A 57,671-nucleotide genomic window follows, 5' to 3' on the forward strand; every position below is an offset into this window, starting at 1 on the left:
AACTCGCGACAACCAGCTTGGAAGGCTGGAGCTCTACCAACTGAGCTACTTCCGCTTTTGTGGATGCAAATATAATGCTATTTTTAATTTTGATGCAAGCATTTTTGTTGATTTTTTTAAATAATTCTTCAATTAAATGTTTTCTATCATAATATCAAATAGATGCAAAAATGTTCCTACTATAAAATACATCTTATATAGACGCCATCTAAATAATTAAGAAACTTTTAAGTTTGGTTGGTTCGGTAATTACAAAACTAACCGTATATTTGCATCTCTCAAAACATTAAAGTAAAATGCAATACGACCAAAATTTAGTAGACTTATTCCAAGATTATTGCGCTCACCATGAACTGGTGCACCACTTCTCACCATTAACTGCACAGATTTATACATACATTATGTTTAATAATAACAGAGATGGCGTGACTTTTGATGAATTAGTTGAAAGATTAAATGCAAGTAAGAGTTCTGTCTCTACAAGTTTAAATCTATTGATTTCGAATAACCAAATTGAGCATTTCAATAAGATTGATGAAAGAAAAAGATACTTCAGATTGAACCCTAACTATATGACTCTAAGATTACAAATCATTAGAGATGTATTAGAACGTGAGCATGCATTGTGTCTTAAAATGCTTAAATTCGTTGATGAAGGTGTTTTAAAAACAGACAATTGCAACAATAAAGTAGAACTTTATATAGATCATTTAGCAAAAAGTAAAAGTCATTTAGCAGATACAATAGAAAAATTAAAAAGTACAAATTAAGTAATTATATGAAACGTTATTTACAATCGATCACTTTCGCTGCAATCGCTATCACTGTAGCGTCATGCGGAAATAAAGATCAACAGCAAGGGGGACCTCAGGCATTACCTTACAAAGTAATCGAAGTACCTACTCAAAATGTAACAGGTTATAAAAACTACCCTACTAATATCCAAGGGAAAGTTGCTAGTAGCGTTCGTGCTAAAATAGCTGGATACATTCAAGAAGTTTATGTAGACGAAGGTGCAATCGTTAGAAAAGGACAACCTCTATTTAGACTTGAGACGAACACTTTAAACGAAAGTGCTGATGCAGCTAAAGCAGCAATCAGAACAGCTGAAGCTCAAGTTAATGTTGCTCAAGTAAACGTTGACAAATTAGTACCTCTGGTAAACAAAGGGATTATCAGTAAAATCCAGTTAGAAACTGCTGAAGCTAACTTAGCTAGTGCAAAGAGTCAAGTAGCTAATGCTAAAGCACAACACAAAAGTATAGTTGCTAATATTGACTACGCTGTGGTTAAAAGCCCTATCGATGGTATTGTAGGACAAATTAACTTCCGTGAAGGGGCATTAGTAAGCCCTAGTGACCCTCAACCGTTAACTGTAGTATCAGATGACAGTAGTGTATTTGCTTATTTCACACTTAATGAAAAAGAATACTTCGATTTCTTAGAAAAAATAGAAGGTAAATCTTTAAAAGAGAAATTAAGTCACTTACCTACAGTAAAATTACAGTTAGCTAATGGACAAGTGTATGAAGAACCTGGTAAAATCGAAACTATCTCAGGTCAAATTAATCCAACTACGGGTACAGTACAGTTAAGAGCTGCTTTTAACAACCCTAACAGATTGTTGGCTAATGGTAATAGTGGTACATTATTACTTCCTAACGAATATACTAATGTATTAGTAGTTCCTGAGTCAGCTACATTCGAACAACAAGGTCAGGTATATGTATATACTGTGGCAAACGATACAGCTAAGGCTACTAAGATCGAAGTAATCGATAGAATCAACAAGTTGGCAATCGTAAAAGAAGGTGTCAAAAAAGGTGAAAAAATCATCGGAACAGGATTAGGTACACTGCGCAGTGGATCACCTATAACTCCAGTACCAGAGAAATTTGAAAAAATTAACGAAGACATCAAATCAACATTCTAAAGTATGTTAAAAACATTTATTGAAAGACCTGTATTATCTACAGTTATTTCTATACTTATAGTAATACTAGGGGTACTGGGATTAACAGTACTTCCAGTTACGCAATATCCAGATATTGCGCCGCCTACTGTACAGATTGCTGCTTCATATCCTGGAGCCAATGCTGAGACAGTAATGCAATCTGTTGTTATTCCTATTGAAGAACAGGTGAACGGGGTTGAAAACATGGACTATATTACCTCTACAGCATCGAATGATGGTAGTGCTAGTATCCAAGTTGTGTTTAAACAAGGAGTTGACCCAGATATCGCTGCAGTAAACGTACAAAACCGTGTGGCACGTGCTACACCACTTTTACCAGCAGAGGTAACGCGTTCAGGGGTAACTACTCAGAAACAACAAACAAGTGCATTAATGTTCTTGTCTTTCTATTCGACAAGTCCTAACTACGATGCTATCTACATCCAAAACTACATGAATATTAACGTTATTCCTGTACTTAAACGTGTAAGTGGTGTTGGGGATGCATCTGCTTTTGGTTCTCGTAACTATTCTATGCGTATTTGGATTGACCCTGCTAAGATGAAAGCTTATGGACTAGTTCCTTCTGACGTTGTAAGAGTCCTAAACGAACAAAGTTTAGAGGCTGCTGCTGGTCAATTAGGTGAAAACAATGCTGAGGCATTCCAATATGTAATTAAATATAGTGGTAAGTATAAAACTCAAGACCAATACGAAAATATCGTAGTAAAGTCATTGGGTAATGGACAAGTGCTATACCTTAAAGATGTAGCTAAGATAGAATTAGGTGCAATGTCTTATGTAGGTAGTTCTGAACAAGATGGACACCCTGCTGTAGCTATGGCTATCTACCAAACACCAGGTTCTAACGCTCAAGAGATTATTCAGAACTTACATACTGAACTTGAGAATATGAAGACTTCGTTCCCTGATGGTATTAATTATACAGTACTGATGGATACGAACGAATTCTTAGATGCATCTATTAGTAAAGTAATCAGCACACTTATAGAGGCATTCTTACTAGTATTCGTAGTGGTATATATCTTCTTACAGGATTTCCGTTCTACGTTAATTCCTTTAATTGCTGTACCAGTTGCAATTATAGGTACATTCTTCTTCCTTAGTGTATTTGGGTTCTCAATTAACTTGTTAACACTGTTTGCTCTTGTACTGGCCATCGGTATTGTGGTGGATGATGCCATCGTAGTGGTAGAGGCCGTGCATGCGAAGATGGAAGAGACTGGCCAAGAAGCTAGAGAAGCGAGTTTAAACACCATGAGTGAGATTTCAGGTGCTATTATCTCGATTACATTAGTAATGTCTGCTGTATTTATACCTGTAACCTTTATTCCAGGTCCTACAGGAGTATTCTATAAGCAGTTCGGTATTACACTTATTGTTGCGATTTTAATTTCGGCTGTTAACGCCTTGACCTTGAGTCCTGCATTATGTGCACTGTTCTTAACTCAACATGGAGCTCATGGAGAAGGAAAGAAAAGAAACTTTGTTCAACGCTTCTTTGATGCATTCAACGTTGCATTCAACAAATTAACTCACAAATACGGTAACTCATTTAAGTTCTTATTAAAACATAAATGGACTACGTTTGCCATCTTACTTGCGTGTTTAGGTATTACATATTATGCTGCTAAAACAATGCCTAGTGGATTCGTACCAAACGAAGACCGTGGATTCATCATGGGTAATATCGAGTTACCTGCTGGTGCTTCTCAAGACCGTGTAACGAGTTTACAACAACAGTTCTCTAAAGTAGTACAGCAAATCCCAGGAGTAGAAGGGGTAACTATCGTATCAGGATTCTCATTCATCAACGGACAAGGTTCTAACTACGGTATGGCGATGATTAAGCTAGACGACTTTAAAGATAGAACTACACCTGAGTTAGCAACTGATGCGATCATTGGTAAACTGTTTGGTATCGCTGCTACACAGTTCCAAGATGCTAGAATGATTTTCTTCCAACCGCCAAGTATACCAGGTTTCGGTATGTCTTCAGGTTTTGAGATGAAATTATTAGATAAAACTGGAGGTGCACTTACTGACTTCGACCAAAAATCAAAAGAGTACTTAGCTGCATTAATGGATCGTCCTGAAATCTTGTATGCTCAGTCATCATTCAATACTAACTATGCTCAATACGAGTTAGATCTTAATATCCCTAGAGCCAAAGAATCAGGAGTACTAGTAAGTGATATTTTCTCTGCTCTTCAAGGGTATATTGGAGGTATCTATGCAGCTGACTTTACTCGTTTTGGTAAACAATACCGTGTAATGGTACAGTCTTTACCTGAGTACAGATCAGACAAGAATAGCTTAAACGAGATTTATGTAAGAACTGCTTCAGGAGAAATGACACCAGTAACTCAGTTCGTTGATTTGAAAAAAGTATATGGTCCACAGTCAGTGAACCGTTATAACTTATTTACATCTTCGAATATTACAGGAGCTCCTAAACCAGGTTATAGTTCTGGAGACGCAATTAAAGCGGTACAAGAAGTAGCTGCTCAAACATTGAGCACTGATTACGGTATTGACTTTACAGGTCTATCTCGTGAGGAGATTAGCTCTGGTAACCAAACTGTGATGATCTTTGCTTTATGTATTATTTTCGTTTACTTCTTATTATCTGCTCAGTATGAAAGTTACTTATTACCACTAGCTGTAATCTTATCATTACCTACTGGTATCATGGGAGCGTTCATCGCACAGAAATATGCAGGATTAGAAAACAATATTTACTTCCAGATTGCCCTGGTGATGCTGGTCGGGCTTCTTGCTAAGAATGCTATTCTTATTGTGGAGTTCGCTTTACAGAGACGTCAGCATGGAGAGTCTATAGCAGAGTCTGCAATCAACGGTGCTAAAGCTCGTTTAAGACCGATCTTAATGACCTCTTTTGCCTTCATCTTAGGTATGATGCCATTAGTATTCGCTAAAGGTGTTGGAGATGTTGGTAACAGATCTATCGGTACTGGTGCAGCATTTGGTCTATTGATTGGTACTATACTTGGAGTATTCGTAATTCCAGTACTTTACGCTATCTTCCAGTACATACAAGAAAAAATTAAACCGATTAAATTCGTAGAGCACAAGTCAGAATAATATGAAAAAACAAACTTTATATAGAGCTTTACCTATTGCTGTTTTAGCTGTTACTATGCAGTCTTGTATCGTATCTAAAAATTACGAGAGACCTGAAGTAACTAACGAAGCACAATTCCGTACTGATAACATATCTCAAGATACTCTTTCTATGGCAAACATGTCATGGAAAGAGCTATTCTCTGATCAAACGCTTATTCAATACATTGAACACGGATTAGAAAATAACTTAGATATCAGAATCGCATTAGAGAATATCAATGCTGCTCACGCTTATATGCAACAAGGTAAATGGGGATACGCTCCTACATTAAACCTAGGTGCTAACTATACTCACTCTGTATTATCTAAAAACGGACCTCAAGGTATCGCTTTTGGAGATACTAGAGTTAAAAATGATTTGTATGACATTACAGGACAGTTCTCTTGGGAACTAGATGTATGGGGTAAAATCAGAAGTGACAAAAGAGCTGCAGGTGCTAGCTACCTACAAACTCTTTCTGCTCACCAGGCAGTAAAAACTCAATTAATCTCTACTATCGCTACAACGTATTTTCAATTAGTAGCTTTAGACGAGCAAAAACGTGTAACAGAACAAACTATCGTAAACAGAACTAACAGTTTAGAAACGATTGAAGCTTTAAAAGAATCTGGACAAGTGAATGAAGTAGCTGTTAAGCAAACTCAAGCACAGTTATTCAATGCAAAAGCTCTTTTAGTTGATCTTGAAAACAATATCAAACTAACAGAGAACGCATTCAGTATTCTATTAGGTAATAATCCTGGTACAATCACTAGAGGAGAACTTAAGAGTCAAAAACTTAATGCAGACCTTTCTGTTGGTGTTCCACTTCAATTATTAAGCAATAGACCTGATGTAAGAGCTGCTGAGTATGGATTAATTAACGCTTTTGAAATGACTAATGTTTCTAGAGCGAACTTCTATCCATCTTTCAGACTTACAGCAAATGGTGGTTTACAGAGTTTAGATTTTGATAACTTATTCAATACAAGTTCTTTATTTGCAAACTTCATCGGTGGCTTAACTCAACCTTTATTAAATGGTAGAAAAGTTAGAACTGCACATGAGGTAGCTAAAGCAAAACAAGAATCTGCTTACCTAAGTTATAAACTATCTATTCTTAATGCGTCAAAAGAAGTTTCTGATGCATTATATACTTACCACAGTTCTTCAGATAAGTTAAAACTTAAAAAGCAAGAATACGAAGCATATAACCTAGCTACAGAATACTCAGAAGAGTTATTAGTACAAGGTATGGCTAACTACCTAGATGTATTGACAGCTAGAGAGAGTGCACTTGCTGCAGAATTAAGTTACATTAATACAGAATTAGCACAACTTACCTCTATCGTACAGCTTTATAGAGCTGTTGGAGGTGGTATAAAATAATTTTATAGTTAATTGTTATTCATTAAAAGAGAGTAGTTATTTAGTTAACTACTCTTTTTTTATACATTTGACTTATGAATATCTCTAGGTTACTTCTTCCTCTTCTTTTTCCAAAATACACTTGGAAAAGACCGAATACTCAAAAGCATATTTACTTAACTTTTGACGATGGCCCTATACCAGAAGTCACAGAATGGGTATTAGATATACTGAAGCAGTATCAGGTAAAAGCTACATTCTTCTGCATAGGTGATAATGTGAGAAAACACCCTGCTGTATTCAATAGAATCTTACAAGAAGGACATCAGATAGGCAACCATACTTTTAATCACTTAAATGGCTGGAAAAACGCAAATGAAGTATATATAAACAACTTCTGCTTATCAACGGAAGAAATGGCCAAACACACTAGCTTTGAGAACAGAACACGTCTATTCAGACCTCCTTATGGTAAAATAAAAAAGCAACAAGCTAAACAAGTAATATCAGAAGGATATGACATCATCATGTGGTCACATCTTACCAAAGATTATGATAAGAACACTACTCCTGAAGAATGTTATAAAAGAGCCATAACGAATATGGCTCCTGGAAGTATTATTGTATTTCATGATAGTATCAAGGCTAGTCATAATTTATACTATGCCTTACCTAAGACTATCGACTACTTATTATCTAAAGGGTATACCTTCTCTACGTTATAGTGTCTTAGTGACATTGATAAGAGAGTTTGCATCCATAACACCACTTTGGCGCCAGATCATACTACCTCTTTTATACAGCATCATAGTAGGCACTTGCTTTATTCTTAAAGCCTCTACTAGTTCACCATTTTTCTCAACATCTATTTTTACTATACGCAACCTATCCCCCATAGCAGCTGCTACATCGATTAAGACAGGATTCATAGTAGTACATGCTTCGTTCCACTGTGCATAAAAGTGGATTAAAACAGGAACATCTGCTGTTACTAACTCTCCGAATTTTGACATATAATATAAATTAACTTTACTATAAACTTCTATTAATATACAAAAATATTACTTTTTAGCAATATTCTTTACTTTTTTCGCCTTAATTCTATCACTGTGATTTCTGGCCAGATACCTGTACGTCCTTGATAAGCGTGATACCCGAATCCTCTATTTACATAAATATACTTACCCATCTTCTCATAAAGCCCTGCCCACTGCTTATACACGTACTGTATAGGGCTCCATTTTATAAATCCAGGTATCTCTATACCGAACTGACTACCATGCGTATGACCTGCTAGAGTCAATTGAAAATTCTTTTTATGTTCTAATATTTTAGCTTCCCAGTGTGATGGATCATGACTCATTAAGATCTTAAAGTCTTTAGAGCTCACTCCTTCTGTAGACTTATCTAAATCTCCTAGTTTCTGAAAGTGTCCACGTACTCCCCAATTCTCTACCCCTACTACCGCTATACGTTGTCCATCTTTCTCAAACCATACATGCTCATTTCTCAATAATCTGAAACCTAGCTTTGGACTGATATCACAGATCTCTTTAAAGTTCTTTTGTCTCTCTTCCTCTGTGTCCCAATGTGCATAATCTCCATAATCATGATTTCCTAGTATAGAGTATTTACCATATTTATAATGGCGTATTTTATTGAACACATCATACCACGGAAGCATCTCATCTGCTAGACTATTCACTAAGTCTCCCGTAAATAACAATGCATCTGATTCTTGACTATTAATCAATTCTACTGCGTATCGAATCTTCTCTTCATTGTCAAAACTCCCACTGTGTATATCAGAAATATGAGTAAACTTAAATCCATCAAACGCCTCTGGCAAATCCTCAAACTCTATAATACTCTTCCTAACCTCAAATTTATATCTCCCTATCGTGATACCGTGTAGCACAGAGATAAAAGGTATAGACGCTATCCCGAAAGCAAGATGAGATACAAACTTTCTTCGCCCTGGCACGAAAGATTCTTTATCCTCTTTCTTTACTTTAACGCCTTTACTATAATTCCAGATACCTCTACCTATTCTTACTACATCCTCAGTAATTAGTAATATAGTAATAATCGCTTTAGGCAAATAGAATAAGATAACTAAAGCTCCTGCTACTAGTGACTGATGATTCCTAGCGTGATTGCGATCAAACTGTGAAAAACCATATATGATATATATAATACCCAATAAAGAGACCACCACATAGCCCCATCTCATTAGCTTATTTTTAGTCACCTGACGAACAGCCTGAAAACAATAAAACTCTATTATAATAAATACTAACAGTAATACTATAAATCTCCCCATTTCAATAATCTATAAATAACAAATTTAATTTTTTCCAAATGCTTTCAAAGTATCTTTAACAATATTTAATGATATTTATCAAACATCTAAATCACAAAACTTTTGTTCTCTCCCAAGTCCTACTACAAATTCATTATCTTTGAACATATAAATAATTACCCTTAATAAAAAACCACATTATAGATGGCTAATAAAAATCGTCTTTTCTTACTAGATGCCTATGCTTTAATATTTAGAGGATACTACGCATTTATAAAAAATCCTAGAATTAACTCTAAAGGTCTTGATACCTCTGCTATTCTAGGGTTTATGAACTCACTAATAGACGTTATAAAAAGAGAATCTCCTGATCACCTAGCTGTTGCTTTTGACAGAGGTGGTAGTGATTTAAGACTAGAATTATTTCCAGAATACAAGGCTAATAGAGATGAGACTCCAGAAGCCATCAAAATAGCTGTTCCGTATATCAAGCAAATCTTAGAAGCCATGCATATCCCTATCGTAGAAGTGAGCGGGTATGAAGCTGATGACCTTATCGGAACATTGTCTAAACAGGCAGAGAAAGAAGGCTTCGAAGTATATATGGTGACTCCAGATAAGGATTATGCTCAGTTAGTATCTGAGAACATCTTTATGTATAGACCAGCTCGTATGGGGAATGGTATCGAAATATGGGGAGTAGACCAAGTAAAAGAGAAATTCGAAGTAGACTATCCAGAACAAGTGATAGACTTCTTAGGAATGATGGGAGATGCTGTAGATAATATCCCTGGACTACCTGGTGTAGGAGAAAAAACAGCGAAGAAATTTATCAAGCAATACGGTTCTATGGAAAACCTATTAGCCAATACACATGAGCTAAAAGGTAAAATGAAAGAGAATATAGAAGCAAATAAAGAGAAAGGATTACTTTCTAAAAAACTGGCTACTATCATCCTAGACTGTCCTGTACAATTCAATGAAAAAGACTATATACTAGAATGTCCTGATATCGAGAAATCAGAAGCTTTGTTTATTGAACTTGAGTTCAGAAGAATGAAAGAACAATTCGATAAACTATTCAATAAAGGAAAAGAAGCTATCCCTACTCCAACAGCTACTGCTACGACTACAAGTGGAGCTGATGAGCAATTCTCTCTTTTTGGAGATGATTCGAGTAATACCTCTTCTTCTACTGAAGCTTATTTTGGTAATCTAAATACAACTAATCACGTATACCAACTGTGTAATAGCGGTATGGCTATTCGTTTATTAATCCAAAACTTACTAAACCAGAAGTCAGTGTGCTTTGACACAGAGACGACAGGCTTAGACCCTTTTACTGCAGAATTAGTAGGTATAGCTTTCTCTTTTGAGAAAGGGACAGCATTCTACGTACCTTTCCCAGAGAACCAAGACGAGGCAAAGGCGCTTGCACAGCAATTCGCTCCTTTCTTTGAAGCAGAAAATATTGAGAAAGTAGGACAAAACCTTAAATATGATATCAAGATTCTAAAACAATATGACATCACTGTAAAAGGTCCTCTATTTGACACGATGATTGCTCATTATTTAATCAATCCTGATATGCGCCATAATATGGACGTATTAGCAGAGACTTACCTTAAATATACACCGCAACCTATCGAAGAACTAATCGGTAAAAAAGGAAAGAATCAAAAGACTATGCGTGACATAGAAGCCGAGATAGTCAAAGAATATGCAGGAGAAGATGCTGATATCACTTATCAACTAAAAGAAACTTTTGCTCCACAGCTAGTTGCTACGCATACACAGGAGTTATTTGACAATATCGAAATACCGCTAGTAAATGTATTAGCAGATATGGAGACAGAAGGTATACGCTTAGATACTGAATATCTAAAGTCGTTATCTGACACCCTATCTACTGACATTAAGCTACTAGAACAACGTATATTCTTAGAAGCAGGAGAAGAGTTTAACCTAGCCTCTCCAAAACAATTAGGTGATATCCTATTCGAAAAACTTCAGATAGGAGGCTCTAAACCTAAGAAAACAAAAACAGGTCAATACGCTACTGGTGAAGAAATATTAAGTGACTTAGCACCTAAGCACGAGATAGTACGAGACATATTAGAATGGAGACAGTTAGTAAAACTACAGAATACTTATGTAGATGCACTACCTGACCAAGTAAATATAAAAACGAATAGAGTACACACAGAATATATGCAGGCTGTAGCTGCTACAGGTCGTCTTAGTTCTAACAACCCTAACTTACAGAATATTCCTATTCGTACAGAGAGAGGTCGTCAGGTAAGAAAAGCCTTTGTAGCACGTGATGAGAACTACGTACTACTAGCAGCCGATTATTCTCAGATAGAACTGCGCATCATAGCAGCACTAAGTCAAGAGCCTAATATGCTAGAATCGTTCCAACGTGGAGAGGATATTCACCGTTCTACTGCTGCTAAGGTATTCAATGTACCTTTAGAAGAAGTAACTAAAGAACAACGTAGTCATGCCAAGACTGTTAACTTCGGTATTATCTATGGAGTATCTGCCTTCGGACTAAGTAATCAGACTAATCTATCTCGCGCAGAGAGCAAGGAGCTAATCGATGCTTACTATGCTACATATCCTAAACTAAAGAGCTATATCGCTACTCAGATAGATTTCGCTCGCGAGCATGGATACGTACAGACTATCTTAGGTCGTAGAAGATATCTAAAAGATATTCACTCTCATAATGCTGTCGTGAAAGGTGCAGCTGAGCGTAATGCTGTCAATGCTCCTATACAAGGTAGTGCCGCAGACATTATAAAGATAGCGATGATCAATATCAACAAGAAGTTGACTGCTGAGAATTGGAAATCTAAGATGCTACTACAAGTACACGATGAGCTTGTCTTCGATGCTCATAAAGAAGAACTTGAAGCATTAAAGACAATGGTCAAATCTGAAATGGAAAACGCTTATAAACTAGATGTACCATTAATAGTAGACCTAGGTACTGGAGAAAATTGGCTAGAAGCACATTAATTAAAACATATATAGTATCCCCTTGAAGTTTAGATGTCTTCAAGGGGATTTCTTTTGTTCATATTTAGAATCAACTTATTGCATAATGATGAGCATCACTTCTATTTTTAACTACCTACTCTATTACTGATAATAACATTAGCATTTTATTACAATAATCATGTAATCTAGACCTAACTAAATTATTCTATATTTGCCTCAAATAATTATTAAGATAAACAAGATGAAAAAGTTACTAGGCAAAATAATGTTAGGAATCACGGGATGGAAGTACGCTCCTAATAACTTTGACCCAAAAAAAGAAAGGAAGACTGTACTAATCTGTGTTCCTCATACTTCTAACTGGGACTTCTACTACGCATTAGCCTGCTTCTGGATTATGGGGGTACCTATACGCATGTTTATAAAAGATTATTATACTAAAGCATGGTTTGGTTTTTTCTTTAAAGCGCTTGGATGTATCGGTGTAGATAGAACCAAAAGACAAAATCTAGTAGAATACGCAGTCAATGTCATTAATACTACTGATGATATCGCTATCATTAATACTCCTGAAGGTACCCGTGGGTATTCTGATCAATGGAAACAAGGGTTTTACCATATCGCTAAATCTGCTAATGTGCCTATCGTATTAGGATATGCAGATTATAAAAAGAAAGAATGTGGTATCATTAAACTTGTCCATGTGGAAGATAAAACATTCGAACAAGTACTTGACGAAATCGCCCCTCACTATAATGCAGAGATGGCAAAATACCCTGAGAACTACAATTCTAAATTATATTAAAGACTTATAAAGGAAGTATATGATTATCATAGATAGGCAAGTAAAACCTCTTTAATTACCTGTCTTATAACAATAAACCTTCTGTTTTATAGTAGATAGATTAGGTATATGACCTCCTTGCATAACTATTATGTCTATAGTGACTCCGATAAATTGTACAAAATAACGGAGTCACTACGGACTCATAACGGACTCACTACGGACTCATTCAAAATTAAAGCGCACTCCTACTCTATCGAAACTAAGAGGTAATCGAAGCAAAATCGCCAATCAAATGAATCACATAACTACCGTACTGGATTATAAATTTGTCTTTGTATAACCACTTCACTCATCTAACTTCATAATTAGTCATTCGCCACACTAGAATGTATCGCTCAGATAAGTTACGCTATCACAAAAACATACCTTACTTATAAAAAACAAATATAATTATATACCGAAAGTACACACTTGTAATGCTACTTAATCACAAACTCTACTTCCTTAGTAAAGCTACCGATATCGTTACCTAATTGTTTTATGATTTTATAAGTTCCTTTATCATACTTAAATTCCTTAGTGAACAAATCGATATCAAAACCAACTCCCTCGCCTGGTCCGATAGGATGTATCATACGATCAAATCCTATTCCTTCCATATCCATTACTTCCCAAGAATCTCCTTTTAGAACACTTATAGAATAGTCAGAACCAGTATTGACTTCCGATGAAGATTGATTAGTTATCGTTAAATGAAGTACTTCAGGTGCTTTATCATAAGCCACTTGTTCTAACACCATAGTTACTTGGTTACTTATACTATCTAGCGACTCTTTCTGATTAGGCGTTTTAGTAACTACTTCTTCGATTACTTCTTCATGTGTTGCCGCTTCTTTCTTTTGTGGACATCCAGCCATTATTAGCGCTAATACTGCCATTACAGGTAATGTGATCTTTTTCTTCATATCATTTATTTTTATTTACTAAATTACTCAAAACAAACATTTTATAATTACAAAAATCAATGAATTTAGTGTACATCGTATCTAGTAAAAAATACTAACCTAAATAGAGCAATTGATATTGGAAGTAGAGTAGCGATACAATTGTTAGTCAAACAATTGAGCGCCAATATTTTCTAAAAAAGGGAGTAGAAATTTGTAAAGTACAGAAATAATTGTACTTTTGCACTCCCTTAATTGGGAATGGAATGTTTAATTAAATACAAATTTATTGTGGAAAGTTTAAGCTACAAGACAGTATCGGCTAACAAAGCAACTGCTCAAAAAGAGTGGTTAATTGTTGACGCTGAAGGTCAAAATTTGGGACGTCTTGCTTCAAAAGTTGCAGTACTTTTAAGAGGTAAGCACAAAACAAATTATACACCGCACGTAGACTGTGGAGACAACGTAATCGTTATCAACGCAGAGAAAATCAACCTAACAGGTAACAAATTAGATGACAAGACTTACATCCGTCACACAGGTTACCCAGGAGGACAAAGATCATTAACTGCTAAAGTAATGCAACAAAAAAACCCTGCATTATTGATCGAGAAAGCAGTAAAAGGAATGTTGCCTAAAAACAAATTAGGAGCACAATTATTCCGTAATTTAAATGTTAATGTAGGTTCTGAGCACAAACATGAAGCTCAACAACCTAAGGCCGTTAATTTAAACGAAATTAAGTAATGGGAGTTATTCACAAAATCGGTAGAAGAAAAACCGCTGTTGCTCGTGTTTATGTTTCTGAAGGATCAGGTAACATCACAGTTAACAAAAAAGATTTTAAAACTTATTTCCCAACTGGTACATTACAGTACAAAGTATTACAGCCTCTTACAATGACTGAGAACGCTGAGAACTTTGACATAAAAGTAAATGTATACGGTGGAGGAACAACAGGTCAAGCTGAAGCAGTGCGTATGGCTATCGCTAGAGCAATGTGTGAACTTGATGTTGAGAACAGAGCAGTTCTTAAACCAGAAGGATTATTGACTCGTGACCCTCGTATGGTAGAGCGTAAGAAATTCGGTCAGAAGAAAGCTCGTAAGAGATTCCAATTCTCTAAACGTTAATATTTATTTATTATTAAAAATCTGGGTTTTTGTTGCCCCACTTACAACATGCTGTAAGAGGTAGTTTAGCATCTAAATAATTGAGACCAATTTATTGCTACTCGATTATTGCTAAAGTAACAGAACGTAAACTATTAGAAAATGGCAAACAAAGTAGAAGTAAAAGATTTACTAGAAGCAGGTGTTCATTTTGGACACATGACTAGAAAATGGGATCCAAACATGGCTCCTTATATCTATATGGAGCGTAATGGTATTCACATTATCAATCTATATAAAACTGCAGCTAAAATAGAAGAAGCTAATGAAGCTTTGAAAAAAATCGCTGCATCAGGAAGAAAAATCCTTTTCGTTGCAACTAAAAAGCAAGCGAAAGACATCGTAGCTGAAAAAGCAGCTGCTGCTAACATGCCTTACATCACTGAAAGATGGCCAGGTGGTATGTTAACAAACTTCGTTACTATTCGTAAAGCTGTTAAAAAAATGGCTTCAATCGATAGAATGAAAAAAGACGGTACATTTATGACTCTTTCTAAGAAAGAGCGTTTACAAGTTGAACGTCTTCGTGCAAAATTAGAGAAAAACTTAGGTTCTATTGCTGACATGACTCGTCTACCAGCAGCTCTATTTGTTGTAGATATTAAAGCTGAACACATTGCGATAAAAGAAGCTCAAAAATTAAACATTCCGATCTTCGCTATGGTTGATACAAACTCTGACCCACGTCAAGTAGATTTTGTTATTCCAGCAAACGATGATGCTTCTAAATCAATCGATAAAATTTTATCATTAGTGACTTCTGCTATTATCGAAGGTAATGCAGAAAGAAAGTCTGAAAAAGAAGAAGCTACTAAAGTAGAAGCTCCTGCTGCTAAGGCATAATTTTTTAACAATATCATAAAGTCGTTATGCTGATAGTTGTCTACCTTTGTATACACTGTCGATAACGACTTTTTTTTATTAACTCATTAATACTCTTTTAAAATGGCAAATATTACTGCTGCAGAAGTAAATAAACTAAGACAACAAACAGGTGCCGGAATGATGGACTGTAAAAAAGCTTTAGTTGAAGCTGAAGGAGATTTCGATAAAGCTATCGAAGTTTTACGTAAAAAAGGACAAAAAGTTGCTGCTAACCGTTCTGACCGTGAGTCAAGCGAGGGTGCTGCTGTAGCTTTAGTTAATGCAGACAAAACTAGAGGTGTAGTTATCACATTAAACTGTGAGACTGACTTCGTAGGTAAAAACGAAGGGTTCCAAGCTTTAGCAAAAGAATTAGCTGAGAAAGCTATCAACTTTAACACTAAAGAAGAATTCTTAGCATCTCCATTCGACGCTACAATGACTGTTGCTGAAAAATGTGTTGAGCAAACAGGAGTTATCGGTGAGAAAATCGAGATTGGTTCTTTCGAAGTATTAGAAGGTGCTTTCATCGGTTCTTACGTTCACGGAAACAAAATCGCTGCTATCACTGCTTTATCTGAAGCTGTTGCTAAAGCTGACGAGATTGCTAAAGACGTATCTATGCAAGTTGCTTCAATGGGTGCTGAAACATTATCTTACAAAGATTTTGACGCAGAATTCGTTGCTAAAGAAACTGAGGCTCGTATCGCTGTTATCGTAAAAGAAAACGAAGAATTAGTACGTTTAGGGAAAACTCTTAAAAATGTACCTCAATATATTTCTTACGCTCAACTTACTGAAGAAGTATTAAAACAAGCGGAAGAAGATGCTAAAGCTGAATTAAAAGCTGAAGGTAAACCAGAAAACATTTGGGATAGAATCTTACCAGGTAAAATCCAACGTTTCATCAGTGACAACACTACTTTAGACCAAGAGAAAGCATTATTAGACCAAAACTTCATTAAAGATGAGTCTAAAAAAGTTGCTGACTATGTAAAAGGTTTCAACGTAGAAATCACTGGATTCAAAAGAGCTTCTTTAGGTTAATCAATAACCTTTTAGCAATATTTAGAAAAGCCTCAGTTAATTCTGAGGCTTTTTTTTATTACTTTTACCTGACACAACTAATTTTATTATGAAATTATTAAAGAACAATCTGCTAGTGCAGATCATTATCGCTATCGCATTAGGTAGTGTGTTAGGAAACTATCTACCAGAATCAATAGGTAGAATATTTAGTACTTTTAACAGTATATTCGGTGGCTTTCTAGGCTTCTCTATCCCACTTATCATTTTAGGGCTAATCGTTCCTGCGATTGGTAACATTGGCAAAAATGCAGGTAAATTACTTATCATTACCACAGCTATTGCTTATGGTTCTACCCTATTCGCAGGTTTTATATCTTATGGAGTGAGTATATCGACATTCCCAAGTATACTAGCGACAGAACAAATGGGAGATATTACAGAATCAACAAAGAACCTAGCTCCTTACTTTAATATCGAAATGCCTCCAATGTTTGATGTCATGAGTGCCTTAATCATCTCTTTTATTTTAGGAATAGGAATCTCTAAAGGTAATTTCAAATACTTAGAGGGTGTTTTTAACGACTTTCAGAGTATTATCATGTCATTAATCAACAAAGCCATTATTCCGTTCTTACCGCTCTTTATTTTCGGTATATTCTTGAATATGACTTATAATGGGCAAGTATTCATTGTACTAGACACCTTTATAAAAATCATAGGAGTGATCTTCTTACTACACATCTTCGTTCTACTGTTCCAATACATAATAGCAGGTACGATAAGTAAGCAGAACCCTATTAAGCTAATGAAAAATATGTTACCTGCGTACTTTACAGCTCTAGGAACACAATCTTCTGCAGCAACAATACCTGTGACATTAGAACAAACATTAAAGAATAATGTAGATCCTAAAATAGCTGGATTTGCTATACCTTTGTGTGCGACAATACACTTAGCAGGTAGTACATTAAAAATTGTAGCGTGTGCTGTTGCATTAATGTTAGTACAAGGGCAAGCTGTAGACTTTACGTTAATGGTTGGTTTTATCTGTATGTTAGGAGTTGCGATGGTAGCAGCGCCTGGTGTACCTGGAGGGGCTATTATGGCTTCTTTAGGAGTACTAAGTTCTATCTTAGGATTTGATACAGAACAACAAAGTTTAATGATTGCACTATATATCGCTATGGACAGCTTCGGTACAGCTTGTAACGTTATGGGTGATGGAGCTATCGCTATTATAGTAAACAGAATATCTAAAAACACAGCTATAACAGAAGCATAATGTTCTAGCGAATTCACAATTATGTACGAGAAAACATATCCGAGTAAGAGATTTAAAAAGACAATGGAGTTTGTCAATAAGCACATTTCAAAAGACTCACAAATACTAGATCTAGGAGTAGTTAACCCACTAGCCAAAATAATGAAAGAAGATGGTTATCAAGTAATCAATACTTCTGGTGAGGACTTAGACGAAGATCAGAATGTACTTTTAAATACTGATTATGATGTACTAACAGCTTTTGAAATTGTAGAACATTTACTAAATCCTTATACGGTATTAAAATCGTGTAAAGCTTCTAAAATAATGATTTCTGTTCCTTTGCGCTTGTGGTTTAGTACTGCATATAGAAGTAAAACAGATATGCTAGACAGACATTATCACGAATTCGAAGCTTGGCAATTAGACTGGCTAGTAGAGAAAGCAGGGTATAAAATCGTAGATAGAGATATGTGGACACACCCTATCAAAAAACTAGGGATACGTCCGATCTTTAGATGGTTTACCCCTAGATACTATATCGTTTACGCTGAAAAAATATAAGTATACAAACGCTGAGGAATTCCCTCAGCGTTTTTTTATTATATCATGTTATCCCTACACCTAATTTGCACAGTTCAAAAAAAGACCTATATTTGCCTCAAGCTTTAGGGGTGTCTACAAGACTTTGTAGGCTGAGACTTCACCCTTGGAACCTGATCTAGTTAATACTAGCGTAGGGAAAAGTAAGATGACTTCATTAGATAGGTACGTTCGTACCCTATTGTAGCCATTCCTAAAGTTATATATCAAAACGAAAAGGAATGGAACTAAAAATCAACAATCAACAAGTACTATTTGACACGGATACATTAAGTATTCAGGCTATGTTGGATATTTATTATCCACTGAAACAAAAAGGGATAGCGGTAGCTGTGAACCAAACTGTTATTGCTAAACCCCTATGGTCTACTTATCACTTATCTACTAGTGATGATATCTTAATTATAACTGCTACTCAAGGTGGTTGATTCCATTCGTTTAAAAAACTAAATAACTCATAAAACTAAAAGACAATGGAACAACACAGTATCTCGCAAACCCCTTTCCCTAACTCAAAAAAAGTATACATCAAGGGAGAGCTCTTCCCAATAGAAGTAGCGATGAGAGAGATATCTCTTAGCAACACTAAACTATCTAATGGCGGTACAGAAGAGAATCCACCTGTAACCGTATATGACACATCAGGTCCTTATACTGATCCGGATATTACCATAGACATACGCAAAGGTATTCCACGTCTACGCGAAGAATGGATACTAAATAGAGAGGATGTGAATACATTATCTTCTATCACATCAGAATATGGTAAAGCTAGATTAGCAGATGAAAAACTAGATCACTTGCGCTTTGAATTTAGACATAACCCAAAGGTTGCTAAAGAAGGAGCTAATGTTACTCAACTACATTATGCTAAAAAAGGTATAATAACTCCTGAAATGGAATATGTAGCCATCAGAGAAAACCAAAGAATAGAACAGCTGAATAACGCAACCTCAGCCATGAAGCAACAGCATCAAGGCAATAGCTTCGGTGCCAATACTCCTAAAAACTTCATTACACCAGAGTTTGTCAGAGAAGAGATTGCTAGCGGACGTGCTATCATTCCTAATAATATCAACCACCCTGAAAGCGAACCTATGATTATCGGGCGTAACTTCTTAGTGAAGATCAATGCTAATATTGGAAATAGTGCTGTGACCTCATCGATAGAAGAAGAAGTGGAGAAAGCAGTTTGGGCATGTCGCTGGGGAGCAGATACGATTATGGACTTATCAACAGGTAAGAATATTCACGAAACAAGAGAGTGGATTATACGCAACTCTCCAGTACCTATCGGAACAGTACCTATCTACCAAGCATTAGAGAAAGTAAAAGGAATAGCCGAAGATTTGACGTGGGAGATCTTTAGAGATACCCTAATTGAACAAGCAGAACAGGGAGTATCATACTTTACTATACACGCTGGAGTACTACTACGCTATATTCACTTGACTGCTAATCGAGTGACAGGTATTGTATCCCGTGGAGGGTCTATTATGGCGAAGTGGTGTCTATTCCATCACAAAGAAAACTTCTTATATACTCACTTTGAAGAAATATGTGAAGTAATGAAGCAATACGATATAGCATTCTCTTTAGGTGATGGACTAAGACCTGGCTCTATTGCAGATGCAAATGATACAGCTCAATTTGCAGAGTTAGAAACACTAGGTGAACTAACTAAAATCGCGTGGAAACACGATGTACAGGTCATGATAGAAGGACCGGGACATGTACCTATGCACATGATTAAGGAGAATATGGAAAAGCAACTTCGCGACTGTGGAGAAGCCCCATTCTATACATTAGGTCCTTTGACTACAGATATAGCTCCTGGTTATGATCATATCACTTCAGCTATCGGAGCAGCTATGATAGGATGGTACGGAACGGCTATGCTATGTTATGTAACACCAAAAGAACACTTAGGTCTACCTAACAAAAAAGACGTGAAGGATGGTGTGATTACTTATAAACTAGCTGCTCATGCAGCAGACTTAGCGAAAGGACATCCTGGAGCACAATACAGAGATAATGCACTGAGTAAAGCCCGCTTTGAATTTAGATGGGAAGATCAGTTCAACCTTTCACTAGATCCTGATACAGCAAGAGAGTTTCACGATGAAACACTACCTGCTGATGGCGCTAAAGTAGCTCACTTCTGTTCTATGTGTGGACCTAAATTCTGTTCTATGAAAATATCACAAGAAATTAGAGATACAGCAGAACAAGGAATGCGCGAGAAGTCAGAAGAGTTTATAGAATTAGGAAAAGAAATATATCTATAAAAGAGAACAGAGATGGTGGTCATAACCTACCCTACTCCTATAGAAAACGAGACAAGCCTTATCAACAAAATGTTTGAGAAAGGCTTGCCTCTACTTCATGTTCGCAAACCGAATATGTCCTATGAAGAGTTAGTAAAATGGGTGAATAATATCGACAATTACTATCATCCGTACTTAGTTATACACATACCAACAATAGTTATTAACAACAATGAACACGTTTTTAAACAATATAAAGCACTTATCAACAAGATAAACAGTACTTATACACACTTATCAACAGCTGATTGTTTATATGTTAATAACTATAGTGTAGAACTGCCTAAGTTATCAACATCTGTTCATTGTATAAGTGAGGTTAATAAGTTATCAACAAACATAGACAGAGCATTCATCAGTCCTATCTATCCTAGTATATCTAAGAGAGGGTATGTCTCAACTATTGATTGGACAGAGGAATTAAAGCAAAGAACTAATAACAGAGTAACCTTAGTTGCCCTTGGAGGAATTACTCCTTTTCACATCAAATCCATTCATACAATGGGATTTGATGATTATGCCTTATTAGGAACAATATGGGAAGCTGAGCAACCTTTAAAACAATTTGAATTATGTCAATATTACGACCAATTGCATTGGCAATAGCTGGCTTTGATCCTACTAGTGGTGCTGGGGTTATGGCAGATATTAAAACATTTGAACATCATCAAGTATATCCTATGGCAGTGCTATCTGCTAATACGATACAGACAGAAGATAACTTTATCCATGTAAGATGGGAAGAAGAATATACTATCCGTCAATTATCTGTTATACTTGAGAACTATACTATAGCAGCAATAAAAATAGGTATTGTCAAAGACCTAGACACATTGAAGCTATATGTGGATACTATCAAAGGTTTATCTCCAACGACCAAAGTTATTTGGGACCCTGTATTGCGTTCATCTAGTGGTTTTGACTTTCAGACTATTGAACGAATTGATTCTTTAACTACTGTATTACAACAGATAGATCTGATTACACCAAACTACCTAGAGATACACCAATTAGTCACTACGAATGACGATGCTCTTCAAAAAGCACAGCGATTAAGTCAATACTGTGATCTACTTCTAAAAGGAGGACATAATCCTAATGCATTGGGCTTTGACTACTATGTGAGTAAAGAGGTGATACAAACTATACCTCCAACTCAGCTATCTGACTATCCCAAACACGGTTCTGGCTGTGTATTATCCTCTGCGATAACAGCTAATATTGCAAAAGGAGATCACACATTGACAGCTATTCAGAAGGCTAAAGCCTACATAGAAACATTCTTCAACTCTAATCATACCTTACTCGGATATCATGCTAAATAAAATACAATACATCAGTCATGGAGATACTCCACAAGAACAGCTATATCATATAGAAACTGTATTAGGAGCAGGACAACAGTGGATACAATATCGCTTCAAAAATACGACGAATACTACCCTGTGGCAAACAGCAGAACAGGTCAAAAAACTATGTGAACAATATCAAGCTACTCTGATCATTAATGATCATGTAGACTTAGCTAAAGCTATAGAGGCCGATGGTGTCCACTTAGGACTTACTGATCTAAGCATCACACAAGCCAAAGCTTATTTGCCTAACAAGATCATAGGAGGTACAGCTAATACAATAGAAGACATCCAACTTAGACATGCAGAAGGTTGTGATTATATCGGTCTAGGCCCTTATCGATTTACTACTACTAAACAGAAGCTAAGCCCTATACTTGGTCTAGCAGGTTATCAACAGCTCCTAAAACAGATGCAAGAACTAGATATCAACATCCCCGTAGTAGCTATAGGTGGCATACAACTAGAAGATGTAGAAGACTTAAAACAAGCAGGACTACATGGCATAGCGATATCTGGTTTACTTCAAAACAGCACTGATAAAAAAACATTACTACAACAACTAAACTATATACTCAAATGAATACACAACCACTTACAATAGCGGATAAGACCTTTCAGTCACGCTTATTCTTAGGAACGGGTAAATACGGTTCTAACGCAGATATGGAAATCGCTACATTAGCATCCGAAAGCGAACTAGTTACAGTCGCTCTGAAGCGAATAGACACGACCACTGACACCAATGCTATACTCACTCATCTACAGTACCCACATATCCACCTTCTACCTAATACATCAGGAGCAAGAAATGCTAAAGAAGCAGTCTTCGCAGCACAACTAGCTAGAGAAGCACTAGAGACAAACTGGCTTAAACTAGAAATACACCCAGACCCTAAATACCTACTTCCCGATCCTATCGAAACCCTAAAAGCGACAGAAGAACTAGCCAAACTAGGGTTTGTTGTCTTGCCATACATACACGCAGACCCTGTATTGTGTAAACGACTAGAAGAAGTAGGTACAGCAGCTGTCATGCCTTTAGGAGCCCCTATAGGTACCAATAAAGGGTTAAAAACAATGGACTTCTTAGAAATTATCATAGAGAATAGTAAAGTTCCTGTTATTGTAGACGCTGGTATCGGAGCGCCTTCGGACGCAGCTAAGGCTATGGAGATAGGCGCTGATGCTGTACTTGTCAATACTGCTATAGCAGTAGCTGGTAACCCTGAACAAATGGCTACTGCCTTTAAACTCGCTGTCAGAGCTGGTCGCCTAGCGTATGAGGCTAAGCTAGCTACTGTAGTAAATCACGCTCAAGCTTCTAGTCCACTAACAGCATTTCTAACAGAATAAACTATGTCTTTTATACAAACTTATGAACAATACGACTGGGAAGAGATTAAGAGAACAATCTATGAGACAACCTCTGTACAAGTAGAACAGATCTTAGCTAAGAATAAGAAGACCCTCACAGACTTTATCCATCTTATCTCTCCTGCTGCTACACCCTATCTAGAAGAGATGGCTCAGCAGAGTCAACAGCTTACTCAAAAGAGATTTGGCAAGACGATATCACTATATGCTCCGATGTATCTTAGTAATGAGTGCAATAATATCTGTACCTACTGTGGCTTCAGCTTAGATAACAACATTCGTAGAAAGACTCTCTCTCCAAAAGAAATAGAACAAGAAGTCAAAGTAATCAAAGCACAGGGGTATGATCATATATTACTCGTAACAGGAGAGGCTAATCACATAGTCAATATCAATTACTTCAAACAGAGTATAGAACAGATACAGCAGTCTTTTTCTACCATTTCTATAGAGGTACAACCCCTAAAACAAGATGAGTATGAACAGTTAGCTGATCTAGGTGTGTATGCTGTACTGGTATATCAAGAGACCTATCATAAAGAGGTATATAAACAATACCACCCTAAGGGGAAGAAATCTAACTTTGAATATAGATTAGATACTCCTGATAGAATAGGGAGAGCTGGCATACATAAGATAGGACTAGGTGTACTCCTTGGACTAGAAGACTGGCGAGTAGATAGCTTCTTTAATGCGCTACATATAGACTATTTACAAAAGACTTATTGGCAAACGAAATACTCTGTATCCTTCCCTAGACTAAGACCTGCAGAAGGCGTTATAGAACCTAACTTCATCATGGAAGATAGAGACCTCATACAGCTCTTATGTGCATACAGAATATGGAATGAAGACCTAGAGATATCTATCTCTACCCGTGAGAGTGAAATACTGAGAAACAATGTATTTAAACTAGGTGCTACTACGATGAGTGCCGGTTCAAAAACTAATCCTGGAGGATATAGTGTATCAGAAGACTCATTAGAACAATTTGAGATCTGTGATACTAGAAGTACATCAGAGATATACCAGCTGATAAAAGAAGCAGGATATGATCCTATATGGAAAGACTGGGATAAAGCCTATCAATAAATAAAGAACTATAATATGGATACAACAGATTTCTTGCGATATAACAGACAGATGAATCTACCTGAAGTAGGAATAGACGGTCAGATGAAGATAAAACAAGCTAAGGTATTAGTAATAGGTGCTGGAGGATTAGGTTCTCCAGTGCTAACTTACCTTGCTAGTTGTGGTGTAGGCACACTAGCGGTAATAGACTTTGATACTATCGAACATCACAACCTTCACAGACAAATACTATTTACAGAAGCTGACATCAACAAAAACAAGACTAGTATAGCCAAACAACGCATCGAACAAATAAACCCACATATCCACTTCACAATATACGATGAACAGTTAACCTCTGACAATGCAGTAGCTATTCTGAGTTCATTCGATATTATCGTAGATGGTAGTGATAATTTTAGCACACGTTATCTAGTGAATGACACATGTGTAGCATTAGATAAGACACTAGTCTATGGTACTATATTAGGTTTTGAAGGTCAGGTGAGTGTCTTTAATCATCATAACAATGCCAACCTCCGTGATCTCTTCCCAGAGCCTCCTGCTCCAGAAGATGTCCCTAACTGTAGTCTTAATGGGGTACTTGGTACATTCCCTGGTATAATAGGAACTATTATGGCTCATGAGACACTGAAAGTCATCTTAGACCTTCCCTCCCTTTCTGGTCAACTTCTTATCCTCAACACGTTGACCTGGGAAATAAACAAACTGAAGTATGGTAGCGTTACCTCTTAGGTAAATATTCTAGAAATACCTCTCTAGGTATCTCATAAGCACCTAAAGAACTTAGATGATCATTATATACTTGACAGTCTAACAAAGTATACTTTTTGTCTCTTAAATACTCACAGAGGGAGATAAAGGCTACTTTACTAGCATTTGGTATGAGGGAGAACATACTCTCTCCGCAGAACACAGGTTTCATGTCTACGCCATACAGACCACCTACCAGTTCTCCATCTTGCCAAACCTCAACAGATTTAGCGATGCCTAAGTCATGTAGATTGCAGTATGCCTTGATCATATCATCTGTAATCCAAGTACCTAACTGCCCATCGCGCTTAGCGTTCTGGCAATTATTAATTACATCTGCAAAACAAGTATTAAAAGTAACTGTAAATATATTTTTCTTTAAGATACTACGCATACTCTTAGAGATATATACCTCATCAGGCTCTAGCACCATACGCATACTAGGAGACCACCATGTAATAGGCTCTCCATCTTCAAACCAAGGAAATATCCCAGACTTATACGCTAATATCAATCTATTAGCAGATAAATCACCACCGATGGCTAAAATACCTGACTCATGCGTATTATCTACTGCTGGAAAGTATAAGTAATTACTGTCTAAGAGTGTTATCATAGGCATAAAAAAGTCCCTAAGAATAATCTTAGGGACATCTTAAAAGAATATTTTTAGAATGGTAAATCATCGTGATCTTCCTCCATATAGCTTGAAGCAGGAGGAAACTGTTGTCCCATATTACTTTGTCCTTGGTTAAAACCTTGTTGGTTTTGGTTTTGATTGAACCCTCCCATTTGTTGAGATTGAGTATTCTGAGCAAAACCTTGTTGTTGGTTTTGGTTAAATCCTCCTTGTTGAGCTTGGTTATTTTGAGCGAAACCACCTTGTTGCCCTTGATTAAACCCACCCATTTGTTGAGCTTGATTGTTCTGAGCGAAACCTTGTTGTTGGTTAGATTGTTGTTGCATACCAGTATTTCCGTATTGAGACTGCATATTATCTTGTTGTCCCATATAAGGTTGTTGGTTTTGTCCCATGTTACCACCTTGTTGAACTGGCATCATGTGTTCTATTCTCCACCCTTGGATTGTATTAAAGTATCTGATTTCTCCTTGTGGACTTTGCCACTCTCTACCTCTCAAATTAATAGATACACGTACTTGCTCACCTACTTGATAAGAGTCTAATAAATTTACTTTATCTTGTGTAAACTCAATCATAATGTGCTGAGGATATTGCTCTTCAGTAGTCACTACTACTTCTCTCTTTCTGAATGATGAACTGATATCTTGTGTATGTCCAATTAATTTGATTCTTCCTGTAACTTCCATTTTAATCTCTTTTTTTAATTACAATCTATTTGGCTAAAATTGTTTTCCAAGCCAAAGGTACATTATTTTCTTCTAAATATTTTTTTGCTAATTTAAATTTATTGATTTGATTCTTAGCAACCAAAATTTCTTTTAACTCTTCATTTGCATTCACAAAAGAAGCAACCTCCTCTTCAGTAGGCAGCTGCTCTACATTACCTAATATTCCAAGGTCATTGCCAGAGAATACTCCACTCTCCACTACTCCTTCTGGTAGTGCATCTACTCCTAGACCTAGTGTAGTCAATGGTTTTTCTACTTCGAATATCCCATCATTCGCACGAGTATACCAGTTCGCTCCCATACGTGCTACTAGATCTATCTTATGCTGATCTATCTGTCCGTTCTCATCTAATATTTCCTCATTGACATGTATTTTTACCACCTCACAGATCACTAGATTACCAGCACCTCCATCATTACCCAGTCCGATTACCTCCTGTACCACACATTCATACTGCACTGGACTTTCTTTCACTCTGAATGGCTTCACGATATCAGATGGCACCATCGTCAATCCTGATTTGACAAACTCATTCACCCCATCCTTATACTCTGTACTAGATAGAGAAGTCTGCTGTACCATATCATAAGTCACCACGTTAATCACTACTTGTAGATTAGCCTGTACGTTAAATAAGGTATGCTTATTCGTATTATCTCTCACACGTCTAGACGGAGAGAAGACCAATATAGGCGGGTTAGTACTCACCATATTAAAGAAGCTAAACGGAGACAGATTAGGTCTACCATCCGCATCTACGGTACTAGCTAGTGCTATAGGACGAGGTCCGATAGACGTCTGCATTAATCTCTGTAATTCTACTACAGATATATCTTTAGGTTCTATAGATTTCATATGTATATTTAATTGAAGAAAAGTAAAGTTACAAAAGCTTTTAGGAACCATAAAATTTTTAATACTTCATTAAACTAAATTCAATTCATTTATTTTAATTACTTTTAAATGTTCATAAAACCCATATCAGAACTTGAGAAATAAAAAAGAAATATTTCGTTGGTCAGTCATTACTGCAGCCTTAATCACCTTATTAGTCATCTTGTGGAACACCTATTCCTTTTTTCAAACCTATAAGACAGAGGAGAGAACCAAGATGAAAATCTGGGCAGAAGCGCTGAATACACTTGATATAGCCACCTCTATAGAAGCTGACGTTTCTCTACCCTTTCTGATTATCATGGAGAATAAGACTATCCCTATTATTCAGACAGATGAGCATGATAAGATCATCTCTCTAAACAATATAGATGAACAAATAGTCAATACTCCTGAGAAAAAAGAAGCTCTACTGCGCAAACTGAAGTTCCAAAACCCGCCTATTATCCTAAAAGTAGGTAAGCAAACTCAGTATGTCTATTATGGTAACTCATCCTTACTGACCAAGCTAAAGTACTACCCTGTCACATTAGTACTGATATTCTTATTCTTCACAGTACTGCTATTCTACTTCTATAGAAGTAATAAGATCGCTACTCAGAACAAGCTATGGACAGGAATGGCTAAAGAAACAGCCCATCAGATAGGTACACCTCTATCCTCACTATTAGGTTGGGTAGAGATCATGAAGCTAGATAATGTAAGCCCCGAAATCACAGATGAAATAGAAAAAGATGTCAAAAAACTCCAGATAATAGCAGATCGTTTTTCTAAGATCGGGTCTATACCGAAGTTAACGAACGTAGATATCGTATCAGAGACGAGAAAGTCATTTGATTATTTCTCTCTGAGAAACTCTAAACAGATTATCTTCACGCTAGACTGTCCTGACTACGAAATTAATATTCCTCTAAACAAGGAATTACACAGCTGGACTATAGAGAACCTAATCAAGAATGCTATCGATGCCATGAAAGGAAAAGGAAAACTAGCTATCCTGATACAGGATAGTGAGAAGACTGTCAATATCTATGTAACAGATACAGGAAGCGGGATACCAAAGAAGATGTTTAATAAAATATTCGAGCCTGGTTATACCACTAAAAAACGTGGATGGGGGCTAGGACTATCCCTGACAAAGAGAATAGTAGAAGAATTCCAAAACGGAAAGATTAAAGTAACGCAATCAGAAATAGGTAAAGGAACTACATTCTGTATCACATATCACAAAAAAAAGGCTGACCTATAATCTAGACAGCCTTTGTTACATTATCCATACAGTCTTATAAATGACTATTAATAGCTTTAGCTACACTCTCGAACTCTTCTGGAGTTAGCTTTTCTTTCTTAATGAAACGCATATCATCCATTTCTTGAAGAGGGATTAAATGCACATGTACATGAGGTACTTCTAACCCTACTACAGCCATCCCTACTCTCTTACACGGTACAGCTAGCTCTAACGCCTTAGCCACCTTACGAGAGAACCTCATCAATTCCATATAATGATCCTCTTCCATATCAAAAATCTTATTGATTTCCTTTTTTGGAATACATAGCGTATGTCCCTTCGCATTCGGATTAATATCTAAGAATGCAAGGAAATTATCATCCTCTGCTACCTTATAGGCAGGGATCTCTCCAGTAATGATTTTAGTGAAAATAGAACTCATAATATACTTTTTAAAATTAGTCTCTACTGATTTCAAGAATCTCGAACTTCATGATTCCATTAGGAACCTGGATCTCAGCTACATCTCCAACAGATTTGCCTAGAAGTCCTCTTCCGATAGGTGAAGTTACTGAAATTTTTGCAGCTTTTAGGTCTGCTTCACTTTCAGCTACTAATGTATAGGTAATCTCCATTCCATTAGCTTGATTCTTTATTTTCACTTTAGATAATACTAAAGCCTTAGACATATCTAACTGAGATTCGTCTATCAACCTAGCATTAGCTACTACTTCTTCTACTTTTGCTATTTTTAGTTCTAATAAACCTTGTGCTTCCTTAGCGGCATCATACTCTGCATTCTCAGATAAGTCTCCCTTATCTCTCGCATCTGCAATAGCTTGAGATGCCTTTGGACGCTCCACACTCTTCAACTGCTCTAACTCGTCTTTTAGTTTTTTAAGACCCTCCGCAGTATAATACGAAATCTTACTCATAATTAACACGTTTATATAAATAGAAAAAATCCCATAAAAACGGGATTCTTCGCTATAAAGATATTTTTATTTTTATCGTTAAATCAATAATTAACTGTTCTACTATATTTGTCAAAGTTAAATAATTAAATTTGTTTTTCAAATAGTTTATTAAAATGAAGAAATTATTTCTAATCCTATTTACTTTACTAATATCTACAGCATGTAGTAAAAGCGGTAGCGGGTATCACAACCCTTACCTACCTAATGTAAAAGTCAATCTTATGGTGAATTTATATCAAGCAGATGCAGACTACCTAAGATATCAGAACGGTACTTATGTGAATTATAGTCAAGGCATTATAGGTGTAGCAATATTCAACGCTGGCTCACAATATTTCGCTTATGATCTAACCTGTCCTGACCATGCGTTTGACCCTGTTACCTCTAGATTAGTACAAAAAAAACCTAATGATCCGTATGTATACTGTACCAATAAACATCAACATAACGGAGAGGAACCTGCCTTCTATCTAGGTAATGGGCAGTCTATAAAACCAGGGTTAAAATACAACCAACTGAAGCCTTATCCAGTAAGAAAAAGTGGTGACAATATCTTCGTGACTTATTAATAAGTAAATCCTATCAATCTATATCAATACTCCTTCATCGGAGTATTTTTTTTGTACCTTACTCTCTTGTGGAGATGGTTCGGGTAGAGATTTAGTACGGTTCGGTAAACCCCTTCTCAACCCAAGTAAATACTAGTTATTACCGAATAGCTTCCGAACGAAATAAAAACAAAAAAGAATAAACACCTATATTTCAATCATTTAAAACAAAAACAATTCTCCATTATAAGTCAAAAAGAGCAAATAGAGTCATTCTCTCTATATTAGTTCATTAGATCTTATAAGACCTACAGCATCTTACTAAAAGCAACATTACGATAAAACGAGGTCAAAAAAAACCACCATATCGCTATGGTGGTCTCTATAAATAATCTAGCCTATTAGATTGTTTATTAATATGGATTAGAACTTAATAGTCAGTCCTGCCAAGATATTAAACTCTGCTTGTGGATAATAAGCAGGTCCCCATTCTGGGTCATAATATCCATTAGACATATATTTTACATTAAATATATTATTTGCTAATACAGATACGCCTACAGATCTTACCCATCCTTTAATCGGGAACTCATAAGTAGCACTTAGATCGTTGATAAAGTATGAATCAAGCTTTGATTCCTTAGCATCTAAGTTGGCCATATATTGTTCTCCTACGAACTTCGTTAGAAGAGATACACTCATCCCCTCTACAGGTAAATACGTAATGGCATTAGAAGCAATAAAATCAGGAGAGAATGCGATATTCGTAGTACCTAGGTTTACAGGTAAATCAGCTACTGTAGTCATAAAGTTCTTATTCTTATTAGCACTAATAGTCATACTAGGAGCCCAATATAACTTATCTAATATTCTCACATTCGCATCGATCTCGATACCTGCTCTATAACTATCACCACTATTCGCTCTTAACATAGCTCCTACATCGTTTATTTCTCCTGTTAAGATAAGTTGGTTTCTATACTTCATATAGTACGCATTCACATTCACAGTAGCACGGTCTCCTTTAAATCTCCATCCTAGCTCATAGTCATCCATGCTCTCAGATTTAGGTTTTCCTTCGCCTTCGTAGTCCTTTCTATTCGGCTCTCTATTCCCTTTAGCATAAGAGAAATATAGTTGGTTCGAATCATTCAGTTGATAAGTAATACCTCCTTTTGGGTTAAAGAAGTTAAATTTATCATCTACTAACCCTGTCTCGATACCGTTAGCTTCATAAGTAACACGTCTATACTGCATATCTCCAAATAAACTCCACTGATCAGCGAACTGCCAAGTAGCTTTCGCGTAAAAGTTAAGATCTGTCTTTACAGCATCGTCTCTGTAGTACTCATAGTTAGGTGCTATCTTCACAGGTTCTCTAGTCCACAACACATTACCGAAGTGGTCTCCTTCGTATTTATTAGCTCCTCCACCTAAGATTACATTAAGCTTATCTGTAGTATAGTTCGTATTAAACACCATACCGTAGAAATGATTCGCTAAACTCTTCTGTCTGATAAGGTCTGTCTTATTTACCTCCTTACCGTCTACGATAATAGGTTGGAATCCATAAGTCTTAAACTTCTGGTTCGTCTTATAGTTCTCATAATATCCATCTCCCTTAGTATAGTGAAGTGACACATTAGATGACCACGCTGATGACCACTTCTCACTCCAATGTAGTTGATAGTGCGTCTGGATATAATTATCAGTCTCATTGTCATAGAACTGTGTATTGCCTTGATCATCCTTATACTTCCCTGCAGGATTATAACGACGACCATACTTATCTATGTCTGCCTGAGATACACCATTCCACGCCTGATAAGTCTTCTGTTTACCACCGAATACGACAGCCTTTACTAATGATGTCTCACCTACATACACTCCCTGTAAGTAGTATGACTTCATCCTAGAAGACGCACGGTCTATATACCCATCAGACCTCATATCTGATAGACGACCAGCAATCTCAAACTTATCATTGATCAATCCTGTGCTAAACTTCACAGTAGACTTACGCGTATTATAACTTCCGAAAGAATTAGAAATTTCTCCATTCGCCTCATGTGAGAAGTCATCTGTCTTTAGATTAAGACTCGCACCGAATGCTGCTGATCCGTTAGTAGAAGTACCTACACCGCGCTGTAACTGTAGATTCTGGACAGATGATGTAAAGTCTGGCATATTTACCCAAAACGAACCTTGTGACTCTCCATCGTTATAGGGAATCCCATTTAAGGTCACGTTGACACGTGTAGCGTCTGATCCTCGTACCCTGAAGCTAGAGTACCCTATCCCATTACCGGCATCTGTAGTAGTCACTACTGAGGTCATATAAGACATGATGGTAGGGATATCTTGTCCGAGATTGCGCTTTCCGATCTCATTCTTAGACAAGTTAGCATAAGCGATAGGCGTCTTCTCATCTGCACGCACAGCTGATAATACGATCTCGTTAAGTGTTGATTGTTGAACAGAATCTTTAACTTGTTTCTCTTGTGCATAGGTCGAACTTGCACAAACAGCAGTTAAAAATAAAGATTGAAGTAATGTTTTTTTCATTCGTAAAAAAAATATCTACAAATAAAAGGGGCAATTATTCTTATTAATTAATAATTACACTAGTCCACAACAGTTCTAGAATGAACTGTATATACTCCCTTGGCAGCATTACCCGCCCAGGTTCTATGGGTATGATCTCAGCCGTACGGCACCCCTTTGAGATTTATGGTACAAATATAGACTGTTTTTCTAGAGAAAAACAACTATATCTAAGAAGAAGAGATGTTTAACATCTTTTGGGTTAAAACACTCTCTTTCTCAAGGCTTTCTTTAAAGAATTCTGTTGTTTATTGTCTTTTCTTTTTTGCAATACTCTACGAGGAGTTTTCGTCTCTCTACGTTCTTTCTCGATGTGTAGTCCTATCGCTAATAACTGAAAGAAACGATCAATAACAATCTCTTTATTCTTAACCTGACTACGTGTATTATCCGCGTCTAGAATAAGCACACCTTCTTTATTAAATCTATTCTTCAGACGTTCTAATAGCAGTGTTCTCTCTTCTTCTGTTACTCCTTGAGAGTTTAGACAGTCCCAAGACAGAACCACTTTAGACGATACTTTATTTACATTCTGACCACCAGCTCCGCTACTGCGCACAGCCTTAAATGTCAGTTCTCTTTCTATTATTTCTCTAAGCATTTTTCTCTATTTATTGTTTTATACCACGATATATAAGCCATCGTAGCTAATACTGTAAAGATAGCAAATTGTACTGCTAATATCCCATATCCTCTATAAGCATATAACGGAACAGAGATAATATCTCCTATGATCCACAGTGTCCAGTTCTCTATCTTCTTTAGTGCCATATAGTACATTCCTGTGAAGAAGATACCTGATGTGATAATGTCTATATAGTTTTCAGGTAGGATCTCTTTGCCAGAGAAGTGATATACGCCGTAGATGATCACAAGAGTAACTGCGAATATGATAAGTCCTTTTATCTTCTCACTGGTGTTCGTACGACTAATCTTCAGAAGAGTATCTCCGTCTTTCTGTCTAGACCAGTTATACCAACCATAAACACTCATGATAGAGTAATATCCATTCAAGATCATGTCTCCATAATATCCTATCACATAGAGTAAGTAAACAGTGATAATCGTAGCGATAATGCCTGTAGGATAGACAAGGATGTTCTCCTTACCCGCATACCATACACTCATAATCCCAAAGATAAATACTATAGATTCTAACACTATCTGAAGCGTACTAGCCTCTCTATATGCTCCAAAAAAAAAGTCAATCATAACAAATACACTTAAAATAAAAAACCGCACTCTTCATGGAATGCGGTTCAAAAGTATAATATATCTTTCTAATTAGTTGTTTCTACTCATTACAATTCTCAGAATATACCAGAAAAGTAACATTAACGAAGCAAATAATGATAGAGCAGCTGGTACATGTTGGTTAGCTGCGTATTCATTTTTAATCTGCCATGTAGAGTATAAGATCGACCCAGAAGCTAAAGCTACCATCGCTAAAGAGAACCATAACCCAAGGTTAAATCCGAAGATCATACCACAAATAATAGTACCTAAAGCTAAGAAAAATCCAATACTAAGGATAGATCTCATAAAAGAGAAGTTAGCATTAGAGCTAAATACTACTCCAGTCAATCCTCCAAATAAAGCCAATGTCATAATACCTGCCTGAGAAATCAGAGTAAGGTCATTAGTCATAGACATAGCGATATATAAAATAGGCACAAAAATAAATGCCTCTGCTAATACGTATAAAAACAGTCCAGCATACTGCACCTTCTTATCTACTGAGTTATCAGCAAGTCTCTGTGCATACCAAGTGATCCCCATAAAGGCACCTAGCACGATCAACCATGAGAACTTACCCATTCCAATAATAGTAAACATCCCTTCTACAATGAAAGGTGTGTTCAACATAATAGCTTCTAATACAATAAAAGCTAATACTCCTGCTGCTAAAGTAGCATACGTCTTTTTATAAAACTGTGCTCTTACTACTTCAGATTCCATAGCTACAGGAAGCGTGTAATCAACATTTTCAAAATTGTTTTTCATCATCTATATTTTTCTCAAAAGTACTAATTATCTTTTTAAAATTACTATTGCATTAAGACTCTAATGCATAAACCAACACAAAGTTATCTAATTCTATCATTTTATATTCGAATTTTTGATTAAAAACCTCATTATTAACAAAACATTCTTTCGTTTTAAGTTCTACCTGCATATCACTTTTAAAACTCAGGCTACGTGACTCACACATCTTAAACATAGCTTCTTTCGCACACCATATCTCTGTCAATGTATCAATCTCATTCGAAGAATTGAAAGCTATGTTTAGTTCTTCTTCATTGCAAAACTTATTTGCAATACGCTTTATCTTATCGCGCTTCATCTCTACATCTATACCTACATTCTCCTTACCAATGATAATACTAGCATACTCAAATGAATGCGAAATAGAGATAAATGAACCATCACTAAGACTAGGTCTACCGTTTATATCATAACACAAGTCGTTATCACTATATCCTCCATTGTGCAGCAACTGTCTGACTGCCATAAATCCCTTTTGGTGCACTTCAGATTTCATTCCTTTTAATCGCTCAGCAGAGCGCTCTTGTAGAACAACACCATTCATCAGCTCCTCGAGATTCTCTTCTACTTTCCAAATTAACACCTTATAGGTTATTCCTTTGATTTCTTTTACTAAAGGCATCTTATCTATTTAATTACGCAGACAAATATACTTGAATAATAAAAACTCCTAAAAAACATTTTACTCAATAGTAAATACTGACTTTTTAATCCACCAAAAAAGCCGCTCGAGTGAGCGGCTTTAACTAATCAATATATTAAAATACTAATTAAATACATAAGGTTCACTAACATCCCACGTAGGAAATGCAATCGGAGATTTAGTTGAAATAAAAGTTCCTACAGGATTTAAACCATACTGAATTCTAAAACTTTCATTACGAACATATAACTCTTCACCTAAAAACTTATCATTTAACTCCTTAATTTCATTTGGAACAGTAGCAGGAGAATTCCAAGATATAGCAATTACCTTTACTCTATCCTTTAAATCTTCAAGTCTAAAAAAATACAAATATTGTTTCCCTTTATAAGTATAACGCACATAATTAGCATTAAAAGGCAACCCAACATTAGCATTAAATGTCAAATCAATCGAAGCTAAATTATATTGACCAACAGCATCTTTTCCCATTGCTGCCACTTCCTGTTTTAAATATGGAGAGGTCACACTAGAATTGAATAATTGATAACTACTGTTAGTCCTAAAGGTGAAAGAACTCATTCTATTATTAGGTAATACAAGTAATTTCTTATAACTCATATCTGTCCAAATAGCAGGACTCTTAGAAAACTTAAAAGTAACTTTTACATCTCCTTCTCTTCCAATAAAAGAATCGTTTATCTCATCATATAAGAATGAACTAATCTTCTGACCTTCAACTTCCATTATAGGACTAACAGTAAAGCCTTTAGGATTAAATGTTAATCCATAATCACTCTCATTAAAAAGAGGGTTACCATCCATATCGATCATTCTAACAACTTCTTTATTAACAAAGTCATAAATTTCTTTCTTACTACCTTTCTCAATTTCTACAACTCTAAAGTATGCATTTAAAGAAAAATTCATATGGTCTACCATACTAGATTGTGTTTTAAAATTATCCCAATCTTCTTTAGTTGCTTTGACAAATGTTAACTCTTGATCTTGTTTTGGAGTTCGAAAATAAATCTCATTTTCAGTATTACCATAATAGCCAAACTGATACTCTCCATAATATCCCTTACCTGCAGCATACGGTGAATTAGCAGGATCTGATAATTGATGTATTTTGGAACGAGTTGTAAATACTAAACTCGCAGTTGTTCTTTGATGAATAGCATATTCTGTAACCTCACTAATAGGCCCTGATGCATCAAAATCAGATACCATTTCAACATTACGAGTATCTTTAAATCTCATCAAATAAGTATAACTACCAAAATCTCCTTCAGAAGTATTATATACTAATTTCCATCCATACTCTGAAGACAATAGTAAATCTTGTAATTTTTTTTCTTGCTCAGAAAGACGTTCTGCAACAGATTCATCGAAAACTCGATCCTCTTCTTTTTGACAAGAAGCTATTCCAGCAAGAATTATTGTTGCTAAAAAAGCTTTAGTTATATATTTTTTCATAATTCTAAATCTTAATAAGTATTATTCTTCTAGATCACCTGCCATCACTGCTTGTGTATTTCTCTCAGCAGCATCACGTAGTGCATAAAAATCCATATCAAACTGATTTTTAAAATACTGTTCTACTAATTGAAACTTCTGCTCAATAATTTTTCTCCCTTCAGCATCTTTAATATCTTTCAAAAATGCTTGTTTTTCTGCCTCTGATCTCAATAGTACAAAAGCTGCCGTTTCAGCAAAATCCTCATCATAATTACTACGAGCATAAGGTGTCACGAAGCCTAAATTATTACTAACATCATCGCGCTCAATATACCAACTTGATGTATATCCTCCTTTTAAACTTGCTACTTTACTCCAAGCTTTCAAATCATAAGGTTTAGTTTGATTTAGAATATGAATATACTCGTGTTGAATAGTATGTACAAACTGTCTAACACTTGCTAAACTTTTATAGTTAATATAATCTGTATTATACATCGTAATTCTCGCACCTCCTCCAGCATCTCCTAATACAATTGTACCATTATGATTCAGATTGTAACTTCCTATGAAATGTAATTGTCTAGGTGCTAATTTCTTAACAAAATCCTCACCACCTATCTCTGTATAAGTATCAATCCATATTTTCTTGATAACTTGCAAAGCTGGTTTTACACTAGACACTTTAGGAGGAAACAATGTTTTATCAGGCTTTCCTAATGATTCATCCCATAAATAAGTAGCCGAAATATTATATGGCTTTGTATACTTATTTTCAATCCATTGATCTAATTCTGTTTTAGGTTTTTCTGTAGTATCAAAAATAGATTCATCTCTTAATTTATCATCACTAGAGCAAGCACTTAATAATACAGAGGCTGTAAAAACTAAACCAACTCCTTTTATTATATTTTTTACTGTCATAATCTTTCTTTTTTAAGGTTTATCTTGGATTAGCTTGGATTCCATTATCTATTGCAACTTGAGGAATTTGTAATTGATATCTTAGATCTCCTTTTTTAAGAATAATTTCAGGACCTCCTACCATTTGATGTTTTACTTCCAAACCAAATCTTCTAATATCAAACCAACGATATCCTTCTTCAAAACCTTCTCTTCTTCTCATATCAGCTACAGCTTCAAGCATTACTGCTTGTTTCTCATTAATAGTTTTTAAAGGAGTATATTTTCCTGGAACATATGGAAATAATTCTTCCACATACTCATACTCCATAACATCTAATAAATCCTCTGGTTTCAACTCTGGTTTAATCAAAGAGCGACTTAACACTAAGTAAGAATACATTTTTAAAGCCTCATCAATTCTATCCTCCATCACAAATGCTTCCATACGATCTAAATATAACATATCATTAGAAAACAGCACAAAAGCAACATATGGATTACCCGTCATATTCGTAAAGTCTTTGATTTTAAAATACTCATAGAATTTAGGAACATAATACACATCATTATTCTGATAAGTAGCACTAGGATAATTCCACGTTATTCCTAATGGGTTTGCATCAGCAGTAAATAATCCTTTATCTCTACTAGCTACAGCAGATGTTAATACAAAGCGTGTTGTATGTTGGCTTCTACCTTTTATTGATTCTGAATTAGCAACTAATAAGTTAGTTACTTTATCTGTTTTAGCAAATTCTCTATTATTCTGTTTATCATCCCACTTTCTAGAATCATAAACATCTCTAAGTTTACCAACTGGCACATTTCCAAGCTGATTAGAGTACTCTATTGTTTTAGCATAATCTCCCTTAAACAAATAAAAACGAGCTGCAAAAGCTTTAGCTGAAGCCTCTGTAAAATGATACTTAGCAATTTCAGGGCTACTATATGACGCTCCTTTTATTCCTTCAAGACCTTCTAATAAATCCTGTTCTATGAATTTATAAACTTCAGCGACACTATGTCTTTTATACTCTTGTTTTAACTGTGTTTCAACAGTAGTAACATAAGGTACTCCTAAATCACTTTCTGCTGTAGCTGGATTATAACTTTTCGCCCATAAATTTACAAGCATAAAATGATTATAAGCACGAGCTAATAAAGCCTCTGCTCTCAACTGTTTTAATCCATAATTAGACGAAGGTTTATTAGCATATTCTTTCTGCATTTCTTCTAAAGCCTCCAAAGCCTTATTAGCACTAGCAATCGCTTTATAACTATCCATCCAAAAAGCATATTGAGAATCTATATCTTCCTCTGTAGCAGGTAACCATTGATAATTTTGTTCTGTTTGCAAAGAAGTAAAATGCAAACGCCCACTATCAACAACATTATCACTCATCTGTTCAGCAAATTCAGCATGACTAGTATTTGGATAAGCTCCTACCAATAATTCTCCCACCTTTTTAGGTGTATCTATTTGAGTTCTATTATCTGGCACTTCTGAAAGAAAGTCACTACAGCCTACTGTAGCAGTTGCCAAGATTAATAATCCTACTAATATCTTTACTCTGTTCATAATAATCTAAAATTTAAAAACCAACATTAAGTGTCAATGTGTATTGACTTGTTTGTGGCATAGCTACCCCTCCTGTTCTGTAAAATTCTGGATCTTCTCCATTAAGCTTTTTATCTGCATAGATTAACCATGGGTTAGTTGCATTAAAACGCAATGAGAAATTAGACATTTTCATAGAGCGTTTGAAATGATCAGGGAATTCATAAGTCAATGAAACGTTCTTTAATCTCACAAATCCACCATCAGCTACACGCTCTGAAGAATAATTATAAGTATTATAAGCTCTTTCCATGACTCTACTTCCTAACACACTTACAAGGGTATTATCAGGTATAACAGGTACATTAGTAATATTCTCATCACCTGGATTAATCCAACGATCTTCAAATGACTTACTAAATACATCTGTATCACTATATCTAGCTGCATAAGATGGATATAAACGAATTTTATTTCCTCCTGATGCTACAATCAAGAAATTTAAACTCCAATTTTTATAAGTGAATGTATTCGTTAACCCTAAAGTCTTATTTGGTTCAATCGATCCTTCATATTTTAAATAACCTGTTGGATTATTGGTATCTTGAAAATTAGCTCCACCAATTACATCTGTTTGACCAGGTGCTTGTAAAAAAGTTGGTAATCCTCTATAATCTAGCCCTGTAAATTGATAAGAATATAAAGCATTACGAGGTCTTCCTACTACGTTACCATTAAATCCTTGTACTAAATCAATCACACGAGGAGTATTTTGTAACCTAGTAACTTCTTGATTGTAGTAAGATCCGTTCAATGTAGTAGACCAGCTAAACTCAGGTGTTTTAATATTAGTAGTCGTAATACCGAACTCAATACCTCTAGTACGCATATCTGCATTATTACCTAACTTAACATTTTGACCACCTACACCTGATGTACGTACATAATCAATTAAGTCAAAAGCATTCCTTTGGTAGGCATCTACTACTAACTGCACTCTATTATTCCATAAACCTAAGTCAATACCAATATTTGCTTCATGTTGTTTTTCCCATGTTAGCTCTGTATTTTGAAGATCCTTAATAGAAATACCATTCTCTATAGTATTCAAATCAGGTCTAGGCGTAACATATGGTCTATAGATTGCTAAAGAATTCGTTGCTGGTCCAGATGTAGCAGTTAATCCATAAGAAGCACGTAATGCTAAATTACTCACCGTATGTAAGTTCTCCATAAACTTTTCACTAGAGATATTCCACTTTCCTGAAGCAGTCCAAGTTGGTAACCATCTAGAAGAACCTGTATCTCCTTGTCTATTTGACCCATCGTAACGCCCTGTTAAAGCCACTGTATAACGTCTATCATAGGTATAAGCTGCTCTAGCAAAGAAGGCTACTGTTCTTTCTTTCTCTTCACCATAAGTAAAATACTCTCCCCCTTGCTCTAACAATTTACGCATTGCTAATAACTCTGGATAAGTAGTTAAACCCTTGTCAAATTGAACTCCTTGAGCTAAGAAATAATCTTTATCACGGTTTACTACTCTCATCTCTGTACCTCCGAAAACATCTAATTCATGTAAATCGTTAAACACATTGTCATAAGTAAAGCTGTTTCTCAATAAGAAAGATGTCATATCATTCGTAAATGTTCTCTTTAGCCCTGAATTTGTCATAATAGGCATTGGAGGAACTTCTTTTTGATCAGGATCTCTATATAAAAAGATATTTTGATCGCGTTCTACTGTTGACTTATCTGCATTATAAGCACCTATCACATTTGAATCCTGAGTCACATTATGCACACGTTTTGTAGTTGCATAGCGAGCAGATCCACTTAAATTATACGTTAAGTTAGGTAATAACTTATAATCTAAATCCAATTGAAAACGAATATCTTTTACATCAATATCCATATAGTTATTGTCTAACTCATTCATGATATTAAATGGAGCCCAGTTACTTCTATAGTACTCATAGTTTCCATTGTCATCATAAGGGCGTAACGTTCTAGTTGTATTTAAAGCATAACTAAATGGATTAATGTCAAAATCACGTTTTACAGATCCATTTACTACATCTTTTTCTGCATCATAAGCCCCTGGTGCTTTCTGATCACGTACTGAAGCAATAGATGATAACGATATTTTTAACTTATCATTTACAAAGAATGTATTCTTTAGGTTCAATGTCAGACGGTGTACTTTATCAGCAATAGACCATCCTGAATCAGCTAAGTAACCAATAGAGGCAAAATAGGCATTATTTTTTCCTCCTCCATTAAAACTTAATGAATGTTGTTGTACAATAGAAGGCCTAAATAATTCTTTAAACCAATTTGTATTTGCTTTTTCATAAGTTTGTAAAAACTTATTTTGTGCAGCTTCCCCATTATGCACCCCATATTGATTATGCACAGGATCAAATTCATTCATAGCACGATACATAATTCCGTATGCTCCACTATGTCTCCCATATAACATAGAAGCATAATCTAAATAGCCTTTATTCTGAAGCTCTCTATACGCCATCATATTATCTTGTGAATTCATCACATCATATTGATTGTACTGAGGTATAGGACGCAGTGTATTCTCCATCGTATAGCTAATAGACATAGGCGTATCTCTTCTACCAGATTTAGTAGTGATCACCACTACCCCATTCATGGCACGAGATCCATAAATAGCCGTCGCAGAAGCATCCTTAAGTACGTCAATACTCAATACATCATCCGCATTAATTCCAGACAAAGCAGAACTTAAAATAGACTCTGAGTTACCTGAAGCTAACTGCTCAAATGATACGTTCACAATATCTTCCTGTACTACACCATCAATTACCCATAGTGGTTTAGTATCTCCCATAATAGAAGAAGCTCCACGAATAGTAATTTTAGGAGCAGCTCCGAAAGTACCTGAAGGGTTTTGTATAGTTACCCCTGCTACCTTACCTTCGATCATTCTACTCACATCCGCTACCCCATCTACCTTCAGATCTTTCGCTTCGATACGACTTACAGCTCCAGCCTCCTTACGTTTAGTAATAGTCTGATACCCTGTATTAATCACTACTTCGTCAATCATCTCCGTTGCTTCTCCTAAAGAAACATTGATAACTGCTAGCTCTCCGACTTTCTTCTCTGCTGAATTGAATCCCATGAATTCAAACACAAGAACGGCGTCCTTACCATTTACCTTAATAGAGTAATTTCCATCTATATCTGTCTGTACTCCCTCTTTAGTACCTTTGACAAATATAGTAGCGCCAGGCAATGATGAACCATCATCAGAAGCCACAACTCTTCCTTTAATTACCTTTTCTTGCGCATACACACTTCCAGTAACTGTAAGTGCTAATGAGAAGAAAAAGAATTTAAGTAAACCTTTCTTCATACTTGTTAACTATTAATTAATTTATCATTAACAAATAAATAACATAATATTATCAAAAACTAGAGGTAATGTGATTTTTATCAAATTATCATCATAATACACTATTTATTAAATAATATAAACTTTTAAATATATTTAATAAAAATTACACACTATAATTTATTTATATTAACTACTATGTCAGATAAGGTAAATAAAAAAGGGTATACATAAAGTATACCCTTTTTTATTATCACAAAGCGATTTTAAGAAACCACAGTCATAATATTATTGTTTCTTTAACAAATCTCTGATTTCTGCTAAAAGATCCTCTTGAGTAGGTGCTGGTGGTCCTGCAGGTGCTTCTGGTGCAGCCTCCTCTTTCTTTCTTAATGAGTTAACTCCTTTTACTAAAAGGAATACACATAGAGCTAACAATGTAAAGTTGATTACCTCTGTAATAAAGCTACCATAAGCAAATACAACATTACCGTCTATTCCTCTTGCTGCTGCTAGAGGTGCCCCATCAGGTGCATCTCCTTTTAACACTACATACATATTAGTGAAATCAGGTGTTCCGATGATAGCAGATACTAATGGCATAATAACATCGTTTACAACACTCGTTACAATTTTACCGAATGCTCCCCCGATGATTACCCCTACCGCTAGGTCCATTACATTGCCTTTGACAGCGAATTCTTTAAATTCTTTTACAAATCCCATAGTCTTTATTGTTTAAGTTTTGAATAGTTAAAAATATAACTTTTTTACTCTATAAAAAAAATTCTTTTAACGCGAAGTGCAATACTCGTTAAAATCTCATATGGTATTGTTTTTATTTTATCTGCTATAATAGTGACTGGCAGGTCTTTACCAAAAATAACAACCTCATCATTTTCTTGGCATTTTATTTCTGTTACATTGATCATTAACATATCCATACAGATAGATCCTGTGATCTCTGCTTTTTGCCCATTTACTAAGACATAGCCCACAGGTCCCCATGAGCGATGTACTCCATCAGCATATCCTATGGGCACAGTGGCGATACGTGTTTTACCTTCTGCGCGAAATCTCCGACCGTATCCTACACTGTCTTTATCTTTGATTTCTTTGATTTGCATAATGCGAGTTTTAAGCGTACTAACATTAGCCAATTGTTGCATTTCTTCTCTATCATTACCAACTCCATACAATCCTATTCCCAATCGAACCATATCAAACTGATGCTCCGAAAAGTTAAAAATACCGGATGTATTCAGAATATGACGTATTGGGTTAATCCCTAATTCTTGTATTAGTTTATCTGAGTTATCTGTAAACATCTCTATCTGTCCAAGTGTAAAGTCTGTATATTCAGGCATATCACTTGATGATAGATGTGAGAATATAGATTTGACTTCGACCACATTAGTATGTCTAAGCACTTCTATTAACTCGTCTAGATCTTCAGTCAAAAAACCATGTCTATGCATACCCGTATCCAGCTTGATATGGATAGGATATTCATAGCAGTTGCGTTCTCTAGCTACTTTTAAGAATGCATTAAGCTCACGTACAGAGTACACCTCTGGCTCTAGATCATACGCTATCATCGCTGAGAATGCATTAATCTCAGGATTCATCACGATAATCTTAGTATTCACACCAGCCTTGCGCAATTCTATTCCCTCATCTGCAAAAGCTACTCCTAGATAATCTACCTTCTCATGAGCTAGTAATTTCGCTACTTCATAGCTACCATTACCATATCCGAATGCCTTCACCATGACCATCACTTTAGTCTCTGGCTTTAGCTTTGAACGGTAGAAATTAAGGTTGTGACACATCGCAGTAAGATTAACTTCTAGTACAGTCTCATGCGTTTTCTTCTCTAGCATCGTGACGATTCTGTCAAAGCGGAATCCTCTAGCCCCTTTGACTAAGATATTCTCATCACTAAAATCCTCTACAGATACTTTCTGTAAGAACTCTTCAGTGTCTCTATATAGATAAGTGTTCGTCGTCCCGATTAGATACTTACTTATATGCTCTCCTATACCGATCACACGAGTTATCTGATGTGTATACAACAGCTCTTTTAGCTGACCATATATCTCCTCCTCCTCATACCCACTCTTAAACATATCGGATAGTATCACAGTCTTAGACGCACTCACCTTATGCTTATCTAGAAAGTCAAGAGCGATAGATAGCGACTGATAATCTGCATTATACGCATCATCTATTATCGTACAGTTATTCACACCATTCTTTACCTGCATACGCAGTTCTACTGGATAGAGTCCTTGGATACGCTGTGCTATCTTCTCTAAGTCATACCCTAAGTAAGACATCGTACTAATACAAGTCATTATATTACGCACAGAACTATCATCTGTGAATGGAAGTTCTACTGAGTACGAATCACCTTGATCAATAGATACAGTAAGACTAGAGGAATAAAGCTGTCCATAGACATTCGCTGACGTATCTGTCAGACTCCAAGTATATACAGAAGCAACAGAACTAAAATATTGTAATAACAACTCATTCTGCTCACAAATAACTACCTCAGCATCCTGGAATAGTTTAGCTTTCTCACTCACTTTTTCTTCTAATGAGCGAAAACCTTCTCCATGCTCTTCTGTAAGTGCTGTAAAAACACCTATAGTAGGCTTGACCACCTTAGCAAGTCTCTCCATTTCACCCACAGTAGATATTCCAACTTCGAAGATACCTAAGTTGTGCTTCTCCTCTATACCAAATACAGATAGTGGCACACCCGTCTGAGAATTATAACTCTTAGGACTCTTGATGATCTTATACTCTTCGCTCAGCAGATAGTTAAGCCATTCTTTTACTACCGTCTTTCCTTTACTACCTGTAATTCCGATAACTGGAAAATCAAAACGATCTCTATGAAAAATAGCCGCACCCTGAAGTGCAGCTAATGTATTATTAACTTTAAAGAAAAGTACTCCTTCTATAGGACGTACCTTAGTCTGGTCAGAGATGACGATATATCTGACTCCTTTATTTACCAATTCTTCGATATAATCATGTCCATCATGATTACCTCCTTTTAATGCAAAAAATAAAGTGTGTTGATCATTCTGCAATGACCTACTGTCTACGGATATATTCGAAATATCTACATATTCACTCTTACTGTTTCCTATAATGTCTGCTCCAATGAATGAACAGAACGCATCCGTATTAAATTTCATTATTTTGCCTTATTTGATACACAAAGGTAAAGAGAGTCATACCACTCTCTATCTATACAAAATCTTAAAAATTACATTTTATATAAGACCACCCTTCTTCTTGTTTTTCGATAATATAAACTAATCCTGAAGGTACGAATCCTACATTCTCGATAATATCTGATTTATCTATTTTGCGAGCATTGATTGTATTCTCACACGCAAAGAATTGTATACCTTTTTGCATCACTGCCTTAAGAGGTTCTCCTACCATCGTCTTGCTTTTTCTAAGCATTCCGATACCAGGCCCATGCACAACTACTTGTATCGTTACATCCTCTTTCCAGTGATTTCTAACATTAGATACATAAGTCATTAGTGCATTCTGTTCGTTAATGTTGTCTGTGTTTAATTGAAATACAACGTTGTGCTTTGTATTTTTCATAAGTATATCTATTTTTAAGTTTTGGGTTCTATTTTTTAAGTTCTATAAAACTACTAAAAACCACTCATATCGACTAATAAACTCTCACAAACTTTTGCTACTATTCTGTTTAAAATTCTATTCAGATCTAAATCTATCCTTTCAAAAAAAGGAATTTCTTTTTTTTGTTTTCAGCATAAATAAGTTCCTATTTATACCCAAAATTCTCTTTCAACACCTTCTTTTTTAAAAAAATTACCTCAAAAACCATCTATAAGAACAATTTTTCTAAAAAAACAATTTACTTTTTTTACCACCAAAAAAACAACAATACACTAATTATCAATACAATAACCCTAAAACACCCCTATACCACCTCAATCACAATACTCCCCTTACACCTAGTAAAATAAGGCTTTACAGGCTTTTCCTTCGACAATACATGGACAATACCCCGATAATAATGGACGTAAAAACCCTTTTGTCCAACAAGACACCTTTTATACACCAATCATTCTCCTCTTATCTCAGTATTACGTAGTATTAATTTTCACTTCCATTCCTATATCCAATCATCTTTCATTATAAATGGTATACTAACAAAAAAGAAGTGCTGTGTATCCTAGGTTACATTTCTTCTCGATTTTAATCGAGAACTTTGTCTTATTAAATTAAATGTTATGGAATGGATATATGGCCCATGGCCTTGGTATGTAGGAGGTTTATTCATCGCTACTACACTTATATTACTTTTATTAATGGGCAAATCTTTTGGGTTTTCCTCTAATCTACGCACCATGTGCTCGATGATGGGAGCAGGTAAGAGTTGTGATTTCTTCTGCTTTAACTGGAAAGCTCAGACGTGGAACTTACTTTTCTTAGTAGGAACTATCCTAGGAGGGTTCATCGCATACCACTTCTTAAGTGTCGAGCCAGCAGCGATACCACTAGCCAATCAGACGATAGAGAAGCTCCATACACTAGGTATAGAAAGTGCTGGCAAGGCATATATACCTACAGAGTTATTCTCTAATGAAGTCTTTGGTTCTATTAAATCTATCGGACTACTATTATTAGCAGGGTTCTTCGTAGGGTTTGGTTCTAGATATGCAGGAGGATGTACTTCAGGACATGCAATCAGTGGGTTAAGTAATCTACAATTGCCTTCCTTGATAGCAGTAATTGGTTTCTTTATAGGAGGGTTAATTATGGTACACCTACTGTTCCCTTTTATTTTCTAACACAAATGATTAACAATATTTACATCAATAAGATACAATGAAAAAATTAGCCTATTTATTAGTCGGGATGCTTTTCGGGATAGGAATGTTTAAATCTGGAGCAGCATCGTGGTTCAGAATATATGAAATGTTTCAATTCGACAGCTTCCACATGTACGGTATTATGGGAACTGCATTAACTATCGCTGTTATCGCAACCTATATTATCAAGAAAAAGAATATCAAAGACTTCTCTGGTAACCCGATTGAGTTCACCCCAAAAGAGAAGAGTGTACCACGCTATCTGATAGGAGGAATCTTTTTCGGGTTAGGGTGGGCATTAGGAGGAGCTTGTCCCGGACCTATGTTTGCCTTATTTGGAGCAGGCTTTTTACCTATTTTGATTGCCATCATCGGAGCATTATTAGGGACTTGGTTCTATGGATTGATCAGAAGATGGCTTCCTCATTAATAAACAATATGGATTAAAGGAACTAATACTTTTGATATATTGTCACGATAAAGTAACTTAGAACCATTAATTCATTTGTTTATTCTTTTATGGAACATATCATACGAAACAAATACCGCTCTACCTTCGAGGAGAAGTTATTAGAAGAAATCATAGAAGTATCTACTATAAAAGACTTTAAAGAAGGAGAAAAGTTGATGGAGATAGGAGAATACATTAAGAAGATTCCTCTACTCCTAGAAGGTGCTATCAAAATCATCAGAGAAGATCAGCGAGAGGGAGAGATAGTCCTATACTATATAGAAGAAGGAGATACCTGCGCGATGACACTGACCTGCTGCTTAGGTGAGACGAAGAGTCAGGTGCGCTCTATAGCAGAACGCGATGGTAGTGTAGTCTTAGTTCCTGTAGGAAAAATGGATGAATGGCTGGTAAAATATAAGAGTTGGCGCAACTTCGTACTCAACAGTTATAACAACCGTATGAACGAAATGCTAACTGCTATAGATAGTCTTGCCTTCATGAATATGGAAGAACGTCTATGTAACTTACTGAGAAGTAAAGCGAAGATATACAACAGTCGATTTATCAACAATACACATCAAGAATTAGCTGACGAACTAAATACCTCTAGAGTAGTGATCTCTAGAATACTAAAAACTTTAGAAAACGAAGGTATTATACAGCTCAATAGAAAATATATCGAGCTACTTAAGCCTTAAGTACAGATATGGATTATACAGCATTAATAGGGTATGCACTAGCCTTACTTATCGGGATATCACTAGGCCTTATCGGTAGTGGTGGATCTATACTCACCGTACCTATCCTCGTGTATATCATGAAGGTAGAGCCCTTCGTAGCTACAGCATACTCACTATTCATAGTAGGATCTACTTCTCTAGTAGGTGGTATAAAAAACTATATAGACAAAAAAGTAGATCTAAAAACAGTATTGCTCTTCGGGATACCCTCTGTCATCACAGTATATATCACGAGAGCCTACTTACTCCCACTTGTACCAGATGTAATATCCATCGGTAGCTGGAGTATAGATAAGAATATTGTGCTGATGGTCTTATTTGCCTTAGTGATGTTCACTTCGGCAACTAAAATGATCAGACCAAAAAAAGAAATAGAGGTAATAGATACTAAGCCAGCCTTATCAGGGCTAGTATTACAAGGCATCTTGATCGGACTGCTAGCAGGTACAGTAGGTGCTGGAGGAGGATTCTTAATCATTCCCGCTTTAGTCTTATTTGCCAAAATGCCTATGAGACAAGCTGTCGGCACCTCATTATGCATTATCGCTATACAGTCCTTAATAGGATTCTTAGGCGATCTAGGTCATACCGCTATGGACTGGGCGATGCTACTTACTTTTAGCGGGATATCTATGGTAGGGATCTTCATCGGTATCTATTTAACAAAGTACGTTCCTGATAAAAATTTAAAAAAGTGCTTTGGTTATTTCGTACTAATCATGGCTATTTATATCCTAATTAAGGAAGTGTTTTTATAGTTTGTAACCTAAGTTACTGTCATTTTAAAAACATCTTCTTACTTTTACTACAAACAAAGAAATAAACTACAATATGAAAATAGAACAAATTTATACAGGATGTTTAGCTCAAGGAGCTTACTATATAGAGAGCAACGGAGAAGTTGCTATCATCGATCCACTAAGAGAGGTACAGCCTTACTTAGACAGAGCGGCTAAAGATAATGCGACGATTAAATATATCTTCGAAACACACTTCCACGCAGACTTCGTGAGTGGACACGTTACATTAGCTGAGAAAACAAATGCTCCTATCGTATACGGACCAAATGCTAACCCAACGTTTAAGGCACATATCGCTACAGATGGAGAGGTATTTAAAATAGGAAATATCACAATCACAGCATTACACACTCCGGGGCATACGATGGAGAGTACTACGTACTTACTAAAAGATGAGAATGGAAAAGATCACGCTATCTTCAGTGGAGATACGTTATTCTTAGGTGATGTAGGTCGTCCTGACTTAGCTCAGAAAGCGGCTGACTTGACTCAAGAGCAATTAGCAGCTACGCTATACAATAGCTTACGCACGAAGATTATGACGTTAGCAGATGATGTTATCGTATATCCTGCGCATGGTGCTGGGTCTGCTTGTGGAAAGAACTTAAGCAAAGAAACTGTTGGTACCCTAGGGGATCAAAAACAAACGAACTATGCACTACGTGCTGATATGACAGAAGCAGAGTTCGTAAAAGAAGTAACAGATGGTCTACTACCTCCTCCTGCATACTTCCCACTAAATGTGAAGTTAAATAAAGAAGGATATGAGAATGTAGAGACGATCATCAATAACAACAAAGCCCTTACTCCAAAAGAGTTCCAAGCTTTAGCAGAAGAGTCTGGTGCCTTATTATTAGACGTACGTTCTGCTTCAGACTTCGCTAGTGGACATATACCAGGAGCTATCTTTATCGGATTAGATGGTCAATTCGCTCCTTGGGTAGGTGCATTAATCACAGATATTAAACAACCTATCTTATTAATCACTCCAGAAGGACGTGAAGAAGAAGCTGTGATTCGTCTATCTCGTGTAGGATATGACAATACGTTAGGGTACTTAAAAGGAGGATTCTCTACTTGGAAAACAGAAGGTTTTGAATACGATACTGTACAACAAGTAACAGCAGAAGAACTAGCTGATAAAATAGTGAATGAAGATATCAAGGTAGTAGATGTACGTAAGCCAGGAGAGTACAATTCTGCTCATATCAACTATAAAAACTTGACTCATTCTCCATTAGATTATATCAATGATAATATCGCTGACTTCCCAACAGAAGGTAAATTCTTTATCCACTGTGCAGGAGGATACCGTTCATTAATCGCGTCTTCTATCCTAAAAGCTAGAGGATACCACAATATGATCGATGTAATCGGAGGTTTCGGCGCTATCAAGAACACCTCTATCCCATTACAAGAAGGAGGTAGCTGTACAGCAACATGTCCAACAACTAAACAATAATACAATGAGTAATTTTCAAGAGTTAATCGATAGAGATCAGTTAACTTTAGTTGATTTCTTCGCTACGTGGTGTGGTCCATGCCAGATGCTAGCTCCTGTGCTAGAAGAAGTAAAAAAAGAGCTACAGGATGATATCTCTATTATCAAAATAGATGTAGATAAGAATACGGCTCTTACCACACAGTACAGCACACAATACCAGATGAGAGGTGTACCTACACTAATGCTTTTTAGAAAAGGTAAACTTCTGTGGAAACAATCTGGATATATGGATAAACAGACATTATTAGGTCATATCGATCAGTATAAGCATAATTATTAAAAATAAGGCTACCTATCAAAGGTAGCCTTACTTTTTATAATACTATTCAAAGATTAAAACCCTGCTATATATCAGTTGTTCAATTTATTAGAATTAATATTATATATTTATGACAATTAACCTTAATTACTGACTTATGAAAAAAATAGTGTATACACTTATGTTTGCATTGACAATAAGTGCTGCAGATTACGCTCATGCTCAACAGAAGGAGAAACCAACTTTCGTAACCTCTGTTGAAGACATTAAAGAATACAAACTGTCTAATGGGCTAAAGGTACTCTTACTTCCTGATGCTACTCAGAATAATGTGATAGTTAATATCGTGTACAACGTAGGGTCTAAACATGAGGGATATGGAGAGAAAGGTATGGCTCACCTATTAGAGCACATGCTTTTTAAAAGCACTACTAAACTAGGCGATATCAAAAAAATGCTCTCTGACAAAGGTGGCCAAGCACAGGGGACTACTTGGTATGACCGTACAAACTACTATGAGATATTCGCTACTTCTGATGAGAATCTAGCATGGGCACTAGAGATGGAAGCAGATCGTATGATTAACGCTACTATACTTCAATCTGATTTAGACAAAGAGTTCTCTGTAGTGCGAAACGAATTTGAGATAGGAGAGAATAACCCTAGTAGAGTATTAATGGAAAGAACTATTAATACAGCTTACTTATGGCATAATTACGGGCTTAGTACCATCGGGTCAAAAGAGGATATCGAACGTGTTAAAGCTCCTCAATTAAGACGATTCTACGAAAAATACTATCAACCTGATAATGCTACTCTACTTATAGCTGGTAAGTTTGATGAGGCTAAAGCATTAAAATACGTAGAGGATTACTTCTCTGTGATTCCTAAACCAAAACGTGTATTAGATGAAATATTAACTGTAGAACCTGCTCAAGATGGTGAGAAATTTGTAGAAGTAAGACGTGCAGGTGATTCTAAACATATACAAACCTTATACCACACTGCGTCTTATGCAGATAAAGACTTTGCAGCACTTGTAGCACTACAATCTATACTGACTAATGACCCTTCTGGATATTTGTATAAAGACTTAGTAGAGACTAAAAAGGTGTCATCACTATACTCTTTTAGTCCTACGGTGAGAGATGCAAGTTTTATCTTATTCAACTTTGATATTCCACTTGACAAGGATCAAAATGAGACACTGAAAGATATCAAGACAGCATTAGCTAAAATAGAAACTATCACATACACCCAAGAGGACTTAGATAGAGCTAAAACTAGAATCTCAAAAGGTCTAGAGGATTTAAAGAACAATACTATCCGGACTGCTATTAACTTAACAGAGATTATCGGAGCGGGAGACTATCGCCTTGCTAATCTATACAGAGATAATATAGAGAGCTTAAAGCTAGAAGATATCAATAGAGTAGCTAAGAAATACTTTAAAGATAATAACCGTACAGTAGGTATGTTTATCCCTTCTAAGGACGAGACAAGAGTGAAGCCAACTGAGTTCTTAGATAAAGATATCAAAGCACTAGTAGAAAACTATAAAGGAAAAGAGTCATCTGAAGCACTAAGACCATTCGAAGCATCTATAGCCAACTTACAAAAGAATTACTCTACTGCTAAACTTAGCAATGGGCTTAAGTACGGTATTATAGATAAAGATATCAAAGGTGAAAAGGTACAGTTCAGCATAACACTACCAGTAGGTAATCAAAAAGACTTATTAAACAAACAATACATAGGTTCTTTTGCAGCAAACCTATTGAATGCTGGGACTAAGACTATGACTAAACAACAGATAAAAGATAGGTTAGATCAATTAAAGTCAACTATATCTGTTAGATTTAATGGTCAAAATATTAGCATAGGAGTATCATCATACAGAAGTAGTATAGAAGAAACGATGGTTATTCTTAAAGATTTATTGACTAACCCTATCTACCCTGAAACAGAATTAGAGAAATTAAAAATAGACTATATTACTAATTTAGAGTCTCAACTAAGTGATCCTCAAGCTATCGCTTCCAACAAAATCTCTCAATTAACAGAGAAAGAAGAAAAAGGAAGTATCTTCTATACTCCATCAACTCAAGAGAACATTGATGGTATTAAAAAAGTTAAACTAGAGGAAATTAAGGACTTCCACAAGAATTTCTTTGGTGCCAATAACGGTATTGCTACAGTAATAGGTATGAAAGACAAAGAAGCTGTGGATAAGCTATTAGAAAACACGTTCGGTAACTTTAATAGTAAAGCTAAATATGAAAAAGCATATCCTAAGTTTATAGACACTAAACAAGTAAAAGAAATATTCGAAACTCCAGACAAAGAAAATGCTGTAGCTATAGGTAAACTAAACTTTGAGATGAATCAATCAAATCCTGACTATGCTGCATTAGTATTTGCAAACGAAGTAATGGGAGGTGGATTTATGACTGCGCGTATCCCTCAACGCTTACGCGAAAAAGAAGGAATTAGCTATGGTGCAGGTACCTCATTAAGTGTACCTAGTGATCCTAAAAACGTGAATGCTTCTTGGTCTATATACGCTTTTATGAACCCTACTAAACGCGTTGATGTAGAAAAAGCTTTGAATGAAGAGTTTAATAAATTAATTACTTCAGGTATTACTGAAGAAGAATTAATTACTAATAAATCTTCATGGAAAAACGCAAAACAAGCAAATTTAGGTAACGATGGATACTTGATGTATTTATCCTCTTTATTCTTGCTATACGACACTCCATTTACAAATCATGACAAATTAAATGCTGAGATAGAAAAGTTAACTGTAAAACAAGTGAATGACGCGGCTAAGAAATACCTACAGCCTGCTAAATTCACAACAGTTTACGCTGGTGATTTTACTAAAAAATAAAGCAAATAACCTTTAAACAAAAAGCCGATTGATTACTCAGTCGGCTTTTATATTTATATACACTAGTCCATTTACTAACAACTAAAGTCTACAGATATAGCTCCTGCTAAGTAGATAAAATGTTGAGCTCCTTTAGATAAATATACTTCTACAGACTGTATTTCATATTCAGGTGAAGTATCAAACACAAAATCTAAGTTGCCATCTCCGTCTAAATCCCCTACAAACAACAGCTGTACAAAGGTGTCATTAAAGCTGGGAATATCAAGGATTAATTGTTCTGCCTCTCCATTGACTGTAAGGTATAACTTATAATCTTTAAACTTCTTATATTTCTTAGTCTTACCACTATCATCTGTATAGTCATAAGAATCTACTTGCTTACCTTCTGCTCTCAAAATATACTGTTTGCCATTAAATAGATACTCTTGTGGAGCATCAGGCCATAAAGGTTGCTCTTTAATGTTTAGAGCAGTCTTAGTGCCTTTCTTGATCATTGCATTTGGCCCTAAGAAAAAAATAGGTTCCACAGGGCCTGTAGAGAAGATTCCTAGTTGCTCACTTTCTGTACACTCATTCATCTCTTCACTGATGGCATAATCTGCTTTAATAACTTGAAAAAGTCCTTTCTTTTCTTCAAAAGCTAACCATTTATCATTAACCTTATTGAATTCTTCTTGGTGGAAATCCTTGTCGTAATATCTAGGAATAAGAATGTCTAGAATGATGTTTTCTTCCTTACCATATATTGTTAGAGCAGGTTTTTCTTCTTCTGTCGCAGTTACTACTTCTTCTGTAGAAGGTTTAACCTCAGGAATCACTTCTTTCTCTTTTGTTTCTTTACACCCTACCAATGCAAGTAGTGTGAATATGAACAAGGTTTTTTTCATATCGTATATTGGTCTGTTATATTTACATTTTAAATCAAAAAAAAAGACTACCAATGTTGATAGTCTTTTCATTAAATATTTTAAAAGCTGTATTTAGTCATTTAACTTTAATACAGCCATAAATGCTTCTTGTGGGATTTCTACGTTTCCTACTTGACGCATACGCTTTTTACCTGCTTTTTGTTTTTCAAGTAATTTACGTTTACGAGAGATATCCCCTCCATAACACTTAGCTGTTACGTCTTTACGAAGAGCTTTTACTGTTTCACGAGCAATTACTTTTACTCCGATAGCTGCCTGAATAGGAATATCGAACTGCTGACGTGGGATAAGTTCTTTTAATTTCTCACACATCTTCTTACCGATATGATAAGCGTTATCAGCGTGCATTAATGCTGATAATGCATCCACTACGTTAGCATTAAGCATTACGTCTACTTTCACTAAGTTAGAAGTACGCATTCCGATAGGAGAATAATCGAACGAAGCATATCCTTTAGATACAGTCTTCAATCTATCATAGAAGTCAAATACAATCTCTGCCAATGGCATATCAAACATTAACTCAACTCTATCTTCTGTTAGGTAAGTTTGGTTAGTGATAATACCACGCTTATCAATACAAAGACTCATTACTTGTCCAACGAAGTCAGCTTTAGTAATAATAGTCGCTTTAATATATGGTTCTTCTACTCTTTCTAACTTAGAAGGTTCTGGTAAGTCAGATGGGTTATTTACTATAATAGGTGTATCAGGTTCTTTCTTAGTATATGCTAAGTAAGAAACGTTAGGTACAGTAGTAATAACAGTCATGTTAAACTCACGCTCTAAGCGCTCTTGGATGATCTCCATGTGTAACATTCCTAAGAATCCACAACGGAAACCAAAACCTAAAGCTGCAGAACTCTCTGCTGCGAATACTAATGAAGCGTCGTTAAGTTGTAACTTCTCCATAGAGTTACGCAACTCTTCATAATCTTCTGTGTCTACAGGATAGATACCCGCAAATACCATTGGTTTTACGTTCTCAAACCCTTCGATCATATTTTGAGTAGGTTCTTTTGCATCAGTGATGGTATCCCCTACTTTTACTTCTCTTGCTTCTTTAATACCAGAGATTAAGTAACCTACGTCACCTGTTTTAATCTCTTGTTTAGCTACTTGGTTTAATTTAAGTGTTCCAATCTCATCTGCGAAATACTCTTTATTAGTAGCCATGAACTTAATCTTCTGACCTTTCTTAATCGTACCGTTAACCACACGGAAGATTACCTCAATTCCACGGAATGGGTTATATACAGAGTCAAATATTAAAGCTTGTAATGGCTCCTCAGGATTTCCTTTAGGTGCAGGAACTCTCTCGATAATAGCTTCTAAGATATCCTCTACTCCTAAACCAGTCTTACCTGATGCAGGAATAATTTCTTCATAGTCACAACCTAATAAATCAACAATATCATCGCTTACTTCTTCTGGATTAGCACTTGGTAAGTCAATCTTATTTAATACAGGAATAATTGTTAGATCATTCTCTAATGCTAAATATAAGTTAGAAATAGTCTGAGCCTGGATACTCTGAGCAGCATCAACAATCAATAACGCACCTTCACACGCTGCAATAGACCTAGAAACTTCATAAGAAAAGTCTACGTGTCCTGGGGTATCAATTAAGTTAAGTATATATTTCTCTCCTTTATGAGTATATTCCATTTGGATAGCGTGAGATTTAATAGTAATACCTCTTTCACGCTCTAAGTCCATACTGTCTAAAAGCTGAGCTTGTTGCTCACGAGCAGTTACAGTCTGTGTAGCGTCTAGTAATCTATCTGCTAACGTACTTTTACCATGGTCAATATGAGCAATAATACAAAAGTTTCTAATGTTCTTCATCTTCGTAATATCAAAGTTTATTGGATTATATGCCCATTAGAAGTATTGAAACCACTTTCAATAATCATATAATCTAGATTCTAAGGCTCTTACATTCTTTTAATTAAAGAATCTACCTAGCCTATATTTTGCAAATATACTTTAAAGTTTCAATTTTTAGTTATTTTTCTGTCTTACAATCTCCCTTTATTTAAAAGAAATTGGTTATAATATCTATTGCATTAGATTTAGTAGTCTATTCTATGTTTTATAAAGACACATTTAGTAACTTTATATTCATAAAAGAATACACTATGAAATCATTACTTACAATATCCTTATTCTCTTTAGCGACCTTAGTCAGTTGCGGACAAAAGAGTGATATCACAAAAGATCATATCATACTTCCGAATAACCTTAAAGAGGTATC

At 35.8% G+C, this 57,671-nt stretch carries 52 protein-coding genes, 1 pseudogene and 1 riboswitch (1 of these 54 running past the window's edge); of the genes and pseudogenes, 31 read left to right on the forward strand and 22 right to left on the reverse strand.

Going from position 1 to position 57,671, the window contains the following annotated elements:
* Positions 1-296 precede the first annotated feature (296 nt).
* From AABL87_RS09545 to AABL87_RS09565, 5 genes are all read left to right on the forward strand, one after another.
* Entirely contained in the window at positions 297-770 is a 474-nt protein-coding gene (locus AABL87_RS09545) for a GbsR/MarR family transcriptional regulator (protein WP_006262267.1), read from the forward strand.
* 8 nt (positions 771-778) lie between these two features.
* The gene (locus AABL87_RS09550) at positions 779-1,933 is read left to right on the forward strand and encodes an efflux RND transporter periplasmic adaptor subunit (RefSeq protein WP_006264607.1); all 1,155 of its coding nucleotides are present in this window, start codon (positions 779-781) and stop codon (positions 1,931-1,933) included.
* A 3-nt stretch (positions 1,934-1,936) separates the two neighbouring features.
* Entirely contained in the window at positions 1,937-5,080 is a 3,144-nt protein-coding gene (locus AABL87_RS09555) for an efflux RND transporter permease subunit (protein ID WP_341277257.1), read from the forward strand.
* 1 nt (position 5,081) lies between these two features.
* Positions 5,082-6,491, forward strand: a complete 1,410-nt coding sequence (locus AABL87_RS09560) for an efflux transporter outer membrane subunit (RefSeq protein WP_341277258.1) — start codon at positions 5,082-5,084, stop codon at positions 6,489-6,491.
* A 74-nt stretch (positions 6,492-6,565) separates the two neighbouring features.
* On the forward strand, positions 6,566-7,195 hold the full coding sequence (locus tag AABL87_RS09565; RefSeq protein WP_341277259.1) for a polysaccharide deacetylase family protein: 630 nt from the start codon (positions 6,566-6,568) through the stop codon (positions 7,193-7,195).
* Here AABL87_RS09565 and AABL87_RS09570 read toward each other — a convergent pair.
* Together AABL87_RS09570 and AABL87_RS09575 are read right to left on the reverse strand one after the other, a co-directional pair.
* Positions 7,190-7,483: a thioredoxin family protein gene (locus AABL87_RS09570; protein ID WP_006259726.1), complete on the reverse strand. Its 294-nt coding sequence runs from the start codon at positions 7,481-7,483 to the stop codon at positions 7,190-7,192. The two genes, AABL87_RS09565 and AABL87_RS09570, sit on opposite strands and share 6 nt — an antisense overlap.
* 68 nt (positions 7,484-7,551) lie before the next feature.
* Entirely contained in the window at positions 7,552-8,793 is a 1,242-nt protein-coding gene (locus AABL87_RS09575) for a metallophosphoesterase (protein WP_341277260.1), read from the reverse strand.
* A gap of 183 nt (positions 8,794-8,976) precedes the next feature.
* Between AABL87_RS09575 and polA the strand changes: the two genes are divergently transcribed.
* Both polA and AABL87_RS09585 read left to right on the forward strand, forming a co-directional pair.
* Complete coding sequence (gene polA / locus AABL87_RS09580) at positions 8,977-11,796, forward strand: DNA polymerase I (protein ID WP_341277261.1); 2,820 nt, start codon at positions 8,977-8,979, stop codon at positions 11,794-11,796.
* Between the two features lie 223 nt (positions 11,797-12,019).
* On the forward strand, positions 12,020-12,583 hold the full coding sequence (locus AABL87_RS09585) for a 1-acyl-sn-glycerol-3-phosphate acyltransferase (protein ID WP_025124597.1): 564 nt from the start codon (positions 12,020-12,022) through the stop codon (positions 12,581-12,583).
* A 461-nt stretch (positions 12,584-13,044) separates the two neighbouring features.
* Here the strand turns inward: AABL87_RS09585 and AABL87_RS09590 are convergent, their stop codons facing one another.
* Complete coding sequence (locus AABL87_RS09590) at positions 13,045-13,530, reverse strand: immunoglobulin-like domain-containing protein (protein WP_006262274.1); 486 nt, start codon at positions 13,528-13,530, stop codon at positions 13,045-13,047.
* A gap of 270 nt (positions 13,531-13,800) precedes the next feature.
* Here AABL87_RS09590 and rplM point away from each other — a divergent pair, with 270 nt between their 5' ends.
* From rplM to AABL87_RS09660, 14 genes are all read left to right on the forward strand, one after another.
* A complete protein-coding gene (gene rplM / locus AABL87_RS09595; RefSeq protein ID WP_025124595.1) occupies positions 13,801-14,256 on the forward strand; it encodes a 50S ribosomal protein L13 in 456 nt (151 codons plus the stop codon).
* Positions 14,256-14,642: a 30S ribosomal protein S9 gene (rpsI, locus tag AABL87_RS09600; protein ID WP_006259732.1), complete on the forward strand. Its 387-nt coding sequence runs from the start codon at positions 14,256-14,258 to the stop codon at positions 14,640-14,642. The genes rplM and rpsI overlap by 1 nt, the downstream gene beginning before the upstream one ends.
* 141 nt (positions 14,643-14,783) lie before the next feature.
* On the forward strand, positions 14,784-15,524 hold the full coding sequence (gene rpsB, locus AABL87_RS09605) for a 30S ribosomal protein S2 (RefSeq protein WP_006259733.1): 741 nt from the start codon (positions 14,784-14,786) through the stop codon (positions 15,522-15,524).
* A 102-nt stretch (positions 15,525-15,626) separates the two neighbouring features.
* A complete protein-coding gene (gene tsf / locus AABL87_RS09610; protein ID WP_006259734.1) occupies positions 15,627-16,592 on the forward strand; it encodes a translation elongation factor Ts in 966 nt (321 codons plus the stop codon).
* Between the two features lie 88 nt (positions 16,593-16,680).
* Positions 16,681-17,856, forward strand: coding sequence for a dicarboxylate/amino acid:cation symporter (locus AABL87_RS09615; RefSeq protein ID WP_006259735.1), 1,176 nt, complete (start codon positions 16,681-16,683; stop codon positions 17,854-17,856).
* A gap of 63 nt (positions 17,857-17,919) precedes the next feature.
* On the forward strand, positions 17,920-18,399 hold the full coding sequence (locus tag AABL87_RS09620) for a methyltransferase (RefSeq protein WP_006262275.1): 480 nt from the start codon (positions 17,920-17,922) through the stop codon (positions 18,397-18,399).
* 96 nt (positions 18,400-18,495) lie between these two features.
* Positions 18,496-18,595, forward strand: a riboswitch (TPP riboswitch).
* Between the two features lie 64 nt (positions 18,596-18,659).
* Positions 18,660-18,866 carry a sulfur carrier protein ThiS gene (gene thiS, locus AABL87_RS09625; protein WP_006266784.1) on the forward strand — a complete coding sequence of 69 codons (207 nt, stop codon included), beginning with the start codon at positions 18,660-18,662 and terminating at the stop codon, positions 18,864-18,866.
* A gap of 45 nt (positions 18,867-18,911) precedes the next feature.
* Positions 18,912-20,726: a phosphomethylpyrimidine synthase ThiC gene (thiC, locus tag AABL87_RS09630; RefSeq protein ID WP_341277262.1), complete on the forward strand. Its 1,815-nt coding sequence runs from the start codon at positions 18,912-18,914 to the stop codon at positions 20,724-20,726.
* Between the two features lie 12 nt (positions 20,727-20,738).
* Positions 20,739-21,371 carry a thiamine phosphate synthase gene (locus AABL87_RS09635; RefSeq protein ID WP_341277263.1) on the forward strand — a complete coding sequence of 211 codons (633 nt, stop codon included), beginning with the start codon at positions 20,739-20,741 and terminating at the stop codon, positions 21,369-21,371.
* Positions 21,338-22,090, forward strand: coding sequence for a hydroxymethylpyrimidine/phosphomethylpyrimidine kinase (locus AABL87_RS09640; protein ID WP_006266780.1), 753 nt, complete (start codon positions 21,338-21,340; stop codon positions 22,088-22,090). The genes AABL87_RS09635 and AABL87_RS09640 overlap by 34 nt, the downstream gene beginning before the upstream one ends.
* Positions 22,080-22,700: a thiamine phosphate synthase gene (locus AABL87_RS09645; protein WP_006259742.1), complete on the forward strand. Its 621-nt coding sequence runs from the start codon at positions 22,080-22,082 to the stop codon at positions 22,698-22,700. The genes AABL87_RS09640 and AABL87_RS09645 overlap by 11 nt, the downstream gene beginning before the upstream one ends.
* Positions 22,697-23,473, forward strand: a complete 777-nt coding sequence (locus tag AABL87_RS09650; RefSeq protein WP_006259743.1) for a thiazole synthase — start codon at positions 22,697-22,699, stop codon at positions 23,471-23,473. The genes AABL87_RS09645 and AABL87_RS09650 overlap by 4 nt, the downstream gene beginning before the upstream one ends.
* A 3-nt stretch (positions 23,474-23,476) precedes the next feature.
* On the forward strand, positions 23,477-24,586 hold the full coding sequence (gene thiH / locus AABL87_RS09655; protein ID WP_131540299.1) for a 2-iminoacetate synthase ThiH: 1,110 nt from the start codon (positions 23,477-23,479) through the stop codon (positions 24,584-24,586).
* Between the two features lie 15 nt (positions 24,587-24,601).
* Positions 24,602-25,324: a HesA/MoeB/ThiF family protein gene (locus tag AABL87_RS09660; protein ID WP_006259745.1), complete on the forward strand. Its 723-nt coding sequence runs from the start codon at positions 24,602-24,604 to the stop codon at positions 25,322-25,324.
* On the opposite strand, the gene aat is transcribed toward AABL87_RS09660, so the two are convergent.
* From aat to AABL87_RS09675, 3 genes are read right to left on the reverse strand one after another with little or no spacing between them, the layout of a single operon-like run.
* On the reverse strand, positions 25,314-25,964 hold the full coding sequence (aat, locus tag AABL87_RS09665) for a leucyl/phenylalanyl-tRNA--protein transferase (RefSeq protein ID WP_025124583.1): 651 nt from the start codon (positions 25,962-25,964) through the stop codon (positions 25,314-25,316). The two genes, AABL87_RS09660 and aat, sit on opposite strands and share 11 nt — an antisense overlap.
* A 47-nt stretch (positions 25,965-26,011) precedes the next feature.
* The gene (locus AABL87_RS17740) at positions 26,012-26,671 is read right to left on the reverse strand and encodes a DUF3127 domain-containing protein (protein WP_058699158.1); all 660 of its coding nucleotides are present in this window, start codon (positions 26,669-26,671) and stop codon (positions 26,012-26,014) included.
* Positions 26,672-26,696: 25 nt separating this feature from the next.
* Positions 26,697-27,569: a flavin reductase family protein gene (locus AABL87_RS09675; protein WP_036471811.1), complete on the reverse strand. Its 873-nt coding sequence runs from the start codon at positions 27,567-27,569 to the stop codon at positions 26,697-26,699.
* A 133-nt stretch (positions 27,570-27,702) separates the two neighbouring features.
* On the opposite strand from AABL87_RS09675, the gene AABL87_RS09680 reads away from it, so the two are divergent.
* Positions 27,703-28,857 (forward strand): sensor histidine kinase, encoded by a 1,155-nt coding sequence (locus AABL87_RS09680; RefSeq protein WP_006262286.1) that lies wholly within the window; start codon positions 27,703-27,705, stop codon positions 28,855-28,857.
* Between the two features lie 34 nt (positions 28,858-28,891).
* Here the strand turns inward: AABL87_RS09680 and AABL87_RS09685 are convergent, their stop codons facing one another.
* Together AABL87_RS09685 and greA are read right to left on the reverse strand one after the other, a co-directional pair.
* On the reverse strand, positions 28,892-29,281 hold the full coding sequence (locus AABL87_RS09685; RefSeq protein ID WP_006259750.1) for an HIT family protein: 390 nt from the start codon (positions 29,279-29,281) through the stop codon (positions 28,892-28,894).
* 16 nt (positions 29,282-29,297) lie between these two features.
* On the reverse strand, positions 29,298-29,774 hold the full coding sequence (gene greA / locus AABL87_RS09690) for a transcription elongation factor GreA (protein WP_006262289.1): 477 nt from the start codon (positions 29,772-29,774) through the stop codon (positions 29,298-29,300).
* A gap of 155 nt (positions 29,775-29,929) precedes the next feature.
* Between greA and AABL87_RS09695 the strand changes: the two genes are divergently transcribed.
* A complete protein-coding gene (locus tag AABL87_RS09695) occupies positions 29,930-30,385 on the forward strand; it encodes a Rieske (2Fe-2S) protein (RefSeq protein WP_326367321.1) in 456 nt (151 codons plus the stop codon).
* A 402-nt stretch (positions 30,386-30,787) separates the two neighbouring features.
* Here AABL87_RS09695 and AABL87_RS09700 read toward each other — a convergent pair whose 3' ends face one another.
* From AABL87_RS09700 to AABL87_RS09755, 12 genes are all read right to left on the reverse strand, one after another.
* A complete protein-coding gene (locus tag AABL87_RS09700) occupies positions 30,788-32,929 on the reverse strand; it encodes a TonB-dependent receptor (RefSeq protein ID WP_341277264.1) in 2,142 nt (713 codons plus the stop codon).
* A gap of 241 nt (positions 32,930-33,170) precedes the next feature.
* A complete protein-coding gene (gene arfB / locus AABL87_RS09705; RefSeq protein ID WP_006259754.1) occupies positions 33,171-33,569 on the reverse strand; it encodes an alternative ribosome rescue aminoacyl-tRNA hydrolase ArfB in 399 nt (132 codons plus the stop codon).
* A complete protein-coding gene (pnuC, locus tag AABL87_RS09710) occupies positions 33,554-34,180 on the reverse strand; it encodes a nicotinamide riboside transporter PnuC (protein WP_006264587.1) in 627 nt (208 codons plus the stop codon). Before pnuC ends, arfB begins: the two co-directional genes overlap by 16 nt.
* A gap of 72 nt (positions 34,181-34,252) precedes the next feature.
* The gene (locus tag AABL87_RS09715) at positions 34,253-34,975 is read right to left on the reverse strand and encodes a Bax inhibitor-1/YccA family protein (RefSeq protein WP_006259756.1); all 723 of its coding nucleotides are present in this window, start codon (positions 34,973-34,975) and stop codon (positions 34,253-34,255) included.
* A gap of 49 nt (positions 34,976-35,024) precedes the next feature.
* Positions 35,025-35,636 (reverse strand): 4'-phosphopantetheinyl transferase family protein, encoded by a 612-nt coding sequence (locus AABL87_RS09720; RefSeq protein WP_341277265.1) that lies wholly within the window; start codon positions 35,634-35,636, stop codon positions 35,025-35,027.
* A 144-nt stretch (positions 35,637-35,780) separates the two neighbouring features.
* Positions 35,781-37,136, reverse strand: a complete 1,356-nt coding sequence (locus AABL87_RS09725) for a DUF4302 domain-containing protein (protein ID WP_341277266.1) — start codon at positions 37,134-37,136, stop codon at positions 35,781-35,783.
* A gap of 21 nt (positions 37,137-37,157) precedes the next feature.
* Positions 37,158-38,042 (reverse strand): zinc-binding metallopeptidase, encoded by an 885-nt coding sequence (locus AABL87_RS09730; protein WP_006259759.1) that lies wholly within the window; start codon positions 38,040-38,042, stop codon positions 37,158-37,160.
* Positions 38,043-38,061: 19 nt separating this feature from the next.
* A complete protein-coding gene (locus AABL87_RS09735; protein WP_006259760.1) occupies positions 38,062-39,603 on the reverse strand; it encodes a RagB/SusD family nutrient uptake outer membrane protein in 1,542 nt (513 codons plus the stop codon).
* 13 nt (positions 39,604-39,616) lie between these two features.
* Entirely contained in the window at positions 39,617-42,976 is a 3,360-nt protein-coding gene (locus tag AABL87_RS09740; protein ID WP_341277267.1) for a SusC/RagA family TonB-linked outer membrane protein, read from the reverse strand.
* Between the two features lie 267 nt (positions 42,977-43,243).
* Complete coding sequence (gene mscL / locus AABL87_RS09745; RefSeq protein WP_006259762.1) at positions 43,244-43,681, reverse strand: large conductance mechanosensitive channel protein MscL; 438 nt, start codon at positions 43,679-43,681, stop codon at positions 43,244-43,246.
* A 44-nt stretch (positions 43,682-43,725) separates the two neighbouring features.
* Positions 43,726-46,167 carry a bifunctional UDP-N-acetylmuramoyl-tripeptide:D-alanyl-D-alanine ligase/alanine racemase gene (locus AABL87_RS09750; RefSeq protein WP_341277268.1) on the reverse strand — a complete coding sequence of 814 codons (2,442 nt, stop codon included), beginning with the start codon at positions 46,165-46,167 and terminating at the stop codon, positions 43,726-43,728.
* Between the two features lie 64 nt (positions 46,168-46,231).
* The gene (locus AABL87_RS09755; protein WP_006259764.1) at positions 46,232-46,591 is read right to left on the reverse strand and encodes a DsrE family protein; all 360 of its coding nucleotides are present in this window, start codon (positions 46,589-46,591) and stop codon (positions 46,232-46,234) included.
* Between the two features lie 659 nt (positions 46,592-47,250).
* Between AABL87_RS09755 and AABL87_RS09760 the strand changes: the two genes are divergently transcribed.
* From AABL87_RS09760 to AABL87_RS09790, 7 genes and pseudogenes are all read left to right on the forward strand, one after another.
* On the forward strand, positions 47,251-47,811 hold the full coding sequence (locus tag AABL87_RS09760; RefSeq protein WP_016650296.1) for a YeeE/YedE family protein: 561 nt from the start codon (positions 47,251-47,253) through the stop codon (positions 47,809-47,811).
* Positions 47,812-47,848: 37 nt separating this feature from the next.
* Positions 47,849-48,262, forward strand: a complete 414-nt coding sequence (locus tag AABL87_RS09765) for a DUF6691 family protein (protein ID WP_006259766.1) — start codon at positions 47,849-47,851, stop codon at positions 48,260-48,262.
* An 89-nt stretch (positions 48,263-48,351) separates the two neighbouring features.
* Positions 48,352-48,984: a Crp/Fnr family transcriptional regulator gene (locus AABL87_RS09770; protein WP_006259767.1), complete on the forward strand. Its 633-nt coding sequence runs from the start codon at positions 48,352-48,354 to the stop codon at positions 48,982-48,984.
* An 8-nt stretch (positions 48,985-48,992) separates the two neighbouring features.
* Positions 48,993-49,784, forward strand: a complete 792-nt coding sequence (locus AABL87_RS09775) for a sulfite exporter TauE/SafE family protein (RefSeq protein WP_006259768.1) — start codon at positions 48,993-48,995, stop codon at positions 49,782-49,784.
* A gap of 73 nt (positions 49,785-49,857) precedes the next feature.
* The gene (locus AABL87_RS09780; protein WP_006259769.1) at positions 49,858-51,288 is read left to right on the forward strand and encodes an MBL fold metallo-hydrolase; all 1,431 of its coding nucleotides are present in this window, start codon (positions 49,858-49,860) and stop codon (positions 51,286-51,288) included.
* A pseudogene (gene trxA, locus AABL87_RS09785) lies at positions 51,284-51,610 on the forward strand (thioredoxin); the annotation flags it as partial. The gene AABL87_RS09780 and the pseudogene trxA, both read left to right, overlap by 5 nt.
* Positions 51,611-51,746: 136 nt before the next feature.
* On the forward strand, positions 51,747-54,482 hold the full coding sequence (locus AABL87_RS09790; protein WP_341277269.1) for a M16 family metallopeptidase: 2,736 nt from the start codon (positions 51,747-51,749) through the stop codon (positions 54,480-54,482).
* A gap of 74 nt (positions 54,483-54,556) precedes the next feature.
* On the opposite strand, the gene AABL87_RS09795 is transcribed toward AABL87_RS09790, so the two are convergent.
* On the reverse strand, positions 54,557-55,372 hold the full coding sequence (locus tag AABL87_RS09795) for a hypothetical protein (RefSeq protein WP_286401200.1): 816 nt from the start codon (positions 55,370-55,372) through the stop codon (positions 54,557-54,559).
* Positions 55,373-55,465: 93 nt separating this feature from the next.
* A complete protein-coding gene (gene lepA / locus AABL87_RS09800) occupies positions 55,466-57,262 on the reverse strand; it encodes a translation elongation factor 4 (protein WP_006262303.1) in 1,797 nt (598 codons plus the stop codon).
* Positions 57,263-57,555: 293 nt separating this feature from the next.
* Here lepA and AABL87_RS09805 point away from each other — a divergent pair, with 293 nt between their 5' ends.
* Positions 57,556-57,671: the 5' portion of a hypothetical protein gene (locus AABL87_RS09805; protein WP_006264579.1), read on the forward strand. 766 nt of this gene lie beyond the right edge of the window; 116 of the gene's 882 nt are visible here — the first part of the coding sequence; its start codon is at positions 57,556-57,558; its stop codon lies beyond the right edge, outside the window.

The organism is Myroides sp. C4067 (genome assembly GCF_038039665.1).
GTDB lineage: Bacteria > Bacteroidota > Bacteroidia > Flavobacteriales > Flavobacteriaceae > Flavobacterium > Flavobacterium odoratimimum.

Bases quoted from the DNA above. Each gene is read 5' to 3' on its own strand.
- AABL87_RS09650 (WP_006259743.1), top strand. From the start codon at position 22,697: ATGAATACACAACCACTTACAATAGCGGATAAGACCTTTCAGTCACGC.
- AABL87_RS09765 (WP_006259766.1), top strand. From the start codon at position 47,849: ATGAAAAAATTAGCCTATTTATTAGTCGGGATGCTTTTCGGGATAGGA.
- polA (WP_341277261.1), top strand. From the start codon at position 8,977: ATGGCTAATAAAAATCGTCTTTTCTTACTAGATGCCTATGCTTTAATA.
- AABL87_RS09570 (WP_006259726.1), bottom strand. From the start codon at position 7,483: ATGTCAAAATTCGGAGAGTTAGTAACAGCAGATGTTCCTGTTTTAATC.
- AABL87_RS09565 (WP_341277259.1), top strand. From the start codon at position 6,566: ATGAATATCTCTAGGTTACTTCTTCCTCTTCTTTTTCCAAAATACACT.
- AABL87_RS09660 (WP_006259745.1), top strand. From the start codon at position 24,602: ATGGATACAACAGATTTCTTGCGATATAACAGACAGATGAATCTACCT.
- AABL87_RS09775 (WP_006259768.1), top strand. From the start codon at position 48,993: ATGGATTATACAGCATTAATAGGGTATGCACTAGCCTTACTTATCGGG.
- AABL87_RS09550 (WP_006264607.1), top strand. From the start codon at position 779: ATGAAACGTTATTTACAATCGATCACTTTCGCTGCAATCGCTATCACT.
- rpsB (WP_006259733.1), top strand. From the start codon at position 14,784: ATGGCAAACAAAGTAGAAGTAAAAGATTTACTAGAAGCAGGTGTTCAT.
- lepA (WP_006262303.1), bottom strand. From the start codon at position 57,262: ATGAAGAACATTAGAAACTTTTGTATTATTGCTCATATTGACCATGGT.
- AABL87_RS09615 (WP_006259735.1), top strand. From the start codon at position 16,681: ATGAAATTATTAAAGAACAATCTGCTAGTGCAGATCATTATCGCTATC.
- AABL87_RS09760 (WP_016650296.1), top strand. From the start codon at position 47,251: ATGGAATGGATATATGGCCCATGGCCTTGGTATGTAGGAGGTTTATTC.
- AABL87_RS09555 (WP_341277257.1), top strand. From the start codon at position 1,937: ATGTTAAAAACATTTATTGAAAGACCTGTATTATCTACAGTTATTTCT.
- thiS (WP_006266784.1), top strand. From the start codon at position 18,660: ATGGAACTAAAAATCAACAATCAACAAGTACTATTTGACACGGATACA.
- arfB (WP_006259754.1), bottom strand. From the start codon at position 33,569: ATGCTTAGAGAAATAATAGAAAGAGAACTGACATTTAAGGCTGTGCGC.
- AABL87_RS09560 (WP_341277258.1), top strand. From the start codon at position 5,082: ATGAAAAAACAAACTTTATATAGAGCTTTACCTATTGCTGTTTTAGCT.
- AABL87_RS09780 (WP_006259769.1), top strand. From the start codon at position 49,858: ATGAAAATAGAACAAATTTATACAGGATGTTTAGCTCAAGGAGCTTAC.
- AABL87_RS09585 (WP_025124597.1), top strand. From the start codon at position 12,020: ATGAAAAAGTTACTAGGCAAAATAATGTTAGGAATCACGGGATGGAAG.
- AABL87_RS09770 (WP_006259767.1), top strand. From the start codon at position 48,352: ATGGAACATATCATACGAAACAAATACCGCTCTACCTTCGAGGAGAAG.
- AABL87_RS09645 (WP_006259742.1), top strand. From the start codon at position 22,080: ATGCTAAATAAAATACAATACATCAGTCATGGAGATACTCCACAAGAA.
- AABL87_RS09700 (WP_341277264.1), bottom strand. From the start codon at position 32,929: ATGAAAAAAACATTACTTCAATCTTTATTTTTAACTGCTGTTTGTGCA.
- AABL87_RS09730 (WP_006259759.1), bottom strand. From the start codon at position 38,042: ATGACAGTAAAAAATATAATAAAAGGAGTTGGTTTAGTTTTTACAGCC.
- pnuC (WP_006264587.1), bottom strand. From the start codon at position 34,180: ATGATTGACTTTTTTTTTGGAGCATATAGAGAGGCTAGTACGCTTCAG.
- AABL87_RS09675 (WP_036471811.1), bottom strand. From the start codon at position 27,569: ATGAAATCTATAGAACCTAAAGATATATCTGTAGTAGAATTACAGAGA.
- AABL87_RS09545 (WP_006262267.1), top strand. From the start codon at position 297: ATGCAATACGACCAAAATTTAGTAGACTTATTCCAAGATTATTGCGCT.
- AABL87_RS17740 (WP_058699158.1), bottom strand. From the start codon at position 26,671: ATGGAAGTTACAGGAAGAATCAAATTAATTGGACATACACAAGATATC.
- thiH (WP_131540299.1), top strand. From the start codon at position 23,477: ATGTCTTTTATACAAACTTATGAACAATACGACTGGGAAGAGATTAAG.
- thiC (WP_341277262.1), top strand. From the start codon at position 18,912: ATGGAACAACACAGTATCTCGCAAACCCCTTTCCCTAACTCAAAAAAA.
- AABL87_RS09620 (WP_006262275.1), top strand. From the start codon at position 17,920: ATGGAGTTTGTCAATAAGCACATTTCAAAAGACTCACAAATACTAGAT.
- AABL87_RS09640 (WP_006266780.1), top strand. From the start codon at position 21,338: ATGTCAATATTACGACCAATTGCATTGGCAATAGCTGGCTTTGATCCT.
- AABL87_RS09755 (WP_006259764.1), bottom strand. From the start codon at position 46,591: ATGAAAAATACAAAGCACAACGTTGTATTTCAATTAAACACAGACAAC.
- AABL87_RS09735 (WP_006259760.1), bottom strand. From the start codon at position 39,603: ATGAACAGAGTAAAGATATTAGTAGGATTATTAATCTTGGCAACTGCT.
- tsf (WP_006259734.1), top strand. From the start codon at position 15,627: ATGGCAAATATTACTGCTGCAGAAGTAAATAAACTAAGACAACAAACA.
- AABL87_RS09720 (WP_341277265.1), bottom strand. From the start codon at position 35,636: ATGCCTTTAGTAAAAGAAATCAAAGGAATAACCTATAAGGTGTTAATT.
- AABL87_RS09795 (WP_286401200.1), bottom strand. From the start codon at position 55,372: ATGAAAAAAACCTTGTTCATATTCACACTACTTGCATTGGTAGGGTGT.
- AABL87_RS09685 (WP_006259750.1), bottom strand. From the start codon at position 29,281: ATGAGTTCTATTTTCACTAAAATCATTACTGGAGAGATCCCTGCCTAT.
- AABL87_RS09715 (WP_006259756.1), bottom strand. From the start codon at position 34,975: ATGATGAAAAACAATTTTGAAAATGTTGATTACACGCTTCCTGTAGCT.
- AABL87_RS09575 (WP_341277260.1), bottom strand. From the start codon at position 8,793: ATGGGGAGATTTATAGTATTACTGTTAGTATTTATTATAATAGAGTTT.
- aat (WP_025124583.1), bottom strand. From the start codon at position 25,964: ATGCCTATGATAACACTCTTAGACAGTAATTACTTATACTTTCCAGCA.
- AABL87_RS09695 (WP_326367321.1), top strand. From the start codon at position 29,930: ATGAAGAAATTATTTCTAATCCTATTTACTTTACTAATATCTACAGCA.
- AABL87_RS09740 (WP_341277267.1), bottom strand. From the start codon at position 42,976: ATGAAGAAAGGTTTACTTAAATTCTTTTTCTTCTCATTAGCACTTACA.
- greA (WP_006262289.1), bottom strand. From the start codon at position 29,774: ATGAGTAAGATTTCGTATTATACTGCGGAGGGTCTTAAAAAACTAAAA.
- AABL87_RS09790 (WP_341277269.1), top strand. From the start codon at position 51,747: ATGAAAAAAATAGTGTATACACTTATGTTTGCATTGACAATAAGTGCT.
- AABL87_RS09590 (WP_006262274.1), bottom strand. From the start codon at position 13,530: ATGAAGAAAAAGATCACATTACCTGTAATGGCAGTATTAGCGCTAATA.
- mscL (WP_006259762.1), bottom strand. From the start codon at position 43,681: ATGGGATTTGTAAAAGAATTTAAAGAATTCGCTGTCAAAGGCAATGTA.
- rpsI (WP_006259732.1), top strand. From the start codon at position 14,256: ATGGGAGTTATTCACAAAATCGGTAGAAGAAAAACCGCTGTTGCTCGT.
- AABL87_RS09725 (WP_341277266.1), bottom strand. From the start codon at position 37,136: ATGAAAAAATATATAACTAAAGCTTTTTTAGCAACAATAATTCTTGCT.
- AABL87_RS09750 (WP_341277268.1), bottom strand. From the start codon at position 46,167: ATGAAATTTAATACGGATGCGTTCTGTTCATTCATTGGAGCAGACATT.
- AABL87_RS09635 (WP_341277263.1), top strand. From the start codon at position 20,739: ATGGTGGTCATAACCTACCCTACTCCTATAGAAAACGAGACAAGCCTT.